General features: G+C 64.3%; 43 protein-coding genes and 1 pseudogene (1 of these 44 running past the window's edge). 27 read left to right on the top strand and 17 right to left on the bottom strand.

Annotated features, from left to right (window positions below; translation table 11 throughout):
• Window positions 1-204, top strand: a pseudogene (locus IAQ70_RS23190) (hypothetical protein); the annotation flags it as partial.
• A gap of 233 nt (window positions 205-437) precedes the next feature.
• On the opposite strand, the gene IAQ70_RS10300 reads toward IAQ70_RS23190, so the two are convergent.
• The 6 genes from IAQ70_RS10300 to IAQ70_RS10275 form a co-directional block, all read right to left on the bottom strand.
• Entirely contained in the window at window positions 438-2624 is a 2187-nt protein-coding gene (locus tag IAQ70_RS10300; RefSeq protein ID WP_190989214.1) for an amylo-alpha-1,6-glucosidase, read from the bottom strand.
• A gap of 370 nt (window positions 2625-2994) precedes the next feature.
• Window positions 2995-3936 carry a 2-hydroxyacid dehydrogenase gene (locus tag IAQ70_RS10295; protein WP_190989213.1) on the bottom strand — a complete coding sequence of 314 codons (942 nt, stop codon included), beginning with the start codon at window positions 3934-3936 and terminating at the stop codon, window positions 2995-2997.
• 272 nt (window positions 3937-4208) lie between these two features.
• On the bottom strand, window positions 4209-5030 hold the full coding sequence (locus IAQ70_RS10290) for an ABC transporter ATP-binding protein (protein ID WP_190989212.1): 822 nt from the start codon (window positions 5028-5030) through the stop codon (window positions 4209-4211).
• Window positions 5027-6817 (bottom strand): dipeptide/oligopeptide/nickel ABC transporter permease/ATP-binding protein, encoded by a 1791-nt coding sequence (locus tag IAQ70_RS10285; protein WP_190989211.1) that lies wholly within the window; start codon window positions 6815-6817, stop codon window positions 5027-5029. The genes IAQ70_RS10290 and IAQ70_RS10285 overlap by 4 nt, the downstream gene beginning before the upstream one ends.
• Window positions 6810-7856 carry an ABC transporter permease gene (locus tag IAQ70_RS10280; protein ID WP_223859763.1) on the bottom strand — a complete coding sequence of 349 codons (1047 nt, stop codon included), beginning with the start codon at window positions 7854-7856 and terminating at the stop codon, window positions 6810-6812. Before IAQ70_RS10280 ends, IAQ70_RS10285 begins: the two co-directional genes overlap by 8 nt.
• A gap of 11 nt (window positions 7857-7867) precedes the next feature.
• Window positions 7868-9442 carry an ABC transporter substrate-binding protein gene (locus IAQ70_RS10275; RefSeq protein WP_190989210.1) on the bottom strand — a complete coding sequence of 525 codons (1575 nt, stop codon included), beginning with the start codon at window positions 9440-9442 and terminating at the stop codon, window positions 7868-7870.
• A 300-nt stretch (window positions 9443-9742) separates the two neighbouring features.
• On the opposite strand from IAQ70_RS10275, the gene IAQ70_RS10270 reads away from it, so the two are divergent.
• The 9 genes from IAQ70_RS10270 to IAQ70_RS10230 all read left to right on the top strand — a co-directional run bounded on the left by IAQ70_RS10270 (window position 9743) and on the right by IAQ70_RS10230 (window position 17977).
• Window positions 9743-10375, top strand: coding sequence for an RraA family protein (locus IAQ70_RS10270; RefSeq protein WP_190989209.1), 633 nt, complete (start codon window positions 9743-9745; stop codon window positions 10373-10375).
• Between the two features lie 47 nt (window positions 10376-10422).
• Window positions 10423-11772 (top strand): MFS transporter, encoded by a 1350-nt coding sequence (locus tag IAQ70_RS10265; RefSeq protein ID WP_190989208.1) that lies wholly within the window; start codon window positions 10423-10425, stop codon window positions 11770-11772.
• Between the two features lie 90 nt (window positions 11773-11862).
• A complete protein-coding gene (locus IAQ70_RS10260; RefSeq protein ID WP_190989207.1) occupies window positions 11863-12669 on the top strand; it encodes a LamB/YcsF family protein in 807 nt (268 codons plus the stop codon).
• 61 nt (window positions 12670-12730) lie between these two features.
• Window positions 12731-13522: a carboxyltransferase domain-containing protein gene (locus IAQ70_RS10255; RefSeq protein ID WP_190989206.1), complete on the top strand. Its 792-nt coding sequence runs from the start codon at window positions 12731-12733 to the stop codon at window positions 13520-13522.
• A complete protein-coding gene (locus tag IAQ70_RS10250; protein ID WP_317983625.1) occupies window positions 13506-14549 on the top strand; it encodes a 5-oxoprolinase subunit C family protein in 1044 nt (347 codons plus the stop codon). Before IAQ70_RS10255 ends, IAQ70_RS10250 begins: the two co-directional genes overlap by 17 nt.
• Window positions 14550-14678: 129 nt before the next feature.
• Window positions 14679-15482: an SDR family oxidoreductase gene (locus IAQ70_RS10245; protein WP_190989205.1), complete on the top strand. Its 804-nt coding sequence runs from the start codon at window positions 14679-14681 to the stop codon at window positions 15480-15482.
• Between the two features lie 80 nt (window positions 15483-15562).
• On the top strand, window positions 15563-16732 hold the full coding sequence (locus IAQ70_RS10240) for a pyridoxal phosphate-dependent aminotransferase (RefSeq protein WP_190989204.1): 1170 nt from the start codon (window positions 15563-15565) through the stop codon (window positions 16730-16732).
• 5 nt (window positions 16733-16737) lie between these two features.
• Window positions 16738-17352, top strand: coding sequence for a TetR/AcrR family transcriptional regulator (locus IAQ70_RS10235; protein ID WP_190989203.1), 615 nt, complete (start codon window positions 16738-16740; stop codon window positions 17350-17352).
• A 10-nt stretch (window positions 17353-17362) separates the two neighbouring features.
• Window positions 17363-17977, top strand: coding sequence for a TetR/AcrR family transcriptional regulator (locus tag IAQ70_RS10230; RefSeq protein ID WP_223859762.1), 615 nt, complete (start codon window positions 17363-17365; stop codon window positions 17975-17977).
• Window positions 17978-18009: 32 nt separating this feature from the next.
• On the opposite strand, the gene IAQ70_RS10225 is transcribed toward IAQ70_RS10230, so the two are convergent.
• From IAQ70_RS10225 to IAQ70_RS10210, 4 genes are read right to left on the bottom strand one after another with little or no spacing between them, the layout of a single operon-like run.
• Entirely contained in the window at window positions 18010-18516 is a 507-nt protein-coding gene (locus tag IAQ70_RS10225) for a hypothetical protein (protein WP_190989202.1), read from the bottom strand.
• Between the two features lies 1 nt (window position 18517).
• On the bottom strand, window positions 18518-18727 hold the full coding sequence (locus IAQ70_RS10220) for a hypothetical protein (RefSeq protein ID WP_190989233.1): 210 nt from the start codon (window positions 18725-18727) through the stop codon (window positions 18518-18520).
• Between the two features lie 28 nt (window positions 18728-18755).
• Entirely contained in the window at window positions 18756-19820 is a 1065-nt protein-coding gene (locus IAQ70_RS10215) for an L-idonate 5-dehydrogenase (RefSeq protein WP_190989201.1), read from the bottom strand.
• A 1-nt stretch (window position 19821) separates the two neighbouring features.
• Window positions 19822-20598: an SDR family oxidoreductase gene (locus IAQ70_RS10210; RefSeq protein WP_190989200.1), complete on the bottom strand. Its 777-nt coding sequence runs from the start codon at window positions 20596-20598 to the stop codon at window positions 19822-19824.
• Window positions 20599-20985: 387 nt separating this feature from the next.
• Between IAQ70_RS10210 and IAQ70_RS10205 the strand changes: the two genes are divergently transcribed.
• Window positions 20986-21189: a hypothetical protein gene (locus IAQ70_RS10205; RefSeq protein ID WP_142036025.1), complete on the top strand. Its 204-nt coding sequence runs from the start codon at window positions 20986-20988 to the stop codon at window positions 21187-21189.
• Window positions 21190-22210: 1021 nt separating this feature from the next.
• Here the strand turns inward: IAQ70_RS10205 and IAQ70_RS10200 are convergent.
• Window positions 22211-22657 carry a ribosomal maturation YjgA family protein gene (locus IAQ70_RS10200; protein ID WP_190989199.1) on the bottom strand — a complete coding sequence of 149 codons (447 nt, stop codon included), beginning with the start codon at window positions 22655-22657 and terminating at the stop codon, window positions 22211-22213.
• 1520 nt (window positions 22658-24177) lie between these two features.
• On the opposite strand from IAQ70_RS10200, the gene IAQ70_RS10195 reads away from it, so the two are divergent.
• The gene (locus IAQ70_RS10195; protein WP_190989198.1) at window positions 24178-24396 is read left to right on the top strand and encodes a hypothetical protein; all 219 of its coding nucleotides are present in this window, start codon (window positions 24178-24180) and stop codon (window positions 24394-24396) included.
• A 193-nt stretch (window positions 24397-24589) separates the two neighbouring features.
• Here the strand turns inward: IAQ70_RS10195 and IAQ70_RS10190 are convergent, their stop codons facing one another.
• Window positions 24590-25135: a hypothetical protein gene (locus tag IAQ70_RS10190; protein WP_190989197.1), complete on the bottom strand. Its 546-nt coding sequence runs from the start codon at window positions 25133-25135 to the stop codon at window positions 24590-24592.
• A 1149-nt stretch (window positions 25136-26284) separates the two neighbouring features.
• Between IAQ70_RS10190 and IAQ70_RS10185 the strand changes: the two genes are divergently transcribed.
• The 4 genes from IAQ70_RS10185 (at window position 26285) to IAQ70_RS10170 (ending at window position 30942) form a co-directional block, all read left to right on the top strand.
• Window positions 26285-28180, top strand: coding sequence for a hypothetical protein (locus IAQ70_RS10185; protein ID WP_190989196.1), 1896 nt, complete (start codon window positions 26285-26287; stop codon window positions 28178-28180).
• Window positions 28177-28983: a hypothetical protein gene (locus tag IAQ70_RS10180; RefSeq protein WP_190989195.1), complete on the top strand. Its 807-nt coding sequence runs from the start codon at window positions 28177-28179 to the stop codon at window positions 28981-28983. The genes IAQ70_RS10185 and IAQ70_RS10180 overlap by 4 nt, the downstream gene beginning before the upstream one ends.
• Window positions 28984-29143: 160 nt before the next feature.
• Complete coding sequence (locus tag IAQ70_RS10175; protein ID WP_190989194.1) at window positions 29144-29467, top strand: hypothetical protein; 324 nt, start codon at window positions 29144-29146, stop codon at window positions 29465-29467.
• Window positions 29467-30942, top strand: a complete 1476-nt coding sequence (locus IAQ70_RS10170; RefSeq protein ID WP_190989193.1) for a M14 family zinc carboxypeptidase — start codon at window positions 29467-29469, stop codon at window positions 30940-30942. Before IAQ70_RS10175 ends, IAQ70_RS10170 begins: the two co-directional genes overlap by 1 nt.
• A gap of 38 nt (window positions 30943-30980) precedes the next feature.
• Here the strand turns inward: IAQ70_RS10170 and IAQ70_RS10165 are convergent, their stop codons facing one another.
• Both IAQ70_RS10165 and IAQ70_RS10160 read right to left on the bottom strand, forming a co-directional pair.
• Window positions 30981-31667 carry a response regulator gene (locus IAQ70_RS10165; protein ID WP_190989192.1) on the bottom strand — a complete coding sequence of 229 codons (687 nt, stop codon included), beginning with the start codon at window positions 31665-31667 and terminating at the stop codon, window positions 30981-30983.
• Complete coding sequence (locus IAQ70_RS10160; RefSeq protein WP_190989191.1) at window positions 31664-32836, bottom strand: sensor histidine kinase; 1173 nt, start codon at window positions 32834-32836, stop codon at window positions 31664-31666. Before IAQ70_RS10160 ends, IAQ70_RS10165 begins: the two co-directional genes overlap by 4 nt.
• A 571-nt stretch (window positions 32837-33407) precedes the next feature.
• Between IAQ70_RS10160 and IAQ70_RS10155 the strand changes: the two genes are divergently transcribed.
• The 6 genes from IAQ70_RS10155 (at window position 33408) to IAQ70_RS10130 (ending at window position 39808) form a co-directional block, all read left to right on the top strand.
• Complete coding sequence (locus IAQ70_RS10155) at window positions 33408-33635, top strand: hypothetical protein (protein WP_190989190.1); 228 nt, start codon at window positions 33408-33410, stop codon at window positions 33633-33635.
• Window positions 33636-33876: 241 nt separating this feature from the next.
• Window positions 33877-35718 carry a caspase family protein gene (locus IAQ70_RS10150; protein WP_190989189.1) on the top strand — a complete coding sequence of 614 codons (1842 nt, stop codon included), beginning with the start codon at window positions 33877-33879 and terminating at the stop codon, window positions 35716-35718.
• 219 nt (window positions 35719-35937) lie between these two features.
• Entirely contained in the window at window positions 35938-37776 is a 1839-nt protein-coding gene (locus tag IAQ70_RS10145) for a M6 family metalloprotease domain-containing protein (protein ID WP_190989188.1), read from the top strand.
• Window positions 37777-38228: 452 nt separating this feature from the next.
• Complete coding sequence (locus tag IAQ70_RS10140) at window positions 38229-38564, top strand: hypothetical protein (protein WP_190989187.1); 336 nt, start codon at window positions 38229-38231, stop codon at window positions 38562-38564.
• The gene (locus tag IAQ70_RS10135) at window positions 38536-39456 is read left to right on the top strand and encodes an ATP-grasp domain-containing protein (protein WP_190989186.1); all 921 of its coding nucleotides are present in this window, start codon (window positions 38536-38538) and stop codon (window positions 39454-39456) included. The genes IAQ70_RS10140 and IAQ70_RS10135 overlap by 29 nt, the downstream gene beginning before the upstream one ends.
• A gap of 4 nt (window positions 39457-39460) precedes the next feature.
• Complete coding sequence (locus tag IAQ70_RS10130) at window positions 39461-39808, top strand: hypothetical protein (protein ID WP_190989185.1); 348 nt, start codon at window positions 39461-39463, stop codon at window positions 39806-39808.
• Between the two features lie 44 nt (window positions 39809-39852).
• Here the strand turns inward: IAQ70_RS10130 and IAQ70_RS10125 are convergent, their stop codons facing one another.
• The gene (locus IAQ70_RS10125) at window positions 39853-44307 is read right to left on the bottom strand and encodes a DUF7363 domain-containing protein (RefSeq protein WP_190989184.1); all 4455 of its coding nucleotides are present in this window, start codon (window positions 44305-44307) and stop codon (window positions 39853-39855) included.
• Between the two features lie 423 nt (window positions 44308-44730).
• On the opposite strand from IAQ70_RS10125, the gene IAQ70_RS22715 reads away from it, so the two are divergent.
• The 4 genes from IAQ70_RS22715 to IAQ70_RS10105 all read left to right on the top strand — a co-directional run bounded on the left by IAQ70_RS22715 (window position 44731) and on the right by IAQ70_RS10105 (window position 49094).
• Window positions 44731-46197: a trypsin-like serine peptidase gene (locus tag IAQ70_RS22715; protein WP_223859761.1), complete on the top strand. Its 1467-nt coding sequence runs from the start codon at window positions 44731-44733 to the stop codon at window positions 46195-46197.
• Window positions 46198-46227: 30 nt separating this feature from the next.
• Window positions 46228-47184: an MvdC/MvdD family ATP grasp protein gene (locus tag IAQ70_RS10115; protein ID WP_190989183.1), complete on the top strand. Its 957-nt coding sequence runs from the start codon at window positions 46228-46230 to the stop codon at window positions 47182-47184.
• A 469-nt stretch (window positions 47185-47653) separates the two neighbouring features.
• Window positions 47654-48127, top strand: coding sequence for an AfsR/SARP family transcriptional regulator (locus IAQ70_RS10110; protein ID WP_190989182.1), 474 nt, complete (start codon window positions 47654-47656; stop codon window positions 48125-48127).
• Between the two features lie 25 nt (window positions 48128-48152).
• Entirely contained in the window at window positions 48153-49094 is a 942-nt protein-coding gene (locus tag IAQ70_RS10105; RefSeq protein ID WP_190989181.1) for an NAD(P)/FAD-dependent oxidoreductase, read from the top strand.
• A gap of 91 nt (window positions 49095-49185) precedes the next feature.
• On the opposite strand, the gene IAQ70_RS10100 is transcribed toward IAQ70_RS10105, so the two are convergent.
• Both IAQ70_RS10100 and IAQ70_RS10095 read right to left on the bottom strand, forming a co-directional pair.
• Entirely contained in the window at window positions 49186-49377 is a 192-nt protein-coding gene (locus IAQ70_RS10100) for a DUF397 domain-containing protein (protein WP_190989180.1), read from the bottom strand.
• Between the two features lie 178 nt (window positions 49378-49555).
• A complete protein-coding gene (locus IAQ70_RS10095; protein WP_190989179.1) occupies window positions 49556-49987 on the bottom strand; it encodes a hypothetical protein in 432 nt (143 codons plus the stop codon).
• Between the two features lie 237 nt (window positions 49988-50224).
• On the opposite strand from IAQ70_RS10095, the gene IAQ70_RS10090 reads away from it, so the two are divergent.
• A protein-coding gene (locus IAQ70_RS10090; RefSeq protein WP_190989178.1) for a M36 family metallopeptidase crosses the window boundary here: on the top strand, window positions 50225-51884 show its 5' portion. The gene runs 425 nt beyond the window's last position; the window shows 1660 of its 2085 coding nt (coding positions 1-1660); it begins with the start codon at window positions 50225-50227; the stop codon falls past the right edge of the window.

The following is a 51884-nucleotide window of genomic DNA, read 5'->3' as shown; positions in this document are numbered from 1 at the left end:
TGCCGCCAAGTATCGCTCTCCGCGCCGTGTGCGGTCCTCGCCGCCTGTGTCGCCCTGCCCCCACATCGTGAGTCCTCCCGGTTGGCGGGCGTCGCGTCCGAGCCGACTGCAACCGTGATGTGGGCGGTCCTGGATGAATTGAACTTCCTTCCACTGCTGTGGAGCGCCTGCCCGTGGCACACCCATGTCCCGGGCCGCCCCTGAGCAACCGCACACCCACAACTGCGGAAGCGGATCTCGGAGCCCCCTACTGGCAGGCGCTGGCTCAACTCTTTCACATCGAAACTGTTGTGGCCCTCGGCAACGTTGCGCACCGCAGCCTGCTTCGAAGCGGCCTGCACGCGCCGAAAGTCAGGCATCCCGCCCATGGCGGGCGGTACGGCCTCAAACAGGGAATGGAGGAGCCGCTCCTCAGCGGACTCGGCGACTGGCAGCCCTTAAACGGGCGCTGGCCCGTCCGCCTGGCGCCGCGCTTCCCTGCGGCGGTGATCGGCCTGCTCCACCAGTTCACTCATCCACGGACGGTGCCCCCGGTGGAACACCAATCCTTCCGGCAGCCCATGAACGGACGGCACGGAACCGGCGATGTCGATGGTGATGCGGCCGCCGCCCAGCGGAGCATTGGTGATGTGCAGGTCCCCAAAGGACTCCGGAAGGACCGGATCCAGCCATACGCCGCCTGCGGAGACCACCGGGTCATACCGCATCAGGCTGGTCACGAGCTGGATTGGCGCGGTGGCCGCCCATGCCTGTGGGGAGCATGCGGTCGGGTAGGGGACAGGGGCGCCGAGCTGGTCCCGGCTGAACCCGCAAAACAGTTCCGGGAGGCGGCCGTCGGAGTACTCGGCCGCGTCCATCATGCCGGCGGCGATTCTTTGAGCCTCGTCCACAAAGCCATAGCGGAGAAGCCCGGCAGCGACGATTGCGTTGTCGTGCGGCCAGACCGATCCGTTGTGGTAGCTGGCGGGGTTGTAGGCCCCCATGTCGCTGGCAAGGGTACGCACGCCCCAGCCGCTGAACATTTCCGGGGACAGCAGCCGCTCAGCCACCATAGGGGCCTTGTCTTCATCGATGAGGCCCTGCAGCAGGCAGTGCCCCATATTCGACGCGCAAGCGTCCACCTGCCGTTTCTTACCGTCGAGGGCGATGGCGTAGTACCCGCGTTCAGGGATCCAGAATTGCTCGTTGAACTGCTTCTTCAGCCTCGCGGCACGGTCGGCGAGTTCGTTCCCAAAAGCCGTGTCCCCGGCGTCGTACGCCAGCCATGCCCGCGACAGATAGGCGACGTAGACATACGCCTGAACCTCACTCAGTGCGATGGGCGGATCAGCCAACGTGCCGTCGGCGAAGTTGATGCCGTCCCAGGAGTCCTTCCAGCCCTGGTTGATCAGCCCCTGGTCATTCAGGCGCTGGTACTCGACGAAGCCGTCGCCGTCCTTGTCCCCGTAATTCACGATCCAGTCCAGCGCACGGTCCGCATGGGGGAGCAGGGCAGCGATGGTGTCCGCGGCGAATCCCCAGCGGCTGACCGCGCCGAGCACCATGAGGAACAGGGGTGTGGCATCGACGCTGCCGTAGTAGTTGGACTTGCCACCCAGGGACAGGCCGCTGGAAACGTCGAGGCGGACCTCATGAAGTATCTTTCCCGGTTCCTCCTCGGAGAGGGGATCCACTACGGTGCCCTGGCGGTCCGCCAGCGTCTGCAGCGTGCCCAGGGCCAGGGACGGGTCCACCGGCATCGCCATGACTGAGGCCCACAGCGAGTCCCTGCCGAACAGTGTCATGAACCAGGGCGCGCCGGCGGCTACTACGACGCGCTCCGGATGGTCGGGGTCCTCGATCCGAAGAGCCCCCAGATCGTCGTAGCTGCGGCGCAGGGTCCGCTCGATGGACCGGTTCCCCATCTGCAGGACCGGAATCTTCTCCACCCACTCCCGCCTGCGCAGGTCCCGTGGAGAAAAGCCGTCCCCGCTGGGAGGAACAAATGCGGCTGAAACGGTTTCCTCCGTGCCCGGCACCACGGTCAGGACTGTGCTCCAGTGGCCGTGCGCCGGGACCGACACCTGATAGGTCACGGCCTCGGGCGTGATGTCCGCACCCGGCGCTTGGACAACCATGCCTTTCAGCACGTCCTGCCAGGTGGACCGGATGGAGAGGGCGCCGCCGTCGGCCTGGCGGGTTTCGTCCCAGCGCCGCTGGATCCGTGCCTCTTTCACCTCGAAAAGGTCCGCGAAGTCCGCCTCGATCTTCAGGACGATCACGCATCCGGCCGGCTCCAGTGCGTAGTTGCGGACGGTGATCCGCTCTTGGAATCCCGCCCCCACCTCGCGCAGGCGCTCGACAATCAGCGGGCTGTCGGCGTAGCCGTCGGCCCGGGGAACCCTGCCCACAAACAACGCCCGGTACGGCTCCTTCGTCTCCGCCGCGAGGGGCTCGAGTGCCACGCCATTGACTGTCAGTCTCCAGCCCGAAAGGATCCGGGCGTCCTGCACAAAGAGACCATGCGGATGGTCACCGTGAATGTCCCCGTTCGACGAAGAAATGCAGAAGGACGATCCCTCGACCAAGGTGACCGTTCCGGCCCCGAGCGGCCCGGCAGCCGTATCAGCATTCCACCCAGCCATCGCGGCCTCCTCCACGAATCCACCAGCGGGCCGTGTAAGTCTTCCGGCTGGCGGCCCGCTTCTCCGAACGACGCTACGCCTGCTTGGTACTCCCGGCTAGGGGCCTTCGTTCAAGCTGCCAGGCCGAGGCCGGCGCCCAGCTGACACGGACTGTGCCCGTGCCTGCTCCGCAGCCAGCCGCAGCGGAGCGCGGCTCGCCTGCACGTTCGCCGGGAGGCGCGCCTGAACGGAACTGCTGCCAGGCATGGCACCCAAAAAGCGGGCTTCAAACTTGCTATGGACGATGGCTCTGCTTTTCATGACTGCTGCGTTTTCTCTTGGTGGATTCAACGGGAAAGGTGCATGAGGGGTGCGGACTTGGCGAAGCGGGTCAGAAAGGCCCGGCCTGGACCAGGTTTGCCGGGCGTTCTCCGCCGGCCAGCGCCTTGAGCTGGGAGGCGAGGAGCTTGACGATCCGGGGCTCGAAAGCTGAGGCGTTGCCGCCGATGTGCGGGGTGATCAGGGCGTTGGGCGCTGACCATAGGGGGTGGTCCGCCGGGAGCGGTTCCGGGTCGACGACGTCGAGCGCGCAGTGAAGCCGGCCGGACAGGACCTCGGCGGTAAGGGCAGCAGTGTCGACGACGGGGCCGCGGCCGACGTTGACCACGAGGGCGCCGTCCGGCAGGGCCGCGAGGACCGTCGCGTCCACCAAACGGTGCGTGTGCTCGTTCAGTGGCGTGACCGCGACGAGAACGTCGTGGGTTCCGGCAAGGGCCGCCAGTTCCGAGGAGGCGTGGACGTGGCCGGCGCTGTCCTCGCGCGAGGTGCTGCCCACCCGGGTGATCTCCACCTCGAAAGGCTCAAGCCGCTTCGCGATTTCATGCCCGATGCCGCCGACGCCCACAAGCAGCACGCGGCGGTCCGCCAGCGAGGAGCGTCGCTGCGGCTTCCACTCGCCGGTCTGTTGATCGCGGACCGCTTGGTCAATGCCACGGAGTTTGGCGATGATCAGGCCGATCGCCAGCTCGGCGGTTGCTGCCGCGTGGACGCCCGAGGCGCTCGCCACGCCGGCCGAACGCCCTGCCGCTTCCGGTACGCCGTCAAAACCCGTGGACTGCGTCTGGACGAACTTCAGATTGGTGGCCCTGGACAGCGAGCCGAGGACGGCGGATGCATCAATGTAGGGGAGGATAACGGCGTCGATGGCGTCCAGTGAGACGCCCTCCGGCTCGGAGCGGAGGTCCCAGACCGAGGCTTCGATGCCGGCCGGGAGAGGCTGCACCCTGGCCAGGAGGTCCCGGTCCGGGAAGGTGACGGTACGGACTGTCTGCATCTATTGAGCCTGTTCATTAGTCGGGCTTGAACTGAGAAACATTTCTCATCTGTGACAATCATCGCACTTCAAAAAGCGTCGGGCAAGAGCTTCGGAAAGGCAATTGAGGAGAGCAGCGGATCGGGCGTTCGCAGCGGTGGAAAACACGACGGCGGCGACGAGTACCCGCGCCCGGCACCCCGGCTGGTTTAACCCAAGTAGGTCGCACTTAAGGTCGTTATGAGGGCTCATAACGACATTAAATGCGACCCAGTTGGGGAAGGGCTGGTGGCCTAGGCGACGGCCGCCCGGCGTTCGCCGATGTCGAAGCCCGGGCCGCCAGGCACCGAGTCGATCAGTTTGCGCGTGTACGGATGTTTGGGGTTGCCGTAGACGGAGTCCACATAGCCGATTTCCACCACTTCGCCGTGGAACAGCACCATGATCTCGTCGCTGACATGGTGCACAACGTCCAGGTCGTGGGAGATGAAGGCCATGGTCAGGTCCAGCTCGGTGCGCAGGCGGCTGATGAGGTTCAGGATTTCCGCCTGCACCGACAGGTCTAGGGCCGAGGTGATCTCATCCGCGATGATCAGTTTCGGCCCCACTGCCAGGGCCCTGGCAATGGCAATGCGTTGGCGCTGCCCGCCCGAAAACTCGTGCGGGTACCGCTCCGCCACGTCCGCGTCGAGGCGGATGGTGGAGAGCCAGTAGGCGATCTTCTCGCGGTGGTCCCTGGGGTTGGACTTCACGGGATCAATCGCCTCGGCCAGCGTCTGTCCGATGGTGCGGCGCGGGTTGAGCGACGAGTACGGGTCCTGCGGGATCATCTGGACCTCGCGGCGCATGGCACGGCGCTGGCCAGACGACATGCGGGCCACGTCCATGCCGTTGATCCAGATGCTGCCGGCGCTGGCCGGGTTCAGGCCGACGACCGCCTTGGCCAGGGTTGACTTGCCTGAGCCGGATTCACCCACAATGCCCAGGGTCTTGCCGCGTTCGATGGTGGCCGAGACGCCCTTGAGGACCTTGGCCGCTGCGTGCCCGGACCCGAACGTGACCTCCAGGTCGCGGACTTCCAGCACCGGGGCGGCGGAGTTCGGTGTGGTTGTCATGGCTGGAGCCTCTCTGTTTCCGGGCGGACCGGGCCAGGCTGAACCGGGCCGGACACGGGCACGTCGTCGGTGATTTCGTCGAACGTGAAGTCCTCTGCCCGGACGGCGACGAGTTCTGTCTTGCGTTCGGCGATGCTCGGCGTCGCCGCCAGCAGGGCTTTGGTGTAAGGGTGTTTGACGTCGCCGGCTGCCAACTGGGCGCCGGTGAGTCGTTCGAGGATCTTTCCGCCGTTCATGACGATCACCTTGTCGCACAAGGCCTGCACCACACCGATGTCGTGGGAGATAAACAGCATGGCGGTGCCCATTTCCCGGTTGATGGTGCGGAACTGGCGCAGGACGTCAGCCTGGACGGTGACGTCAAGCGCCGTGGTGGGCTCGTCGGCGATGATCAGCCGCGGGTCCGTGACCAGGGTGGAGGCAATCATGGCGCGCTGGAGCATGCCGCCGGAAAGCTCGTGCGGGTGCTGCCGCATCCGCGTTTCCGGCTGCGTGATCCGGATGTCCGCGAGTGCCTTGACCATCCTGTTGAACGCGGTCTTCCCGGACTGTTTCAGGTGGACCCTGCTGACTTCGGTCAACTGGGAACCCATCCGCAGGGCCGGGTTGAAGCTGGTGCCGGGATCCTGGTAGACCAGCCCGATGGAGGTGGCCAGCGTGCGGGGATCGTTCTTCTTGAGCAGGTCCAGTTCGCCGAGCCGCATGGAGTGCGCCGTGACCGTCAGTTCCTCGGGCAGCAGGCCGGCGATGGACATGGCGGTGAGGGACTTTCCGGAGCCGGATTCGCCCACCAGCCCCACCACTTCACCGGCGTGGATGCTGAGCGAGACACCCTTGACCAGGGGGACGCCGTTGGGTGTGAGGACGGTGAGGTTGTCCACCTCCACCAGCGCTTCGCCGTCGGCCCGCATTGAGGCGGGCAGCTCAGAGGCGGCCTTCACGCTGCCGAACTTCCGCCCGCCGCGCGGGTCCGTGGCGGCGGCAAGTCCGTCGCCGATGAGCATGGCGCTCAGCCCTGCAACGGTGATCATGATCGAGGGCATGACCGCCTGCAGCGGCTGGGAGTAGATGTTCACGAGGGCCTCGTTGAGCAGGCGCCCGAAGTCGTACTCCGGGTTTTGGACACCGAGTCCGATGAACGACAGGCTGGACAATTCGATGAGGGTGGTGGCAAACACGGTGGCGGTCAGCACCAGCAGCGGCTCCGCCATGTTTGGCAGCAGATGCCGGGTGATGATGCGTGGACCGGGGACACCCAGCAGGCGTGCCGTCGACACGTAATTGCGCTGTGAGATCGAGGCGGCCATGTTGGCGGTGAGCCGGGCGAACGCCGGGATGCTGGCGATGGCGATGGCCAGGACAGCGGACCATGCCCCTTGGCCGAGGATGGCGGCGATAAGCAGCGCGAAAATGAGGCTTGGATAGGCGACGGCGGCATCTATCACGCGCAGGACGGCGTTGCGGATCCTTGCCGGGGCCAGCCAGATGAAGGTGCCGATCAAAACACCGCCGACGACGGAGATCACCGTTGTGGCTGCCGTCATGACCAGCGTGAGCCGGGTGGCCACGAGCGAGCGTGCGAGCACGTCGCGGCCGAAGTCGTCAGTGCCCAGCCAGTGGGCGGCACTGGGGCCCTGGGATGCGTCGGCGGTGAGCTTCTCGGCGGATTCGGCGAGGAACAGGGGCGCGAGGAGGCCGGTGAGGACCATAAGGGTCATCAGGGCGATGCCGATGATGAGGCCGGTAGTCCACCGGAAGTGCCGCTTAGTACGGGTGGTTTTAGCCATTGGACTTTCCTCCTCCGAGGGTGCGCGGATCAATGATTCCGAGGATGACATCGACCAGCAGGTTGAGGATGATGGCGAGGAAACCCAGGACCAGGATGATGCCCTGGATGACGGGGTAGTCCTTGTTGATGATGGCCGTGACGATTTCCTTGCCGAGTCCGGGCCAGTTGAAGACGTTTTCGATGATGATCGCGCCGCCGAGCATGCCGGCCAGGATCAGGCCGGCGAGGGTCAGCGTGGTGGTCATCAGGTTAGGCAGGGCGTGGCGGGCGTAGAGCCGAAGCGGCGGCAGGCGCCAGCCGCGGGCGGTCCGCAGGTAGTCCTGCTCGAGGACCGTGGAGGTTTCCCGGCGGACCACCCGGGCGATCGAGCAGATGGGCGCAACCGAGAGGCCAACCACGGGGAGGATCAGGGAGGTGAGGGTTGCCGCGCCGGCGGCCGGGAGGACCTTGAGGACGATGGCGAAAATGACAACCAGCATCGTGGCGATGACGTACTGGGGCACCGCCTGGAAGAAGCCGGTGAGCATGCCGAAGGACACGTCCAGCCATTTCCGGCGCCCGCCGCGCGTCAGGATTCCCACCACCATCCCCGCCGGAATCGAAACGATCAGGGTCACGATGATGCCCAGCAGGGCGAGTTCTGCCGTGAAGGGCAGTTTGGTGGCGATGATTGAGGAGACAGACGTGCTGTAGGCGAACGATTCGCCCAGATTGCCCGTCAGCAGGTTCCCCACGTACTGGATGCCCTGCAGGTGCAGGGGCTGGTTCAGGCCCAGGCTTTCCCGGATGGCCTCGATCTGCTCAGTGGTGGCGTCGGCGCCGGCGACTGCCACTGCCGGGTCGCCGGGGATGAGCGGGACCATGAAGAACGTCACCACCACAAGGAGGATTACGGACAGCAGCACTCCGCCGGCACGGCGCAGGCCGTAGCTGGCCCAGGGGGAGAGGGTGCGGAGCCCGCCCCGGGGGCTCTTCGGAGCCCCCGGGGGGTTGCTGAACAGGGCACTTTCCCTGTTCAGCATGGTTGGTTCGGTCATGGTCCTTGGCCTTACTTTGTGATGCGCATGGTGGCGTAGTCGACGATGCCGGACGGCGCCTGAATGGAGAAGCCTGCGCGCTGGGCGACGATCTGGGGTTCGCCGACGAAGGGGACAATGTCGTTGTCTTCGAGGATGCTGACCTGTGCCCGTTCGTAGGCCTCGCAGCGCTTGGCCTCATCCGTGGCGGACTGGGCAGTGGCGATTTCCGCGAGGATGTCTGCGTTCTCACCGCCGCCGATGTTGCGGCCACCCTTCTCCGTAGGAACGCCGGCGATGCGGGTCAGCGACGCGGCCACGGTGCCGACGAAGTTCGCGTCGCCCTGGATGGTCAGGTCCCAGGTCTCCGGCTTGGTCTGGGTCATGGTGGCCCAGGTTCCGTTGTCCACGAGGTTCAGGTTGACCGTGGCGCCGGCTGCGCGGAGGGCTTCCTGGACGTAGGTGCTGCCTGCACCGTTCGGGCCGATGCTGGTGGTGCCGACCATCTTGAAGGTCTTGCCCGCGAGGACGGCCTTGGCTGCCTCGGCGTCTTCCTTTGTGAAGTGTGAGTTGTCCTTCAAGGAGCAGGCCACTGTGGGAGCAACGATGGAGGTGTAGGGGATGCCCTTGTTGGCGTAGGCGGCGGCGTTGAAGGCCTGCTGGTTCATGAGCTGGGCCACGGCCTTGCGGAGCGCGGGCTCGGTGAAGGGGCTGCCGGGGCGCTGGTTGAAGAGCAGGAAGATTCCGGCGAAGGGCACCGTGGTGACCGTGTAGTCCTTGTTGCCTTCAAACCGGGCAGTGTCCGCAGGGGCGATGTCCGAGACATCCATTTCGCCGGTCAGCAACTGGTTGGCAACGGTGGTCTTGTTGACGCCGGGGAAGAACCGCACGGTCTTAGCCGGCGTTCCCTCCAACTCCTTGGACCACTTCGGCCAGGCCTTGTAGTCCTCGCGCAGGGTCATGTCGTAGCTGACGCCGTGGCTGGCTTTGGTCAGGGTGTAAGGGCCCGAGAAGGCACCCGCTACCGAGCCCTTGGCGAGGCCCTCAAGGTCGGCGAGTCCGGCGGGGCAGATGATGCCGGTCTGGGCCAGGGTCAGCCCGCCGATGAGTTCGGACCAGGGCTGCGCAAGCTTGATCGCCACGGTGCCCGCAGCGTCGTCCGCCGTGATGGCCGGCTGGCCGGGTCCGAACACCAGCTTGCCGAAGTTGTTCTTGGTGGCCGGATCAGCGAAGTAGCTCAGTGATTTGGCCACGATGGTGGGGGTGATGGCCGTGCCGTCGGCGCACGTGGCGTCCTTGCGAATGGTCAGCGAGGCGTCGGTCGCCGTCGACGTCCACTCGGTGGCGAGGCCGCCGATGAACTTGCCGTCCGCGTCGCGGCGCACCACGGTGTCGAAGAGGAACCGGGCTACCTCGTAGTCGTCCTTCGCATTGGCCTTGGCGGCGTTGAAGGTGGTGGGATCCGAGTTGAGCGCGGTCCGGATGGTGTCTGTGGAGGGCCCCGCACTCCCGCCGGGGGTGGTCCCGGTAGAGCCGGTGGTGCAGCCGGTCAGCAGCAGCGCTGCTGCCGCCGCGGCTGCGGCCAGGGCGGTAAGTCTTCCGTGCATGGTGTCTCCTCGATGACAACGGGATCGATCTGCGAGAAAGTTCGCGAATGAGAAGAGTTTCTCTTATGCACTCCGGCAAGTCAACGCTTTTTTGTGAGCTGACACACGGCTGTTACATGAGAGCCCGGCAAATTTACGCGCTGGCAACAAAACCCCGTCTTTTTCGGGGAATCGCCCACGCCCCCTTGACGGATGGCGAAAGAAACGCGAAACTTTTCTCATATGTGATTGCCGCCTCATTCTGACTGACCACAAGTCGGGGGCCGGCGTCGTCCGCAGAACCAACAAAGGTGACAACAAATGGCAACAACACTCGAGCTCACTGTCCGCAAGGCCGCGTGGACCCGCCTTCCCAAGGAACTCGTGGAAGCCTTCGCAGCCTTCCCGGTGGCCAACATCGGTGACGCCATGGAGCGCCTGGGCATCGTCGACGGCGGCATCAGTGCCATCTGGGAAGGCGCCCACTGCGTCGGCTCGGCCCTTCCTGTGCTCGGCGCGGCAGGCGATAACGCGGCAGTCATCGAGGCCCTGGGCTACATCCAGCCCGGCGACGTGATGGTCATCAACGGCTTCGGCCACGAACACCGCGCCCTCATCGGCGAGCAGCTGTCCCAGCGTTTCGAGGCGGCAGGCGCCACCGGCGCCGTGATCGACGGCTACGTCCGCGACCGCCACACCATCACAGAGATCAAGTTCCCCGTCTTCGCCCGTGGCGTCACGCCCGCCGGCCCCTTCAAGAACGGTCCGGGCGTTATCGGCGAACCCGTAGCGATCGGCGGCATAGTGTGCGCCGCCGGTGACATCGTGGCCGCCGATGATGACGGCGTCGTCATCATCCCGCAGGCCCGCGCGGCCGAAATCCTGGAGCGCGTCATCGCGGTAGCCGCCCACGAGGCCGAAATGACGGCCGAAATCACCCGCGAATACAGCTAACCGCCGCTATCCGGCGAAATAAACCAGCCCTAGACTGAGAGAAACCAATGACTACTGCATCGACGGACTCAGTGGAACTGAACACCGCACAAATCGAGGTTGTCACCGCGGACGGCAAGATGGTTCGCAAGGCCACCATCGCCGGCACCATGGGCTCCTTCGTGGAGTGGTACGACTACGGCATCTACGGACTGCTGACCACGTACCTTGCCATCAACATCATGGGCTCCAAGGACCTCGGGTCCCTGCTCCTGACCAACGTCGGCTTCCTGGTCAGCTTCCTCGCCCGGCCGTTCGGCAGCGTGATCTGCGGCTTCCTGGGCGACAAGCTGGGCCGCAAGAACCTCCTGGCCGTCCTGCTGCTCCTGATCTCCGGAGCCACGGCCTGTATCGGCCTGATCCCGTCCTCGTCGGTGATCGGGTGGGCGGCCCCGGCGCTGCTCATCCTGTTCCGCATCCTGCAGGGCTTCTCCGCCGGCGGCGAAGTGGCCGGCGCCATGGCGTTCGTGGGCGAATACGCACATAACAAGCACCGCAACTTCGCCATGAGCTTCATCGCCGTGGGTTCCTTCTGCGCCCTCCTCTTTGGCAGCGGGCTCTCCGCCACCCTCATCACCACGCTCGGCGATGCCACCATGGAGTCCTGGGCCTGGCGCGTCCCGTTCCTCTTCGCCCTGCCGCTGGGCTATGTGGGCTACTACATCCGTTCGAAGATGGAAGACACCCCGCACTTCGCCGCCCTGCGGGAACGCAATGAAGTGGAACGCAACCCGCTGAAGGCTGTCTTCACCTCCAAGCGCCACCTGAAGGCGATCGCGCTGACCATCTTCCTGCCGGCCCTGAACGGCCCCGGCTACTACCTCCTGTTCGCCTACATGCCCACCTACCTGAAGACCCAGCTGGGCACCGGCAACAACTTCACCATGGTGCAGGCGCTGATGGTGACTGCCGTCAGCCTGGTGGCCATCATCATCAGCATCCCGCTGATGGCCCGCCTCTCGGACTGGATCGGTCGCAAGCCGGTCCTGGCGGCCTCCGCCGTCCTGATGGCCGTGGTGTCCTACCCCATGTTCGCGATGATCACCACCGGCAACATGACACTGGCCTGCATCGCAACCGTTGTGATGGCCATCGCGTTCTCGGGCCACGCCGCGGTGGTTCACACCGTGCTGACGGAGATGTTCCCGACGACGGTCCGCTACAGCGCGTACAGCATCGGCTTCAGCATCAGCACCATCATCTTCGGCGGCAGCGCCCCGCTGGTGATGACGGAGATCATCAAGTCCACGGGCAACAGCATGGTCCCGGCCTACGCCGCGATCGGCACGGCCATCATCACGCTGACGTCCGTCTACTTCCTGAAGGAAACCAAGGGCCAGCCGCTGGCCACGCACTAACAAGACACGAACGACGGCGGCCTGCCGCCATTGCCGGCAGGCCGCCGTCGTTGGACCATAAGCACCACAACCAGAACCATTGGAGTCACCTTGGGCATCAAATCAGTCGCCGTCGTTGCAGACCTCGGCGAAAGCTACGGAAATTACAGCATCGGCGACGACGAGGCCCTCCTGGGCCTGGTCACGGCCTCGAACATCGCCTGCGGCTTCCACGCCGGCGATCCGCGCGTTATGGACGCCACCGTGAAGTCGTGCGTGGAGCGGGGCATCGAACTGGGCGCCCACCCCGGCTATCCCGACCTGGTGGGCTTCGGCCGCCGCCTCATCGAGGCCAGCGAAGAGGAAATCCGCACGGACGTCCTCTACCAGATCGGCGCCTTGGACGCCTTTGCCCGCATCCACGGCGGCAAGATCAGCCACGTCGCCCCGCACGGCCGGATGGGCAGCATCGCCCAGACCGACGCCAAGCACGCCCGCGCCATCACCGACGCCGTCAAGGCGTACGACCCGACCTACATCGTCATCTGCCAGAACGGCCTGCTCGCCGACGAGTCCCGCAAGCGCGGCCTCGAAGTGGGCTACGTCTTCCTGGCGGACCGCGGCTACGGCGAGGACGGCATGCCCGTCTCCCGCAACACCGAAGGCGCCCTGCTGCACGATCCCGAAGAGATCGGCCGCCGCGTTGTCCAGGTGGTCACCGAAGGAACCGTGCGCGCCGTCACCGGCAAGGTGGTTCCCCTGGGCCACGATGCCGACGTCGTCCTCCTCCACGGCGACCACCCCCAGGTCCTGGAGAACGGCACAGCCCTCCGCGCGGCTTTGGAAAAGGCAGGTATTACCGCCGCCGGGCTCCAGGAAGTCCTCGCCGCGAAGGCCAAGGCGGCCGCCGCGGCCTGACCGCCGCCGCCGCGCTCCTTGACCGCCTTCTGACCGCTTACCGCCCCACCGAGCAGGACATATGACCACGCAGCCACCGTTAGCCACGGAACTCCGCCAGCCTCCGGGCGTGGAGGCGGTGCCCTTCGGGGATTCAGCCCTCATGCTGAGCATCGCCGACGACGACGCGGAAGTGAGGCGTGCCGGTGCCCGAAGGCTGCGCGACGTCGTCCTGGAGGTGCGTCCATACGGGGTGCTGAACGTGGTGGCGGGGGCGGAATCCCTGCTGGTGGAATTCGACTGCCTGGCGGTCAGCCATGGCCAGCTCGCCCAGACCGTCAGGCTTGCCGTGGCCGGACTGGGGCTCCAGGACGCCGGACCCGTCCCGGGCGCGAAGGACTTCGTGATCCCCATGGTGGTCAGCGACGAGTTCTCCCCGGACCTTCCCTCAGTAGCTGCGGAACTGGGACTCAGTCCGGAAGGCGCCCTCAACGCGCTCACCTCATCCGTCCTGACCATCAATCTCCTGGCTGCGGCCATGGCGCCGATGATGGCGGGCGTGCAGTTCCCGGGCCAGGTCAGCCGGTGCGCCGAGCCCCGGACGGACGTTGCCCCAGGCTCGGTGATGGTGGCCGGCACAAGCGCCATCATCCAGCCGTTCCCGGGCCCCAGCGGCTGGAAGGTGATTGGCCGGACGCCATTGACGGTCTGCGATATCCACGAGAACCCCGCCACGTCCTACCGGCCCGGCGACCGGGTCAGGTTTACGGTCATCCCGGAAAGCAAGTGGGCCGAGCTGGAAGGGCAGTTCCTTCGGCCCTCACCCGGTACGGCCACGGACCAGGAAGGCGGCAACCGTGACAGCGAAGTCTGAGCAGGCGGTCACCCTGACCATCAGCGAGGCCGGCTGGCTGTCCACCTTCCAGGACCTGGGCCGCGAGGACTCCGAATACATGGGCGTCCCGTGTGGCGGTGCCGCCGACCAGCATTCCGCGGCCGTGGCCAACGTACTGGTAGGCAACCGCCGCGGCGCCGCGCTGCTGGAAATCATGGGCGGCAGGTTCGCCTTCACCCCCTCGCATGACGTCTTCATCTCCGTCACCGGAACCCCCGCGGACGTGACCGTCGGGGGAGTCCCGGCACCGTTGTGGCAGCCGGTCTGTGTGCCCGCAAACGCCCGCGTGGTCATCTCCAACGCCACCGGAGGCATGCGCAACTACCTGGCTTTCAGCGGAGACCTGGACACCCCGCGCTTTATGGGCAGCGCGGCCCCCGAATCGCGGATGGGTTTCCCGCAGCAGCTGGCCGCGGGCCGGAAAGTGCAGCTGGCCAGCCGGTACCTCGGCTTCAGCCAGCCGTACCTGGGCCAGCCGCTGTTCCGTCTGCCCGTTCCCGTGCCGGACTTCAGTCCGGATGTGTGGACCGTCGAGGTGGTGGACGGTCCGGAAACAGACAGGACCCCCGGCATCCGCGAGCTCTTGAGCGGCAGCATCTACACAGTGGGCGGCAAATCCAACCATGTGGGCCTCCGCCTGGACGGTCCGGTCATCCATCCCGAAGGGCTGGGCGAGATCGTGTCGCACGGCGTCCCCATCGGGGCCTTCGAGATCCCGCACGGCGACGAGCTGATCATTCTGGGGCGCTCGCGCACCCTGACGGCGGGCTACCCCATCGTTGCGGTGGCGACGAAGGCCTCGCTGCCGGTCCTGGGCCAGGCCAGCCCCGGCCGGAAGATGACCTTCCGCTGGGTCAGTCAGGAGGCCGCAGTCGTGCGCTGGCGGGAACAACAACGGCTGCTCTGCGATCTGGAGAACCGCGTGCACAACCTGTTTGCCGCCGTCGGGCTTCCGTTCGCGCACGAAGCGGACCCAGCCACACCGCCCAGCACACGCGCCGCCTGAAACGGTTGACTCCGTCAGTTTCAAATGAGAAACTATTCTCATATCTAAACTGGTTCTTGTTTTAGCCGGACCTCCCGGCCCCCATTGCCGCGCTGCCACCCGCAGCGTGCCGGACGAAAGAGACGCACCATGGAGCTTCTGAATGGCAAGGTTGCCATCATCACCGGCGCCGGCACCGGCATGGGCCGCGAAACGGCCAAGCTGCTCGCTGCGGAAGGCGCCGCCCTGGTGCTCGTGGGCCGCCGGCAGGACGTCCTGGACGAACTGTCCGCCGAGATTTCAGCCGCAGGCGGCAAGTCCTACGTCCGCACCGCAGACATCGCCAGCAAGGCCGAGGTGGACGCGCTCGTGGGCTGGATCCACGAAAACGTGGGCCTGGTGGACATCCTCATCAACAACGCCGGCAGCGCCAGCAAGATCCTCAACGTGCGCTGGATTGCCGAAGAGGAATGGAACCAGGTCCTGGACGTGAACCTCAATGCCGTTTTCCTGCTGACCCAGGCGGTGCTGCCGGACATGCTCAGCCGCAACACCGGCTCCATCATCACCGTTTCGTCCCTGGCGGCCGTGACCCCGAACCTGCTGGGCGGAGCGGCGTACGGGGCAGCCAAGGCGGCGGTCCGGAACTTCATGACGTACCTGCACACCACGTTCCGCAACGAGGGGCTGCGCGCCGTGACCATCCTCCCGGGTGAAACGGCCACGCCCATCCTGGACAACCGGGCCCGTCCGCCGCACCAGGAGGAACGGGACGCCATGGTCCAGCCGGAGGACGTGGCCCGGGCCATCCATCTGGTGGCAACGCTGCCGCAGCGGACGGTGGTGCAGGAACTGGTCATCGCACCCACCGTGCAGCGCGACACGTCCGGGGACATCGAAATCAGCCGCTGGACCGGTGCCCCCGAATCCGACCTCCCGCGGAACCAGAAGTAACGTAGCCCGGCACCATTGGCGGCCGGGATCCTGCCGCCGCCCCAACTACCCTCTGCCTTCCTGTCTGAAAGGACACCTCCGTGACAACACCCGCAGCCCCCAGCGTCCTCAGCTTCCGTCCTTCCGACGCCGTCCAGCGCGTGATCGACACGTCCCTGCGCGTCCAGCAGCCGCAGTCGAGCGGCGACCTGGTCTCCCTGGCCATGGGCGAGCCCGACTTTGACACCCCCCAGCAGGTCCGCGACGCTGCCGCGAAGGCGCTGCAGGACGGGTACACCCACTATTCACCGCTGCTCGGGGAGCCGGCGCTGCGGGACGAACTCGCCATCCGGATCGGCGGACTGCTGGGCTCCAGCGTCAGCACCAATGATGTGCTGGTCACCCAGGGCGGGACGGCCGGCTTGGCCGCCGCCATCCTCGGCATTGTGAACCCCGGCGACAAAGTGGTCATCCCGGACCCCACCTACTCGCTGTATGCGGACCTGGTCAGCATGGCCGGCGGCACCATCGTTCCGGTGCCCCTCGCCGAGGACCTGCACTGGGACCTGGACGCGCTGGCTGCGGCGCTTGACGGGGCGAAGATGTTTGTTTTCTGCAACCCGTCCAACCCCACCGGCATCGTCCACTCCCGCGCGGAGCTTGAAGCACTGGCCGCCATGGTGGCCGGCACCGACATCCTGGTCCTCTCCGATGAGGCCTACAGCGACCTTGTCTACACGCCCGAGCCTTTCACCTCCGCCCTGGAGATCGGGGGCCTCGCGGGCCGGACCATCTACTGCCAGACCTTTTCCAAGAGCTACGCCATGACGGGTTGGCGCGTGGGCTACCTCTGGGGTCCCGCGGACGTCATCGCCTCCGCCGCCCGCGTGCACAACACCTTCAACGGCTCCATGAACACCGCCGTCCAGCTTGCCGCCCTCACTGCCCTGCAGACCTGCGGCCCGGACATCGAGCGGATGCACGCCTCCTACAAGGTCCGCCGGGAACTGATGTACAACGGCCTGAAGGACGTTCCCGGGCTGACGGTCAGCTCGCCGGAGGGTGCGTTCTACCTTTTCCCGAAGTACGACGCCGATCTTCCGGCTTCGGAGATGGTGGCGCACCTGCGCAGCCACGGCGTGGCCGTCCGTCCCGGCAGCGAGTTCGGCCGCCACGGCGAGCACCACCTGCGGCTGTCCTACGCCGCGAGCGCCGAAGCCATCACCGCCGGCGTGGAACGGCTCGCAGCCGGCTTCGCCGCGCTGAAGTAGCGCTGATGGCCACCACCAGTGCAGCTCCCGGGCTCCGCAGCGACACAGTCCGCAACCGCAAGCACATCATCCGGTCCGCAGGGAAGCTGTTTGCCGAGGGCCGGCAGGCCACCATGGCGGACATCGCGCGGGCCGCGGAGGTCTCCACGGCCACCGCCTACCGGCATTTCGCGTCGGTGGATGACGTCCTGGCCCGTTTCCGGTTCGACGTCGGCAGTGAACTCCTGGAGTTCAGCCAGCAGCAGGAGGCCGCAGGGCTGGAACTGCTGCGCCTCGTCAGCACGAAATGGGTCACGCTGGTGGTGACCCACGGCCGCGCGATGGTCCACACCAGGTCCGGCGAAGGCTACCTCGCCCGGCTGCGCACGGGCGCCACGCACTTGACGGTCCAAGCGGACGCCCTGAGTGCGGCGCTGCGCGACACCTGCCTTGAACTTGGCATCGGCGATCCCGGTGACGAAGCCATGTTCCTGTGGAACGTGCTGTTCGACCCGCGCGAAATCTTTGATCTCATTGAGACACTCGGACTGACCCCCGATGAGACCGCCCGGCGGCTCGTAGCCGCGCTGGTGGGGGCACTGAAGGGCTGGTGCGGCCCGATCGGCGGGCGCAGGCAATAAGCTGGAAGGCATGGAAAAGGGCACGGGCATGCGAAGCGACACCCAACGTAACCGCAGGGAGCTGGTCAACGCGGCCGGGTCGCTGTTTGCCGCCCGGCGGGGTCCCATCAATATGACGGACATTGCCAAGCACGCCGAAATCTCCACGGCCACGGCCTACCGGCATTTCGCGTCAGTTGAGGATGTCCTGGCGGAGTACCGCTTCAACGTTGGCCAGAAGCTGAGGGACTACAGCCTCAAGCAGACCACGGGCGGCCTGGAGCTGCTCGAAGCCGTCAGTCGCAAATGGGTGGACCTGGTGGTCAAGCACGGCGGGGCCATGCTGTATACGCGTTCCGGCGAAGGCTACCTCGCCCGGCTCCGGAGCGGCGCCTTCTACCTCACGGTCCAGGCCGAAGCCCTGCAGCGCCCGCTGGAGGAAGCCTGCGCCGAGCTCGGATTGAGCGCACTGGGGGATGAGGCAATGTTCCTCTGGAACATCCTTTTTGATCCCCGCGAAATCCTGGACCTCATCAACACGGTGGGCCTGAGCAAGCAGCAGGCCAGCGAACGGCTGGTGTCAGCACTGCGCGGCGCCCTCATTGGCTGGGACGAAAACAAAGCGGCAAACGCGCCCGCGTCCTAGTGCTGCACGGCGTGTGTCAGCCGCACCCAGACTCAGGCCCGTTCGGCCAACAGCACGCTCCGGAGCGTAGTCCCGCGCATCTCGCTGCGGATCCGCTGGGGCGGAACAGCGGCCAGGGAAGCGACTGCGAAGAGGTCCAGCTGGTCCGTGCGCAGTGCCATGACAGTGAGCGACCGGCGTCGGGCTTCCAATCCTGACTTATGCCCGACGGCGGCTGCCAGGGTCTGCGCATGGCCGCGGACCTCCTGGAGGTGAGCTTCAGCGGGCCAGCCTGCCGGCTGAAGCTCCGTGTGGCCGGTACCGATCCGGCGCCGTACGTCGAATTTGTTGACTCCTGCCGCGTCGGCGATGCGGGTCACCGCTACGCCGTCAGCCAGGGCCCGGGCAACGCTGTCGTTCCGCAGCCTGAGGGCGTCCCGGATGCTGCTGTCCGCCCCTGCTATCTGCTGGCGGTTCAATGCCAGTTCCCGGCGGAGTGTTTCCTGGTCAACCGGCTCAAAGCGTCGGCGCCGGCCGGACCGCGGCGGCTGTTGGGCCACGCTAGTGCCTGACCGGTTCCGGCACGAGCGCCCACAGCACGGGGGCGCCGTCGAAGGTTGGCATGACGCTGCCCTCGAAGAACACCTGGCTGTGCCTCAGCTCGCCGTTCGGGCTCCAGCGGCCGCTGGCCGGGCAATGCGTGCCGGTGCCGGCAGTCATAGTGCGGGAGGAACGGCAGAGCAGAACGGGCGACGTGAGGGTCTGGATCATTGGATGCTCCTAGTGGCAGGGGTGGGCGTTAGTCGTCGCGGAAGGAGATGAGCACCTTGCCGGACCGGGTGGGGTCCTTGGCAAGGTCGAAGGCCTCGAGGGCCTGGGTGAACGGGAATTCGTGGGTCACGATGGGTTCCACGTAAAGCGAGCCGTCGGCCAGTGCGGCCAGCACCTTGTCGATTTCATCATTGAAGCGGAACGAGCCCAACAGTTCGAGTTCGCGGGTGATGGCCAGTGAGATCGGGACAGGCTGGTCACCGCTGGGCAGAAGCCCCACCATGACCACCTTTCCGCCACGCATGGCGCCCCGGAGGGCCGACGCGAGGCCACGGTGGTTACCTGAGGATTCCAGTACGACGTCGGCCTCGACGACTTCGATGGCTTCGGTGTCGGTGGCCAGGATGGTGCCCGTGGCTCCGACGGCCCGGGCGATTCTCAGGGGCGCCTCGTGCATATCGACGGCGATGATTTCCGCCGCGCCGGCACGCTTGGCGACAGCGACGATCAGGCTGCCGATCGGGCCGCTGCCGATCACCAGGACGCGCCTGCCGGTGAGGTCACCGGCCCGGGAGACGGCGTGCCACGCGACGCTGGCCGGTTCGGCGAGGGCGGCCGCGCGCAGCTGCAGCCCGGAGGGGAGAGGGCGTAGCATCCTGGCGGGCAGCACTGAATACCGGCTGAAGGCGCCCTGGGTGTGCGGGAAGCGGGCGGCGCTGCCCAGGTAAGTACAGCCGGGCGAGAGGTTGGGCCGGTCCGCAGGATAGCGGACTCCGCCTCCCCCCGGGGTGGCGGGATGGACGGCAACGTCGGTGCCTGCTGCCGGTCCGGAGCCGTCGGCGGCCGCCTGGACAACTGTGCCCACCACCTCGTGGCCGAGCACCAATGGCGCGCGCAGGATTGACTCCCCAGCGGCACCATGGAGCCAGTAGTGCAGGTCGGAGCCGCAGATTCCGCCGTAGGCGATGTCCACCACTGCTTCGTGGGGTTCGGGCACTGCGTGCTCAAAGCTTTCGATCCGGAGGTCGCCGACGCCGTGAACCACCACGGCCGGGCCTGTTACTGAGTTTTGAGTTGTTGCTGTTGTTGTCATGTCAGACCACCACTGTCATTCCGCCGTCGATGAAGATTGTTTGCCCGTTGACGTAGTTGGACGCGTCCGAGGCGAGCCAGCAGACCGGCCCGGACAGGTCGTCCACGGTTCCCCAGCGGCCCGCCGGGGTCCTGCCGAGAATCCACGAGTTGAAGGCGTCGTCGTCCACAAGGGCCTGGGTCATTTCGGTGTGGATGTAGCCGGGGGCGATTCCGTTGATCTGCAGTCCCTGGCCGGCCCATTCCGCGGTCATGGCCCGGGTGAGGTTGCGCAGTCCGCCCTTCGCCGCGGTATAGGCGCCGATGGTGGGCCGGGCGAGGTCTGACTGGACGGAACCGATGTTGATGATCTTTCCGCGCTTGCGTTCCAGCATCCGGCCGGCGGCCTCACGGCCTACCAGGAACGCGCTGGTGAGGTCCGTGGCGAGCACCCTGTTCCAGTCGGCGACGTCGAGCTCCAGCAGCGGCACGCGGTGCTGGATGCCGGCGTTGTTCACCAGGATGTCCAGCGGGCCGTAGGTGGTTTCGGCGTCGGCAACGCCCGAGGCCACTGCGTCCTCGTCGGTGATGTCGAACGAGACGGCACCCACCTTGTCTTTGCCGAAGACGGCGGCCAGCTCTTTCCTGGTGGCTTCCAGGCGGGCCGGGTCGAGGCCGTGGAGTACGACGGCGGCTCCGGCCCTTGCGAGGCCGCTCGCGAGCGCCTTTCCGATGCCCCTGCTTGATCCCGTGATCAGGGCTGTCCGCCCGGTCAGATCGAAGGGTGACGGATGGTCCATGAAGTTGCCTCTTCTCGACGTTGACGGCGTGGTTCTCGGGCGCTTCAAGCGGCCTCTTTGAGCCTACGGCCGGGCACTGCCAGAGTCAAGAACTATTTCTCATTTGCGAGTTGATTATAGTTTTTGAATGAGCGGCCACAATGGAAGGGCCGGTTTTCGACGACGCTTTTTCATCACGAGGGTGGAGCTGAGTCCTGGACGGTGTGGAGATTGTTGGGGAGGATGGCGATGGCGGGTTCGGCGTGCCTGGTAGGGCTGGGGATCGGGAGGCTCCGGAGCCGCCATGGTTGTGATCGGGCTGTTCCTCCTCGTAGGGCAGCTGATGCACTAACTGACAGCCAATCTCCCACAGGGGTAGGGTTTGCCGTAGCCGACGAAGGGGTCACCATGAGCTACAAATATCGAACTGTCCGCGTTCGCGGTACCGAGCTGGTTGGAACGATTGCCAGGAAGCACGGGAGTGCGGCTGAGATCTACGAGACGTCCAAGGACCCGAGTACATCGGTGGTTCCGGTGTTCTTCGAGGCAACGGGCGAGGTCCGTTTTTTCGACAGGTCAGTGCTGGAGGACGTGGTGGCGCCAGCAGGTTGAGCGTGAAGGCACACGGGTGCCGACCACGCCGGCCTGCCCGGTGGGAAGGGTGGTCAGGTTGTTGCCTGCCCGCGCATGCGCGCCAGCCATTCGACAACGGGTGAGTGCACCGGGCCCGGGTTGCTCGTGCAGCAGTGCGTGGCCGGCGCGGTCGAGCATGGCAAGGTAGCGCGGGGTAGTGGTCAAGCAGTTCCCAGGAGCCTGTGTACCCGGCCGTGGCATCGCAGCGTCCGGCAAGGATTAGCGCCGGATGGGGATAGGGTTTCGCGGCTTCCGGCACGTCCGCCAGCTCCCGGTGCGAAAAATCCGCTACCGTACACGGCGTAATGCACAGGCACTTCTCTGGCCGTCCCCTTCATCCGGACAGCGTAGGCCTGTTGGCGGCTCACCAGCACTTACCCCATAAGACGCTATTGACCTGGCGCCATATTCCCGCAGCCAATCCCAAGACAGGTTTCTGGGTGAGGGCATCAATGGGAGATTCTGATTAATCAGATAAGGCTCGGCTGAGCAGATCATGAAATTGCCGAAGGGAGGTGCGGTCGCCGTGGGGAGATTGGTGCCGGCCGGACCCTGCTGGATGAGCCGTAGGTTTTGACGGTTGAGCAGCGCATACAACCCTCCGAACGCCGTGCAAGTGCGTCGCTGAGCGCAAGCCGTGCCTGCTCTGGGAGGTTTTCCAAACGGAGGGCTCGAGCAGCGTGGCGCCCCCAAGTAGTCCTCGGTGTCCACACCTCATCCACTGTTGGGGCGCGTTACGGACGACCGGCATTAGCCGATCCTTTTCGGCGGTGCTTGCGCCCTGGTTGCATGGGGGACCCGCCCAGCGATGACGGGGATCACCATGCCAAAGCAGCGGATGGTTCACAAGGTCCTCGGAGCGTGCGACATGACTCACTGAACTCTCCCGCCATGATCGTTATCGTTGATGCCTCGAGCAGGATTTATTACCTGGCTCCTGCCTAGGAGGGGCTGCTCGATTCAGCTGATCTGTCGCGGCGGGTGCAGGAACGAACGGCAGCTAGAGATGGCGACTGTTGTTCACCACTGTGCCAGTGGTTCGATCCACCCCGTAAGCGACGGCAGCGCCACCGGCGTAGGCCAACAGATCCGCGGTGCCGAACGTGGTTCCAAGGACCAGCCGAAGGGGTGGCCAGGATTCTCCGAGTTCGGCGGGAAGACCAGTGAGTTGGAAGAGTTCGACCATCACACAGAAGGTAACGGCTGCGGCTGCAATCAGTGCCTTGGGCCTCAACGGAATCAGAATAGCCACGAGAATGTAGATCAGAACCGCGTAGAGGCCATCACCGGCAGGGCCTGTCCACGCCGCATCGCTGAGCGTGCGAATGCCCAACCCGAGTACAACGCTGATCAGCCCGGCGATGCAGAGCAAGGTCCGTCTTATTCTTGAACGCCTCGGTTCGAGAGAACTGCTCACTGCCAAGCCTCCATTGTCGAAGCTGCCCATTTCGTCTCCCGGCGCGGACCCACGAGAATCTTCGCATTCAGCCTAGCTCAGTGCTCTGCTGAGGTAGGAGCCGGGCGCTGACGGGGGAGTCCGCCCGATAGGCGGGCGGTTCGATTTCTTCGGTTGCGCCCTTCGCCGGCCCGACAGATGTGGCTGTCATCGTCACGGTGCTGGCCCGGCAGGAGGTAGGAATCCCCGACGGGGACCGCTGAGCGGCTCAGCGTCGGCGTCTCGTCACCGGCCAGGGCACTGAGTCAAAGCGCCGTCCCGCAAACCAGGCCTGCACTACTAATCGGCCTCTCATTGGCATAACTTTTGGCACCGTCGAACGACGGTAATCGGCATGGCCGCCTGTCATTTTTGGAAGCCGCCGGCGCAGCGCCGCTACCCCGCGGCCGCGATTATCATCCGGGCGCCTGGACGGTGGTCCGACGGGATGTTCTACCCGCTGCTGGCCCGACTCGAGCGGCTCGGCTACGTCTCCTCGCTGTGGGGTACCTCCGACGCCGGCCGCCGGTGCAAGCATCGACCGGTGGCGCGGCCGGCACGCCAGCCTGGCGCGAGCTGGCGGTTTGGCCCTACCGGATTACTGCTGAAGACCGGCTCGGCCGGTTGGTCGAAGCCCCGGCAGAATGTGCATCACGGCGGGGGCAAAGCCGTGGTATCCGCTAGGTCTTCAGTTTCAGCCCGTGCTACCGCCCACGGCGCTACCCGCGATCGGTGCTCTTGCGCCTTCCAGACTCGTTCCATCTCGCAGTGAGCAGTGACGGCTTAGCATCGACGACTAGTTACCGAACTCCAGCTACAGCGAACTAACTGCCGTACACCCGTGGTCTGACAACGAGGTGACGGCATGCGGGGGACGAAATGGCATGGCCCCCGCACACACACTGATTACAAATAGGTGAGCTAACGGCCCACCAGGTCAGGGCGCTGTCGGCAGGCTAAGCCGATTCATCACCGGCCAAACAATAAATGAAAGGAAAGACCTTGATTCTGCGCAAACAATCTTCATGGGCCGTACTTGCAATCGTCGCCACAAGCTTGGCCTTAAGCGGTTGTGACGACAAAACAAGCATCCCTCAACCCAACGTGACATACAACGAGCCAGACCCGGGTGTCCCAACGCCCCCTGCTTCGAAAACCAGACCCGACAGTGTCATCCCGAAGCGGCCAGCTCCTAAAACCAGCCCCGACAGTGTCATCCCGAAGCGGCCAGCTCCTAAAACCAGCCCCGACAGTGTCATCCCGAAGCGGCCAGCTCCTAAAACCAGCCCCGACAGTGTCATCCCGAAGCGGCCAGCTCCTACGACCAGACCTGACACTGTCCCTGCTCCGCGTTACAGCACGAATCCGTGCGCTTTCCCGGGCGACCTACTGTGCCCCGGCAGGCCCATAATAGTGCCTCCCCCTCGGTACCAGTGGTGAGCTGTGCCCGGACATCACGGCTGCTGCTTCATGCCTTCAGCCGATGCCCGCTGGAGGCGGACGCCATGCTCACACAGAGAAAGGAGAAACCGATGAGACAACACAGAGCCCCCGCCCCGGGACAATCCGGCCGTGACAGCAAACCCCTGGCTTCGACTGAGGCACCCATCATCACGTGGGAATGGCTGCACGGCGCCGTCGCCGCTGCCCTGCGCCGTATAGAACCGGGGGCGCCCCTATACGTCACTGCCGATGTCCTCACCGATGAACTGCTCCCGCCACTCAAAGAGGTTCATCGCCCGGGTCACTGAACAAACATCCTGTCGGGCACGATTCCAACCCACGATTTCCAACCAGAGCCAAAGGTGCGACCTCCATCAGGCGGAAGAGAGAGGCGCACCGGTCCTTCGCCGCAGCACAGTACTTGAGGACGGCCGGAACTCCAGCCACAGAAGTGTTGTAAATGGCTGGGCCGGAGTTGTGCTTCCGTTCCTTGCACTGTGGTCAGTCGCGTCGCAGCAGAATTCTGCAGAAAAAGGACGACCAGTCCGCGTCCGCGGCGACCGGATCGGCAGCGACAGCATCTGCCTGCTGCGGAACCCGTGTCGTCTGGGCGGGAGGAAACGCGGCTGCCTGGGCCTGGGCTAGGGCCCGCAACGGCTGGAACACATCGGGGTTGGCGACTGCGAACGCGTTCAGCCACTGCTCATCGGCGGCAGCCAGGGCGGCAGTTACTTCTCCACGATCCCAGGGCGGATCCAGTGCTGCATCCGGGGCCGCTTGGGCGGGCTGCGGGTTGAAGGTGACAACCCCCAGCCGGGGGGCCTGGCCGGGGAGAGCGAGGACCGTCACCTTAGCCGGCGTGAGCCACTGTCCGCCCGTGCCCTCGGCATCGGCTGCATACACGCTGAAGGCCTCGTCACTCAGCGAAAGGGGCCATGGGCTGAATAATCCCACCTTGCCGTCCTGCGTCGTGGTGGTCAGCACACCACTTGCCACTGGCCCACCGCCGGTGGCCGGGAAGATCGAGATGATTGGGGCCAACGTCATGAGGCCGCCTCCTTGAAGCTCGTTCGCGCCCGACCGTTTCGTAGTCTCGTCGGTGTTGGACGGTGAAGGCACTCTGGTCTCCGACGATCCGGGATATTGATGAACCCATCGTGAACGAAAGGCGTTACCGCCGCGTTACGGCAGTGAGCCTGCCGGGCCCGAATCCCCGTCGTCGTCGATTCACGCAAAGGTCTGCCTCAGCCCGCCCGTGAGCGTATCCGCCCGGCGGTCTCATCCCGTTGTAGTGCCCTGGCATTAGTCCGCCTACCCCTACGGACTGGGCACAGGCTTCGGGCAATGCCAGGGAACCACGTGCAAGACCGGCCCGGAGGCGGATCCCTGCGGCACGGCCCGCGCACCACACTGGTTGTCACATCGGCCCATCCCGACAATCGAGACAGAAAGCTTAGTTCCATGAAAGAGAAAATTGCCACCCTGTGCATGGCGGATAGCGGGGCAGACGCGTATTCCTGGTCCGTTCCGGGCTGTTACCTCTGCGGGCACAGCCACCAAGAACGGGTCCCGTGGCTGCGGCTGACGTGTCAGGCAATGGTGCTGGGAAAACGGAACGGCGACCAGGAGCTCACGTTTTGCGGTTGCCGGGGTGGAGTGATTCACGAGCAGGGAGGGGCAGCGCCCCAGCGATAAGTGCGTGTCTCTCAAGTCGCAGTTGTTTGCCCTTCACAGGACAGTCCGCGCCCCCGTAACGCTGGAGTAACGCCACGCGTGCAAGCTGTTTGAACCAAGCTCACGGGCCCGGCCACGGAAGCCCAATATTCCGCGATCTCCGATAAGAGGTGCGTCATGAACAGTGTTACCGGCCAAGAGGACGGCTGCTCCGACTGCGACGAAGGCCCTTACCTTTTTGACGAACAGGGCCAGATCATCGACAACCCCTTTCCAGGAACGCGCGGCCAGGCAGATCTCCCGGCAGTCCGCGCGTCGAGGCAACGGCCGTGTTCGCTAGGCGCCCTCAACGGGTCCTGGCTGATCGAGCTGACTGCCAGAGGCGGGGACCCGTCCGGCCAGGATCCGATCATTCGCGGACCCATGCGCATCCAAGTCGGCGCCTCCTCCCTCCGCATCAGCGGAGACGTGTACGTTCGCCGGGGACAAGACCCCACCGATCGAGGACTGCGGCCCGGGCCTTTGGACGAATTCCCGAACGGCTTCGCCTCAGGCGGCCCTGCAGGCGTTGCCGGCCAGGACACCACGGACACGGCTGCCGGCCGCTGGTACCCACAGCTGCCGCTCAATGAATATTCATGGTACTTCCGTTCCAACGGCGTGTCCTATGCCTCGGCGCTGCTTGGCTTTGGGTTCGTTCGCCATATCTGGGACCGCACAACGCAGGATTTCATTTCGACTGATGTAGGCGAAATGCGTCTAACCTGCCGGCAAAGCCTGATCAATTTGCCGCATCAGCCCGCCAGAATGTCGGGGACAGCGGCCATAGGCGGGCGCGTCTATGACGTCAAGGCCACGAAAACATCGAATTTCTTCCGCGGCTGCCGCGTCGAAGTCGACGCAATGTCGAACCGCGTCTGGCCGGCATCTGCAATTACGGGAGCGGGCGTGACCACCACGTTCCAGAACGTCTACGCTTCGGCCGGCTGGGACGTGGGCCTGACGGTTGATGAAGTTGATGTTCCGGAGGATGCGTCGCTGACCATCGCCGAGCTGCAGACATTGATATCAACGCACCGGGGCGCCGGTTCCGTTGACGAATGGCGCCTGTGGCTACTCTCCGGTTCGTCGCAGGGCACCCTGTTCGGAATCATGTTTGACCAGGACCAGGTGCCCCGCGAGGGTGCCGTCGGGTTCGCTGACGCCACACTTGGCGATGGGCCGACCATCGAGGCAAGTGCCCGCAATAAGCCCCTCGACGAAGTGCCCGCGGCATTCCTTCGGACCCTCGTCCATGAAGCAGGCCATGCATTCAACCTGTTTCATCCAAAGCACGACGTTCACAACCCACCGATCGGCACCGAGATCATGAACCAAACAGGCGACGTGATGGGATTCGCCACAGTGGCGAATCCGTATCCCCGCACTGCGACGTTCGGATTCGCCGAACATGACCGGATTTCCTTGGTGCACGCACCCGACCCCCAGGTGCGCCCGGGCTGGAAACCGTTCGGCTGGGGCCACGGCAGTTTGTCCTCGGGGCTCCCTGAGCCGACGGATGCCGCCGGCCTGGTGAATGCCGACGATGCTGTTGGCATGGTGTTGGAGCTCAAGCTGCCCGAGGAGGTGTACGTCGGGGAGTACGTCGTTGCTGAAGTGACGCTGAGGAACGTTGGCGATGAGCCACGCGAAACGAGCAAGCATCTCAACCTGGCCGAAGGGGACCTGCGGCTGCTACACGCACTGCCGACCGGACAGATCGAGCAGGTGCTCGACATTGTCGTGGCATGCGGTCCGCGTGAGACGACGGTGTTGCAGCCCGGGCAATCGCTGACCAGCCTGATGCAGGTGTTCTTCACCAGCGAGGGAGTCACCTTCCAGGAGCCGGGCGTTCACGTGGTTCGGGCCGAATTCGATCTGGGGGGCCGGACTTCTGTCCGGAGCACCAGGAGCACCGTAAGGGTGCGGATGGCCGGGTCCGGTGAGGAACGTGACATCGCTGGGGCAACACTCGATCGGGGCGTTTCGACGGCGCTGGCCCTGGGTGACTTCGGCCGCGATGACAACGCGCGACGGCGGCTGGCAGCAGTTGCAGAGGCGCACCACGAGCACGATACAGGTGCTGCCTGTGCTTTGGTGCTTGCCAATTCGCTGGCGAGACAACATGTGGACTACCGCCGTGCCGACACGCGCGCCGCCGAACCCGGCGACGCGAAGCACTTTCTCGACCTCGCGATGCAGGGGCGCTCGGCCGCACAGGTCGTCGAACTTGCCGTAACGGTGGCCTGCCCGGTGGAGCGGGATGCCCCGGTGGTTGCCGAGGCCCTCTCACATGGGAAGCGGGCGCGCAAGCCGCAGGACGATCTCGACAGGGCCGGAAGCATTGCCCAGGATTTTGTGGAAAACTTGCCCAGATGAACCAGACTCTGGATCGGACGGACAGCAAGGAAGGCGGCACGTCAGGCCTAACCCTCAGCCTGCTCGTCCCAGAACGAGTGCCGCTGGATGAAGTGCTGGTCGCCGTCGCGACGCTGACCAACAGTTCGGACCGCTCCGTCGTCACCAGCGCTCGCCTGAACCTTCTTGAGGGCGACCTGGACGTCCTCGTGACCGGTCCCGGCGGATCCAGGACCAATGCGGGCTGGCCATGGCCAGCCGACAGCGGCGCCCGGCAGGTGAGTCTCGGACCGGGACAGTCGCTCATGGGAGGCGTTCTCCTTCTCAGCGCCGCTGGCGTGGCCCCCTTGTTCCCCACCGCCGGGCACTACGACCTTGTCGCCGAGTTCCGGCCCTCTCGCGGTGAGTTGCTCCGCAGCGAGACCGTGCCCATTGAGCGCATGGAACCCGCAGATGAAGCCGACCGAAAGCGGCGGCGAGCGCTGGACAACGTTGAAGTGGCACAGAGCCTGGCATCGTCGTCGTGCCTCGGAGTAGCGGGGGAACTGTTGTCGGATCTTGAACGGCACGGCTCCCCGGCGACACGGCTGCTCGCTGCATTGGCCGTCGGTGACACCGCGGGGATCGGCAAGCTTGCAGCAGAGGTATCGGGCCAGGCCGGGCCCGTAGCGGCCGCCGCCGCGGTCAGCGCCATCCTGCCCGGCGGTTTGGCTTCGGGAGACGAAAGGCTCGAGACTATCGCCTCAGTGTTGGCGGCGTTCGACGACGACGGGCGGGCGACGGCAATGCTGCGGGCTGAACCCTGGCTACTGAGCCAGAACTGAAGTGGCCGACAATGCGGGAGCCTCCATCGCTCGTCAGGAGTAACGGCGCTGTAACGCCTTCATTGTAGGTTCTTGGGGAAGAAGCGTTGCAGCCAGGTTCCTGCCGTCTTGAGTTTCTGCCCTGCTGATGGATTCCATTGCCAAGAAAGAGAGGCGAATGATGGTCCCCGAGAAAGATCCTAAGGCCACTGACCGGCCCAAGGTGAGGTATGAGGTCATCCTCCGGGCCGGGGCTTCGCGCAGCATGGACATGCGCAGTGTGGCGGACCTGGACATGGACCGGGTACCCGACCCGGAGGGGGACGTCCGGTTGCTCGTTGACATGGAGGAAGCGGCCCGCCTTGTGGAGAACGGCTTTGAGGTCACACTCGTCCAAGCCGCGCCACCCGGTCCGCTGGACCCCGCGCTCATAATGGACGACGAAGCCGCGCGCGCGTGGCTCCAGGAGCGGCTCCCCGGCGTCGAGCGAGGAGGGCAGGACTGATGTACCGCACCGTGTCCCAGCTCGATGCTGCCGGCGGCACCCTCGCCGCAACGTACCCGCAGCTCTGCTCACAGTTCGTGTTGCCTGAGCCGTCGGTCCAGGGACGGCCGGTCAACGCGCTGCGGCTCCGTGCCGGCGGCGGGGAGAACCGCCGGGGTGTCCTGCTGGTGGGCGGCACTCATGCCCGCGAGCTGATGAACCCGGACCTGCTTATTGAAATGGCGGTGGACCTCGTTGCCAGCTACGTGACCGGCAACGATGTAATCCTCGATGGCAGGATCTGGCCCGCTGCTGACGTGAAGCTGATCCTTGAGACCATCGATCTCTACCTCCTGCCGTGCGTCAATCCTGATGGGCGCCATCATGTGATGACCGTCGATGGCCTGTGGCGCAAAAACCGCCGGGACAATCCGGGGACGGCGTGCGACGGGGTGGACCTCAACCGCAATGCAGACCTTCTTTGGGGCGTGACGGAGGGGCAGACGTCGTGCGCCCCGTGCGCCGATACATATTGCGGACCGTCCGCCGTGTCGGAGCCCGAGTCGCGCAACGTCCGGCACCTGCTTGATGCGTATGCCATCGATTGCTTCGCGGATGTCCATTCCTACTCCGAACTGGTGCTGCACCCCTGGGGGCACGCGCCAACCCAGACCGGCGACGCCACGAAACGCTTCACCACGCTCCCGGCGGCCACGTGCCAGCCGATCACAAACCCCGCCTACGCGGAGTACATGATCGCACGGGACCTGATGCGGTTCGAAACGGTCGGGGACCGGATTGTCCAAGCAATTCAAGACGTACGGGGCCGACACTACACCCGCCAGACCGGCGTCAAGCTCTATCCGACCACCGGAACCCTGAGCGATTACGCCTACGGGCGGCACATCGCTGACAGCTCACGGCGCAAAACTTACGGGTTTACCATCGAGACCGGCCCCTGGCAGGGGAACGTTGCAGACTCCTTCCATCCTGCCAATCCAGAACCCATCAAGCGGGAGGCCGAATCGGGGTTGCTGGCACTGATCCAGCAATGCATCTGCGCCATTGAGCTGATCGGCTGGAGGCTGCTCGGCCGCGACACAGAGATCCGTGCCTTGCGCCGGGTCAGGGACGAACTTCTGGGCAGTACCGAGGAAGGCAGGGGCTGGATCGCTTTGTTTGAGCGGGTCCAGACTCCCTTGCTGGCTATCGTGGTGGAGGATCAGGACCTTGCCGGGCGTGCCGCCCGCCTGCTGGCCGACGCCGGGAATCAGGTCAGCGACGACCGTGCGGTCCTGACGCCGGAGGTTGCCGGCGCAGCACGCCAATTCGTGAACGACCTGGCAGAGCGGGGTCCCACGGAGGTACGCCCCGACCTCCGCACAGTAGGGGAGCGCCTGGCCGGCTTCGCCGGGTTGTCCACCGCAGAAATCCTGCACTCACTGATGCAACACGGGCCCGACGACGTTCACGGCTCCGGCCCGCTGAACGTCTAGCACGAGGGCGGCCCAGTGTCCTGACCCGCCCGGACTCATCACTGGCGCGGGGGCATCGGTTCGTCCGGCGCCACCAGGCCCGAGCGGTACGCCACGGCCACCGCTCCGGCCCGATCGTGCAGCCCCATCTTCATCAGGAGCCGGTTGACGTGCGTTTTGACCGTCGCTTCCGAGATGAACAGGTAATCAGCGATGTTCTTATTCGTCAGACCATGGGCGATCAGCACCAGCACTTCACGTTCACGGTGGGTGAGCCGAGTGATCTGTTCTGAAGTGGGGAGAGGGGACTCCGGCCTGCCCTTGAACTCGGCAAGCAGTCGTTTGGCCACGGCCGGATCCAGCCAGGCTTCCCCGCCGGCAACCGCGTGAATTGCGGAGACAAGTTCATCGGGCGCCGCATCCTTGAGTACAAACCCGGACGCGCCCGCGCGCAAGGAGCCACGGACGGCGTCGTCGGCATGATATGTCGTGAGCACGAGGACCGCCGGAGTCGACCCGTCGACCGGTCCGGAATCTATGATGCGTCGAGTGGCCTCGACGCCGTCCATCACAGGCATCCGGACGTCCATCACCACAACGTCCGGATTCAGCTCGTGTACGCGTTCGACAGCAGCGGCGCCATCACTGACGACGGCGATCACGTCGATGTCCGGCTCGGCGCCAAGGATCATCGCTATCCCTGTCCGGACCAGCGGCTCGTCATCCGCGAGCAACACGCGGATCATGACGGGACCGCCGGCAGCGTAGCGTGCACGCGATAGCCGCCTTCGTCCCGTGCTCCGGTCGAAATCTCGCCGCCCATTAACTTGACCCGTTCCCTCAGGCCGACAAGGCCGTACCCGCTAGTGAGCTGTGACGTCACCGCCGGGACTGTTCCGGCCTGATCGTTTTCGACATCGATTGCAATGGAGTCGTCGCGACGGGACAGAATTACATCGGCGTGAGCGCCGGGACCGGCATGCCGTGTCACGTTTGTCAAGGCTTCCTGCACGATCCGGTAGGCGGTCAGCTCGACACTCGGATCGAGCTGGCCTGCCATGCCGCGCGTGGAGAGTTTGACAGTGACGCCGGCTGTCTCGGCCTGCTTCACCAGAACTTCCAGGTTCGCAAGGCTTGCTGTCGCCTCAGCGTCCAGGTCGTCGCCGGTGGCGGCAACTGTCCGCAGGACCTCGAGCAGCCGGCGAAGCTCGGCCATCGCCTGCTTGCCGACGGCCTCCACCGACTGGAGTGCCGCCTCGGCGAGGGCCGGATCTCGGCGGAGTTGCCGTCTTGCACCTGCAACTTGCAGCACCATAACCGTCACCGCGTGAGCGACAATATCATGCAGCTCACGCGCAATCCTCAGCCGCTCAGCAGAGACAGCCTCCTCGGCCATGGCCTCCCTGGTCTCGATCAGCTGGCGTGCGTGGCGGCTGGTCGCGGCCGCCCAACGCCCGAGGAACCACGCCGCGAGGTCAAAGAGCGTGAATACAATGGCCACCCCGGCGATGGTCAACCAGTTGCTCGTAGGCGCTGAGGTCTCGTAAGCCACCGTAATGGAGTGTGCACCGAAGGTAGCAACCAGGCACCAACCGCTACGGCGAACAGGGCGCAACGCAGCCGCGGTGTAGAGCGCGACGAGCAGGCTGGCCAGCGGCCGTGAGCCGACCGTGAGCGTGAGAGCGGCAGCATATGCGCTTAAGCCCAGGCTGACTGCAACGGGCGCACGTTTCCGAAGCGCCAACGCCGGGAATGCGGCAAGGCCTAGAAGGGCGACTACCGCTGCTGACGGATCGAACGCGGACCACCCTCGGTTCTCTGCATTTTCCATGATCGAGGTGAACAAGAGCGTGTCAAGTCCCACGGCAGCGGCAGCAGACGCTACATCGCGGCGGGAAACAGTGGACAGCAGCACTTGAGGATCAATCTCGTAGAAGGAATCTGCATAAGAGGGAGAAATACCTGTCGGCCGCTACGGCAACTAGTCGTGTCTCCGGCCACGGGCTGAGCAGGCCCGCCTTGAACGGGTCCGCGCTCAATTCCCCCGCGTCCTCCGGGCGCACCCTTGTGCCTGTGACCAGGACACCCCGTGCCACGGGCGAGCCGCGGGAGGTGCGGAAGACTGAGATGGTTGGGGCCGCTGTCATGATGCCGCCTCCTCGCAACTAACTGGCGCCTTGTTGTGTCGTCTCGAAGATGTGGTGTGGTTTCCAGTGTGCGCCGCCACCCGGAGTAAGTCATCCCCCGAAGTCTTTGCTGTGCCGCCCGCAGTACGCCTTCGGCACGGTCATGCAGCTGGCGTATGCCCAAAAGAGCGCCTCGGATGGACGACTCACTGCCCCGGGGGGCGCACTCTTTCTACGTACGAAGGGCGGAGAAAATCCAGGATCTCTTTCCTCTACGTGATTCAGCCGTGGTGCATAGACATGGCCAGGGCTGGAGGCTTTTCACCATCCCATTTGAGTTGAAGAAAGTTGAGGTGCAACATGCTGGTCCGCGTAATCCATTACGGGCTCATTGCCGCTGAAAAAGCCGCGCAAGCCGTGGGAGTCGATCAAACGATTCTCGACGGCCTGCGGGGGGCCCGGAAGATTCTCGGTGTCTGGAGCGGGGTGGAGCAATTGGACCGGCTCCGTGCCCAGATGACGGAGTCGGCGAACCCGAACGGCGGTGCCGACGGCTCGCTAGTCGCCGATGACGGTGAAACCGGGTAAACCCACTCGGCCTGTCTGTAGCCCCCGGTTGTTCACATCGGGGGCTACAGCTTTTTTGTCAGCAAAGAACCCCGGCATCCGGAGGCAATGCCCAGTGGCCCTGCGCAATTTGAATGCCCGGATGTACGTCAGCCGCGGTACCGGAAACACCATCCCCAGGGTTGGTGCCCTTTCTTCCGGGCCGCCGCACTCTTGATATTGCGTCATCCGGCGCCAAGAGGAATGAACATTGGAGGTAATGATGACTGAGCGGGCAATGTCGCTCCACGTCGGTTTGAACCGTGTTGATCCGGTGCATTACGCAGGATGGAAGGGCGAGCTGCAAGCGTGCGAGAACGATGCCCGCGATATGGCAGCCATTGCTGAACACCAGGGATTTGAGCCGGCCGTTCTGCTCACCCGGGCAGCGACATACGAGGCAGTGCTTGGAGCGATTCGGCGTGCAGCCGGGCTGTTGCAGCGGGGGGACTCCTTCCTGCTGACGTTTGCTGGCCACGGAGCGCAACTGCCGGGCGGCGACCCTTCGGAGGATGACGGGCTCGACGAAACGGTGGTCCTGTTCGACCGCATGCTGAGGGATGACGAGCTCGGGACTGCACTGCGGACCTTCCGTCCGGGGGTACGCCTCGTCGTTGTTTCGGACAGCTGCCACAGCGGCACAGTAGTGCGGGACCGGCTCGACGCCACCGGGCCTCTTGATGTGCCGCGCTTCATGCCCCAGGACGTGCTCGAGGAAACGCTCGCCCGCCATCCGGAGCTGTACTCACATCGACTCCCGGCACGGGACCTTAGTCCCGACGTTCTGCTGCTCTCTGCCGCCCAGGACGATGAAACTGCGGCGGACGGGCGCCTGAACGGGCTTTTCACCGGCGTGCTGAAGTCGGTCTGGAACCGGGGTGCATTTGTTGGGGACCATGTGCAGTTCCGGGACGAAATCGAGCGGAAAATGCCCGCGAGCCAGCGACCCAACCTGCTCGCGTTGGGACCGACGGGCGAGGCGACCCGGTTACAACGCCCGTTTGGCATTGCCCCAGTGCCGGCCGGTGTCCACGGGCCTCCAGCTTCCGCAGGGAATGGCGGTCCCAGTACCGCCACCGCCGGCGGGGGAACACAAAGCACCACCACAACAACCATCACGAAGGAGAAATTCATGTCCATCAACACCATGCAGGGCCCTACCGCCGGGTTCGATCCGAGCGACAACTGGAGCGAGGTTGCTGAGGAACTCCGGCTCCGGCTGGGAGTCGACCTACCTCAGGCTGATTTCCGGCCCTCCCGGACGACGAATCCCACACCGGTCACCGACGACGACGGAAACGGGGGCGCGATGGCGCACGGGTTCGTACCGGCGGCACTTGACACGCGGGGGCCGGCGGACGACATAACAGTCCGTGCGTTTTGGTGGGGTTTCCACATCCAGATCGGCCACCAGGCCCTGGAGCGCATCCTGACTGCAGCGGACGGGGTGAATGCCCTGGTCGGCAGCATCGGAGGTGCGATCCCGAGCCCCGCCCAGCCTTGGATCGTGCTGATTGCCAAGTTCGTGGTCGGAGTCCATGCCCTGCTCAGGCAGCTCGATCATGGCAACGGCGTGTATATCAGCATGAGTTGGTTCGCTCCGGGTGCCTTCGTCCCCACCACAGTGCCGGACGGGCGGGTGGCTGCCACCAGCAGCAACGGCCGGGAAGCTGCCGGTGCGGCCCGCGAAGTCCAGCCCCTGTATGAGCCCCTTGGGCTGACCGTGAACGAGTCCGACCCCGCCGTGGATACCGGCCTCTACATCCAGCCGGGTCAGCGCGTGGTCATCAGCGCCGACGGGCAAATCTGGGCAGGCGTTTGGGCCACCGGCACAAACGGCCCCGAGGGCTGGACGGGCTGGAGCGCCAGCGCCAACTCGCCGTTGCCGTACCAGGCTCCGTTCGCCCTGCTCGCCCGCCTGGACGGGCGGTATTTCCTGGTGGGCAGGGGCGCGTCGTTCATCCATCGGGGCGGTCCGAGCAAGCTGTACCTGCGGATCAACGACGACAGGCCCGGCAATGGTTGGGGCTCGTTCCAGGTACGGGTAGAGGTGTACGCGTCTTAGGTTCGGCTCCATGAGTAGGGCGGAGGGAATTCGTTCACTCTGCCCTACTTTCCGTCTGCGGCGGTTGCACTCCTGTCAAGCGCCCGCGGTAACGCTCCCGTAACGCCGCCTCGATAATCTCACTGTCCAAGGGCCCCCGTCCCGCCGGCTGCGCCAGCTTCCGCTGTCCTGCCGCACAGGTCCGGCGCCCGCGCCGACCAGTTCGAAGAAAGGATTGCGATGCAGCACAACGTTTCAAGCAGCGACGGCGCTGTCGACGAGTTCCGAGGCGGCCCCTGTCCCGTCTCCATGAGCCCCGAAGCCAAAGCACGGCTAAACGACGAAGTTTCCCGACTCCGGTCCGCTGACGACAAAGGTGTCGCCTCCCTCCTAGGGTTCACTACGCAGAGCCGGCCGCTCGGCTTTGACGACGGCGTGATCTTCCCGCCCGAGCACTTCGCACCTGGTACTTCCACCCGTTCGATGGCTGCGGCGGCAGCATCCAGGGCGCCCCTGCACGGAACTGTCCGCGTCATCGTCGTCCTCGTCGAATTCAGCGACAAGCATCTCACCCAGACTGCGGCGCACTTCTCCGAGTTGTTCTTCTCCACTGGTGTACTGCCGCATGGCAGCGTTCGTGAGTACTTTTCCGAAGTCACCGGGGGTCTCGTGGACCTGGCAGGTGAGGTTGTGGGGCCTTATACGTTGCCGCAGACGCTCGCCTGGTACGCCAACGGCAACTTTGGCATAGGCCGGCCCAGCGGCACGGCGCGGGCGAACATCATGGCCAACGACGCCGCGGCCGCCGCGGATCCCCATGTCGACTTCGGCCCGTACGACAACGACGGCAACAACTACGTCGATGCCTTCATCGTCGTTCATGCTGGCCGGGGCGGGGAGGAAACCCTGAACTCCGGCGACATCTGGTCGCACAAATGGAACTTGCCCACAGAGCGGTCCGCCGATACCAAGAAGATTTTCGCTTATCTAACCATTCCTGAGGACAGCAAAATTGGTGTTTGCGCCCACGAACTCGGGCACCTGCTCTTCGGCTTTCCAGATCTTTATGACACTGACGACACGTCAGAAGGTGTCGGGAGCTGGTGCCTGATGGGCGCAGGCTCCTGGAACGGCGGCGGAGACATCCCTGCACACCCCTCGGCCTGGTGCAAGGTCCAGCAGGGGTGGGCCGGCACCACCAACGTCTCGAGCTCGGGCACTGTCAGCTTCCCTGATGTGAAGACCAGCCGAAAGGTTCACCGGGTATGGAAGGACGGGGGCAGCGGGCCGGAGTACTTCCTGTTGGAGAACCGCCAACGGACAGGCTACGACGCCAAGCTTCCCGGTGATGGGCTGCTGATCTGGCACATCGACGACAACCAGCCGGACAACACCGACGAAAACCACTACAAGGTTGGGCTCGCGCAGGCCGACGGCCAGCGGAACTTGGAACTGAATCAGAACCGGGGAGACGGCGGAGACCCCTATCCCGGGACCGCCAACAACACCGTGTTCACCGGAAGCAGCACTCCGTCGTCAAACTCCTACGGGGGCCAGACGACCTCAGTTTCGGTCACAGCAATCTCCGCTTCCGCGGCCACCATGACAGCAAAGGTCTCCGTGAGCACGAAGGCTCCGCGCAAGGATCTGAAGGACTCCAAGGATGTTGTGACCTCCAAAGAGTCGCTCAAAGAACTCAAGGACCGTCAGGACAAGTCGCGGTTGCACGACAAATCGGTCGTCAAAGACCTCCGTGACACTAAGAGCGGGGTGAAGGACTACAAAGATCAGCACGACAGCCCGGCCCCGCCCGTCTCCGCTGTATCGGATGCCTGGACAGACGCTGTCGAAAACGATCCCCTGCTGGGAGCAATCGTCGAACTGGAAGACCGAGTCGCAGCATTGGAAAGCGTACTTGCCTCCTCGACAGCCACCGTCGAACCGTTCATCGCTGCGGACCAAAGGCCCGATTTGATCGGCGGAGGGGGCTCCCCAGACGCAGGGACCGACTTAACCGCCCGGATGGCGCAGGGAGACAGGGACGCGAAAATTGCCTTTGACTCACCGCCGCTGCAATGACCATAGAATTTCTCGTCATCGCCGGTCCGCAAGATCGTGGGGCAGCAAGTGTGACGCGCCGGCTTGCTGCCCTCCACGGCGGGTCCGCCGTGCTCCAGCTCAGCCCGGCAAGCCTTAGCCGCAGCCGCTGGTTGCACACTGTATCTCCCGCTGGCACGTGTAATACCCGGATTGGTGTTCCGGACGGACGAACAGCAGATGACCGAAATCTCCGCTGGGTGTTGAACCGGGTGGTCTCCCCGCCGGTCGTGCCAGCTTTCAGGACGGCTTCGGCCAAAGATCAAGACTACGCAGCGGCCGAATTTCAGGCGCTAATGACGAGTTGGTTGGCCAGCTTGGGCACTCGGGTCATCAATCCGGCGGGACCTGCCCTGCTGGCCGGCGCTTACGGGCCACCCTTGTCATGGATGGGTCAGGCCCGGGCAGCGGGACTCAAAGTCCAGGTTAGTCGCATGGCAACACCCGACGGGATTCCATCCAGTGTGCCTGAGCCGCCCATCGGTTCGAAGGATCAGTCCCCTGGAAGTTACGTGCTGGTGGCCGGACGACGAATCCTCGGTCCGCTGGCAGCCATGTTCGGTCCGCAATGCCTGGATTTGGGCCAGAGGCTCGGGGTGGTGCTGGCAGCCTTCCACTTCGTCCCGTCCGGCCGGAATCTCGTCCTCGCGCGTGTGAACTGCATGCCGCCGCTCGCCCAGGAAGAGGAAGTCGACGCCGTCGTTCGCCTGGCCGGGGAGGAAGCCGAGGGGAGGATCCTCCATGATTCTCGTCTTCGGGCGGCCCGATGACCCGCCGATCGCACTCTTGCTGGCGGCCCTTCAGCAACGAAACGCCGGTTACGCGTTCATCGACGACAGGCACCTGGCGTACACAAGCCTGTCACTGGACCTCGACGGCGGCCCGGTGGGCGGGCGGCTGAGGGCCGCCGGCGAGGACATCGAGTTGCGGGCCATCGGGTCCGTGTACGCCAGGTTGCTGAACGTCGTCATACCGGCTGACCCCGGGCAGGCGTCACACGTTCAGGCATTTCACGCACTCTTCACCCAATGGCTGGACCTCACTCCGGCGCTGGTCGTGAACCGTCCTTGGGCCATGGCTTCAAACGCCTCCAAGCCATACCAAGCCCAGCTCATAGCAGCCGCCGGGCTGGAGGTTCCCGAGACTCTTGTAAGCAATGATCCCGAGGAGATTGAGGCATTCCATGGCCGCCACGGACATATCGTGTTCAAATCCATCAGCGGCGTGCGCTCCGTCGTCGCAGAGTTTGGCAGCCAGCATGCAGGGCGCCTGCCATTGGTCCGAAGTTTGCCAACCCAGTTTCAGGTAGCCATTCGCGGCGCGGACGTCCGCGTCCATGTTGTCGAAGGACGCACATTCGCCACTGAAATCACGTGCGAGGCGGACGACTATCGCTACGCAACCCGCTCCGGCGCAGAAGCGCAGCTAAGAGGGATCACTTTGGACAGCGATATACGGGACGCCTGCATCCGACTGGCCAGGAGCCTGGACCTTCCCCTTTGTGGTATCGACCTTCGGAGGACCCCGGATGGCCGGTGGGTCTGCTTTGAGGCCAATCCTATGCCGGCCTACAGCTATTACGAGGAGCACACCGGAGCGGATATCAGTGGGGCACTGGCTTCGCTCCTGCTGGACGCTGCGCATTCCCCGGACGGACAATAGCCCCATGGTCCAGGCCACCGAAAACCTAGCAACCATCACCGGGACAGTGCTCGCAATCGGTCGGCATCCCCGTCTGAAGGAATGGAGCCTGCTGACCCTCCAGCTTGAATCCGTTCAGGCCCTCAAGGGAAGCCCCGATCTTTGGGCCGGCCGGACGGGACAAACCCAGCCGGTCGCCATCCGCACCGGGCTGCTGGAAGCAGCCGGAATGCCGCCCGGCGCCGCTGAGCCGGACGATGCCCGCCTCACCGGGGCGCAACTGCGTTGCACTGCCCGCCTCACCATGGACGGAATAATGTGCCAGCCGTACCCTGAACAAGAAAGTTTCGCTTTGGTGGCCACGGAGCGCTAAGCCCACGGCGGCGCGGCCCCCAGATGCGGTGAACGACGCCGGCGCTATCGCGGCGAAATGAGGTCGGCTGTAGCCCGGAGGAACGCGGCGACAGCGGCCGTCCGCTCCTGATGTTCGTCGCCGTCCAGAACCGCATTCGATTCGCTGTCCGACGTTGAAGGCGGCCGGGATCCATTCGCCGTTGTCAGTGCAACGGTTCCCTGCTCTGCTTTTGGACCAGTAGGAGCAGCAGTGAGTGAGCCCAGCAGCGGCCCATCGAGCAGTGCAGGGGGCTTCACGACTGGGGTCTGACGTCGATTATCACCGAAGGCGGCAAGCACCTTGTCGTGAAAGCTACGGTTGGTTGCCGAGCCGATCGCCTCGCGGAACAGGGGCAGCGCACGAGACGTGTAGTCGCCCTGCGAGTCGGTCTCATAGGCCACCTCGGTCGCGAGGCACGCGCCGAAGAACACGCCCCGCTCATTGTCGCGAGCCGTCGAACGTGAGGGGGTGCCCCGCATGTCCTTGTACTTCCCGATGGCACGGCCATCCATTTTCACCAGGCGCTTGCGGGATCCGGGGGCGGATTGGTTGTGCGTGGCGATGTCGCGTTGCCCGCCACCCGAGTGGCAGGAGTCGAAGAAGATCGTGAGGCTCACATTGTCGGGAAGTAGATCCCAAATCTCGCCGAGATCGTCGTCGATGATGAGATGCCCCTCCCGGAAGTCCACCGGGCAGAGCGCCTCATCAACGAGTTTGTGTTCGACGTCCCCACCTACAACATTCCCGTCTCCGGCGGCGTCCTCCAACTCTTCGTCCCCGTCAAGGTCTTCGATCGTGGTGCCGTGGCCCGAATACTGCAACGCAATGACGTCGCCAGCCTTGCTCGAGACGACAAGTTCACGGATCTTATCCAGCATCCGCGCTTGGGTGGCTTGTTCGTTCAGCAGGGTTTCGGTCTCGAAGCCGGCTTCGCTGAACGCGGCCTGCCATGACATCGCATCCGAGACGCAGCCGAACAGCCGATCCGAGGGATACGCGTCAATTCCGATGCACAAAGCGCGCCGCCTCGGCAGTCGCTGCGGCGTTCCGGACACTGCGGAGGAGGATACGGCCGTGTCACTCCCACCCTGTTCGACGTAGTCGAACACCTCATCTTCGCTCGGCCAGAGCGGATAGACCGCTCGGGTTGCCGGATAGGGCACAATGCTGTCGCGGTCCAGCACGCGGCGGGCGACACTATTCATGGTCGGCCCGTCGTTGTCGAAGCCCCCGTGCGAGACGGACTGGGAATTCGAACGAAGCCCGGAATCCGACTTTGACCAGACCACCTCGACCCTCGAGCCGCTCCGCGGCTTGAAGAGATCGGACAGTTCCGAGTCGGCAGACAGGCTCACCTCGAGTCCGAGGATTTTCGCGGCCGGCTCCGGTTCGAGGGCGCCCCGAATGAGATAGAGAAGTGATTTCTTGTAGATGCCCAGACAAGTGTCATTTTCCTCGAACTCATTGGCCATGGTGAACATAGTGAGCGCATTGATGTTGCTGAGCCTGGGCACTATGTGCGTTTTGAACGTGTCGATCCGCACGGCGGGTGCCAACAGGCTGAGGCTTGCGATACGTGGCACCTCGGCCGCGAGCAAGGCCGGCACCAGGTGGGAGTGCATGATCGCTCCCGCACTGTGACCGATTAGATGCACACTGATCTGCCCGGGATTGGCCCGCATGTACGCACTAAGCAAGGTTGCAAGCGCCGCACCGGCGCCGGTTGGGCCTGACGCGTGTTCGGCATCGCGTTTCATGGCGCTCCAGGTCAGATCGCCTCTGGCCGACCGCACTGCAGTCTCGATGATGCCGTCAAAGAAGTCACCGAGGTCCCGCGGCTTGCCTGGGAGCGAGTCCTTCACCGCGTCCCAGAGCGCGGCCGCCAAGCCGGTTTCCCAGACCAGGTGGATCGGGTATGCGCCGTTCTTCTTCCACCACTCCACCTGGTTCTGCGCGATCTTCAAACCCTGTCCCTTGTCGACAAGGCCGCCGTGGGCATAGATCACTAGCGGCACCGGTCCCGGTTGTGCTTGGTCGGCAACGAAGGCCGGCAGATGGGTCCGGAAAATCTCAGAAAGATCGGCCTGCGTGGTGCGGAAGTCGCGGTCGTCCGTCGGTCGAACACCGAGCCCCTTCGACAGTTCGCCGTCCTTCATGCTGACGACGTGCGGATGCAGGGCCCGCAACTGGTCGCCGGAGAGTCCGGAATCTCTGGGGATCCATCGGGTTGCGTTGGATGTGGACATTGCACTGCCTTTCGGTGAGGGCCGGTAAAGATCGAGGAGGCCGGGTCTTTCGGAGGTCCCGGCTGGGGAAGTGGCCGTCGACGGCTCGATCCCCACCATTTCGATACGAGCGTCCGGGTGGGCGTAGACCGTGTAGGCGAGCCACGAGGTGTCGCCGGACTTTCGCGCCTCACGGCGGGCGTCGATGGTTGCCTTGGCGATGGACTTTTTTTCACGAAGGCCCGCGTAGAAAGCGCGCACGAAGTCCCGCGCCGGTTCGTCACCGACCGACCACAAACAGCCGACGAAGGCTGCGGCACCTCCGCGGAGAAACGCTTCTGCGAAGCCCCCTTGCTCCGAGTGATTCGCGGGCGGGCGCCCGAGCCGGCAAGAGTTGAGCACAACGAGGGGGCCGGGGTCTTGAAAGGCGAGCGGCGGGCGGATGGGCAGATCGCGCCGAAGGTCGGCGAGTGAATAGGCGTCAGGCGATTCGGTGGCAGATTGCATGAAGTTCGCCAAAAGCAGTTGCTGCCGCGGCGGGTCGGCCGCCTCGTCGGTAAGGCCGTGACCTCCGAAATGCAGCAGGTCGATCGCCCCACTCTTGAGCAGCGCCCGGATGCTGTCGGCATCCCCTGGGACGAGTTCTGTGGCAGCGAAGTCGGAGATGAGGTAGTCGAGCTCCTGTTCGGCGTCGACCAGCGTCAGCTCTGTGTCGGCGTACCGCGGGCACAAGTAGCGCGCACGGCCGGCTGAAACCCTTAGCGTCCGCGGATGCGGCGTGTTGTAGATCCACCGCACAAGGCCGGCCCGGCCGAGAAAGCCGGATTCGTCTTTGTGGTCGTCGTCGATATCGGGATCGGCGATATAGACCAACTCCCACGGGATGTCCGTTTCCCCGCTGGTCAGAATGGTGAGTTCGTCGATCTGCTCAGGATGTGCTTCAAAGAAAGACCGCAGCCCGGCCGGGAGAACGTCTTCGGCGAGCTTCACTCCGAGTGCCTGCAATGTGTTGCGAAAGGCGGAACTGCGTTCGCGCGTGGTCGGCAAATCCTTGAAGTTGCTCCATGCCGCGTCGATGGCGCTGAAAATCCCGCCGATGAGCGCCGTTTTGTTTTCGAGGACCCGCTCGAATCTTTGTCGGACGCCCGGAAGAACGAGTTCGAAGCTGAGTCGTGATCGTCCGCCGACGAGGTTTTCATCGATGGTGAGTGTCTTCGGGGCGAGGAATTGGCGCACTTCTGATGCGATAAAGCTTGTGACCGGCCTGGCGTCCGCGCCCTCGGCATCAGGGGGCACCGGGTCCCGTTGCACGGTTGCACTTAGCCATAGCGTGGCGATGGGCAACGGTTCGGTTTGGCGCACGACAACCTGCACCTCGCCCTCCCCGATTTCGGCTGCGACCACGGTGAACGTAACAACCGATTCCTCTGTAGGTGGGGGCAGGAGCACGTCACGGCTGTCTGGTTCGTTCTCCGGCACCATGAAGTTTCGACAGAACAGCGTGATGGTCAGGGGCTGGCCCGGATCGACGACTATGACTTGCTCATCGTGCGACTGGCTTGAATCGACGGTTATTTCGCCCCGCGCCAACCGTACCGTCAGGGACACGGGCGCATTCAGCATAACTATCGGCGGCATGCTGGCACCGATCTGGGCAAACTCCGGCCAGCCGACGCCGGGCGATTCACCCGCGGGCAATGCGCCAACTATCGTTTCTGTATCGCCGTCCTCGACGGCCGCGACCGGGCCAGTAACAGGGGGACGGACGATCGCTTCGAAGTCGCCATGAGTCGGAGGAACGGCCCTTGTTGGCGGCGCCGCCGTAATCCCCTCCCGTATGCCGCGGCCACGCCCGCGTGTGGCAATCCTGATGGCGTCAACGACTAGTACAAGTCCCAGGTCGTCCTCGGACTCGAGCACCGCCAGGCGGACCTTTTGGTGAGCATCCACGTCGAGCTTGAATCGATGTTCATGTCGTGATGACTCGGTTGGATCAAGGGCGCGAATGCCGGAGTCGCTCCATGCAAGCACGGCGACGAACCTTTCAGCGGTGGAGTGCACCGTGATGTGTACTGTTCCGGCTTCGTCGCCGGACGTTACGGCCAGGTGGTCTAAAAGAGTCGTCCCTGGTGAACGGTCCAGAGCGTGTTCCAAGGCTTCGTCGGGTTCGTGGACGCGCTCCAATACGAGTCCGGTGCTCGCATCGGCGGTCACACGCCCATCGGGCATGAGCATCCCGCCCGACTCGGCCATAACTCCTCCTGTCGCGTGAAGGACAAGTCCCAATGTCGTCGGTTGTCCGGCCGTATGCCTACGACACATCGTGCATGACCAAGCACGTTACGATAGGCGGCGTTACTGCAGCGTTATTGCCTGTACAGCGGCCCAGGAAACAGGCACAGGCGACACCGGAACTTTTTAGGCGCCCGCTGAAGCAGGTATCAAAAGGGCCGAACCCTTGGACTGCTAGTCGACCGATCGGGGAGCGCTGACTTCGGATATCGCATGGCTACGAAGCGTCCGTATCCGCGACGACCCAACCATTTAAGCCGCCACGCGACTCGGGCGCCCCCGCGGCGATAACGCTCCTGTAACGGCCAAGGAGGACATTGAACGAAACAGCGTCCAGGCGGTCGGGAACCGTCCTGTTCCGCCCCAGCTCAGAAAGGATGCGTCATGGCCAAGAAGCACGGCAGCGAGGATACGGCAGGAAGTACGGCGGAAGCCTTGTACCCACCGCATGTGGAGGATATCGAGGGGGTCTCGGCATCGGACGAACTCACCACTGACCCGGATGAATATGGCCGCCTTCTTGAATCCCAATGTGGCGCCACGGACGACTCGCAGAATGTGGAGCAGTATGACGGAAGCCTCGGTGTCACCATCGGTTTCGTTGCTGCCAATCAAAGCCGGGCCGGCCAGGTGCAGTGGAATGCCAATCTTGGGGCGGTGTACACAACCGCGGGCAACGTGTCCGGTGTGCGCTGGGGGTCCGGAACGCTAATATCCCAAGACCTTTTCCTTACCGCGGGCCATCTCTTTGATCAGACGGGTGGCGGCTGGAACCGGCCGCTTCAGAACGGTACATCGAATGTCATTTCGCCGCAGGAAATTGCGACGAATATGCACGTAAATTTCAACTACCAGTTTGATCCTGCCGGTAATCTCCGCCCGGAGCAAAGCTTTGCGATCCTGCAGCTTGTGGAGTATCGGCTCGGCGGCGTCGACTTCGCCGTAGTGCGACTGGCCGGAAACCCGGGAACGACTTTTGGTTTCTCGCAGATTTCCCCCGCGGATGCCAGCGTCGGTGACATCGCGGCTGTTATCGGCCATCCCGCCGGGGTACCCAAACGGATCGAGGCAGGTCCGGTCACCGGCCTCACCGCCGCACAGATCCTATACAACGACATCGATACGTTGGGCGGCAATTCCGGATCCGGCGTTCTGCGCGCGCCCGACGGCGCGCTCATTGGTGTCCACACGAATGGCGGATGCACGACGTCAGGAACGGGTGCGAACTTCGGAGCGCCTATCAGCGCCGTCATCAGCAACTCGGCGTCGGTCCGTGGCATCCTCGCGGGCGGCGGCACGTCGATCAAGTTCCTCGATGACGGTGGGGGGACGGTTAATAAGTTCCGGGACGACGGCGGTACACCGAATAAGTTCCGGGACGACGGCGGGGCGACGGTTAATAAGTTCCGGGACGACGGCGGCACACCGAATAAGTTCCTCGACGACGGCGGGGCGACGGTTAACAAGTTCCGGGACGACGGCGGTACGCCCAACAAGTTCCTCGACGACGGCGGTACGCCGAACAAGTTCCTCGACGACGGCGGGGGAACGGTTAACAAGTTCCGGGACGACGGCGGTACGCCGAACAAGTTCCTCGACGATGGTGCGGGCCCCGGCCGGCCGCCCGTCGGCCCTCAGCCCTTTATCCTGGCCACCCCGCACCACGCTACTGAATGGGCAGGAGGCCCGCTGCCTGCCTACGGCGAAGAAGGGGCCGTAGGAGACTTTGAAAACGCACTCCAGGAAGTCGCTGTATTGATCGACCACGCCACCGCCGCCCTGGATGAGCTGGTTCGGAAATACGGCGAGCTGCTGGAGGCCTATCAGCAGCTGGCCGGAGGACAGCAGTAGGCTGCCGAGGACCCCGCAGGCCGTGCAGCCATGATCCTTATCGTCTCGCATGCGGACGACGTCCATGCCACTCGCGTCCTAGGCACACTGTCGGCGCGTGGTGCCGATGCCGTGCTCTTCGACCTGGCGGATTTTCCCCTGAAGACCTCGATTGATGTCGCCGCCGGTGACCACAGCTCCCAGGACATCAACATCACCGTGGAGACTGACGGCGGCACCTACGACTTCGGCGAGGTCCGGGCCGTATGGTGGAGGCGCCCGCGGCAATTCGGTATGGACCCGGATATGCGTTCAGAGGAGGACCGCCAGTTCGCATATAACGAGTGCTACTCCGCGGTGTGGGGCATGTGGCTCTGCCTTGAGCCGTTTTGGGTCAACCATCCGATGCAGGAGGAGGCGGCGTCCCGGAAGGTCTACCAGCTGAAAGCCGCCCGGCAGGCAGGCCTGCGGATACCGGAAACCTGCATCACTAACTCGCCGGAACGGGCCGCCGCCTTCGCTTCCGCGCAGGGCGGCCGCACCGTGTACAAAGCGTTTTCCGCCACCGAAAGCGCTTGGCGCGAGACACGGCTGCTGCGGCCCGAGGAACTGCCGTTGCTGGAACAGGTACGAAACGCGCCGGTCATCTTTCAGAGGTACATCGAGGCCGGATACGATCTTCGCATCACGATCATTGGTGACAGGATCTTCCCGGCCCGGATCTTGTCGCAAGAACAGGACTATAAGGTCGACTTCCGCATCCATATCAACGACGTGAAGATCGAACCGTGCACGCTACCCGCCGGGGTTGAGGCGGGACTGCGCTCCCTGATGGATCGCCTGGGCCTGGTGTATGGGGCCATCGATATGAGGCTGACACCGGAGGGCGAGTACGTCTTCCTGGAGATCAACCCGACAGGGCAATGGCTTTTTATAGAAGCGGCCACCGGCCAACCAATCGCTGCAGCCGTTGCAGACCTGCTGATCAGGCATGACCTAGGGCCATGACCAGGCCCAAGACGGACGTAAGTCCCACAGACGACAATAACGCGGCAGTAACGCGGTGAGAGGTGTACTCCACAGTAAGAAGGCCTGCTGGACAGCACATCATGCGGGCTCAGGTGGGGGTGAGAGCACAGGAGAGGAATGTCCGATGGAACTGGGGAACATCAAGTCCGCAGGGATCAGCACAGCCGTCGAATCTGTCGAAGGAGGGTCAGCAGGAACAAGCCATGAGCATTGCGGTGGGCCTGCCCTTGAACTTCGGCTTTTGGGCGACTTCCGGCTACGACGTGGCGGGACGACGGTAGGCCTGACCCCGAGGGCCGAGCACTTGCTGGCCTTTCTGGCGCTGCGCAACGACCTGAGGCGAACGGCAGTCTCTGCCCAGCTGTGGCCGGACATGGACGAGGCCCAAGCGCGGGGATGCCTACGCTCGACTCTGTGGAGGCTGCCGAGGCCAGAAGGGCTCCCACTGGTGGCCACGTCCGGTGACAGGCTTTACCTGACCACCTGTGTGAAGGTGGACATCACCCAGTTACGCGATCAGCTGGATCAGTGGCTGTCGGGTGAGGCGCCACCGGTGACCACCGGTGCACTCAGTTGGGATTTGCTACCAAGCTGGTACGACGATTGGCTGTTGATAGACCGCGAGCGTCAGCGTCAGATCCGACTCCACGCCCTGGAACGAATGTCGGCGTGGTACGTGAGCGCAGAGAGGTTCGACAGCGCGATAGAAGCGGCGTTGCAGGCGATCGCCGGTGATCCGCTGCGGGAGAGCGCGCATCGTTGCCTCATACGCGCGCACTTAGCGGAGGGAAATGTGAGCGAGGCCCGTCGGCAGGTGCACAGCTACGCGGCGCTCCTTGCCGATGCAGGAATCCCGGCGAAACTCTCATCGCGCATGCGCGAACTCATCTTGACCGGCCCGAGTTTGGCCAGCGCGCGCTGAGGCCCCGATGGTAAGCGACATATATGTGGAGTCGGACTTCGATGTTGCAATCATCGGGGGTGGGCCGGCCGGCCTGGCCGCCGCGCAGGTGCTTGGCAGACAGCGCAGACGCGTCATCCTCATCGACGATCATCAACAGCGGAATGCTGCGGCTTCGAATGTGCATATGCTGCTGGGCCGAGAGGGAATGACGCCGACGGGGCTGGTCCTGGCGGGTCACCGAGAGCTAGCGACGTTTCCCACCGCGTCAATCCTGTCGACCAGAGCCATGAAGGTTCTCGTGGAGGAATCGAAGATCGTGGTTTCCACAGAAACAGGGCGCAAAATCTCTGCAGAGTACCTAATTCTGGCTACGGGAGTCGTCGATCAGCTCCCAGCGATCCCCGGCGTCGACAAGGCTTACGGCAAATCCCTGTTTCATTGCCCCCTTTGTGACGGCTTCGAGGTCAGGGATCAACCCTTGGTTGTGATCGGTGGTGGTGAGCAGGCAGCCTTCATGGCGGCTTACGTCCAGGATCGCATTAGTCGGGAGGTACAGCTCTGCTCCAACGGAGAGCCGAGCTTTTCTCCCCAGACGCGAAGAAGACTTGATCGGAACAAAATACGAGTCACTGAAAACGAAGTCGTGGGTATTGAGGCTCACTCCGACGGACTGACGCTGAGCATGGGAGATTTCACGAGGATGACCTATCGTGCGGGCTTCCTTTCTGTAAGGTACCGCCAGCGATCACCCATCGCCCAGGACCTCGGATGCAGACTGAGGGACGATGGCCGCGTTTGGGTCGATCACTTTCAGCGATCTTCGGTGCCCAATGTCTTTGCCGTTGGGGACATGGCCAAGGCGACGAGTGGAAATATGACCTTCGTGGCCACTGCAATCGCCAGCGGCGTGACGGCGGGGGCGTTCCTCGACGAGGATATCTTCGCGAGAAGTTGGGGCGGCCAGGACATCGCCCGGGGAAGCTGACCGGCTTCCCTCCACCCGGCGTCGGTCGCCGGCTGCTTAAGACGATCCTCCGGCAGACGATCGTCCGTCGATCCTGGCCGCCAACTGCGTACTAGACATCGAACTCGTTGCTCTTGACACCGGCCAAAAATGCGCGCCACTCCTCCTCGGAGAACGCAATCCGGGTGCCGGGGTTCTGGGAATTACGTACATAGACCTTCCCCATTCCAGGGACCAGGGCGACCTCAAGGCAACAACTGTTGGCGCAATAGGAAGAGCGTTCGTAGCTCAGCTCGTCATTCACTTCTACTCCTTTTGAATTCCATGGCATGGCGTGGCATGTGGCATGAATTGATGTTCAGAGATCGGGACGCCGAAAAACGCGGTCTGCTTTGGTGGCCCTGGGGCGGCCCGGGCCAGTGGTCCCTTCCCGCCCGGGCCGTTGTCGAGGTGCCACCGCTGCAAGACGTGACGTCAATGACTCACGGGAAGCACTTTTTGGCAATTCGTTCGCCGGCGACATCGAGCGTGACGCACACACCGGTGGGAATCGTGCCAAAACAACAGAACCGGATGCTCAGACAGGCCTTGACTGCGGTTCCTTCGGGGATGTCAAAAGGCACCGGGATGCAGACCTGTCCGATCCCCAGTGGAAGCTTCAGGCAAACCCTGCGGTTGCGGGAAACGACTGAAAGGCACGTTGCGCGGAGTTCGAGCTCGCCTCGATCCGATGGCGCGGAGAAGTCGGGTTCCGCCCCCAGATCCCTTCCTTCGAACGGCTGCCTCGCTGCCTCAAAAGTTGCCGAGATTGCCTGTGCGTCGAACTCGACGAATTCGTCGTTCTGTTCGTTCGTACCAGTTGTCATGATTAGCCCCTTCGCCATCAATGTGCGGATCAGGATTGAGCCGCTCACGTCATGGTTCCAACAGCTCGTCACCAGAGCGTCACGCTTCGGCTACCTTTGCGGGGGCTCGGTACGAGGCAAAACCGCTGCGGGTCGGCATCTCACTCCGGTGACACCAAGGTGATGGCGATGTGACGCGGACGTCGGAGACTAAGTGGATCGTCCCCTCCTCAGGGTGGGATGGTCACTCAGCACGCAGGACACTAACGTGATCGGATAGATCCGACCATTGGATGGAGATGGCAAATGATCCCGGACGATTATCACGCCCTTTATGACCGCGGTGTTCAGGTGGCGCGCGGCGCCGAGCGGCCATCCCCTGAGACCCCCAGCACGGGGCGGGACGCGTTGTCCGCTGACGTTCCGGACCTGGTCATCGAGGAGGATGAAACCACGGGGCTTCCCAACCGGATCGTCAGCCGGCAGCCCAGCGGCCGGTTGGCTGCGCCAGGACCTTCGGATCCGGGTGACGCCGTGCGTCAGTTCATCCATGACAGACGTGCCGTCTGGAACCTCGCAGAAGAAGATGCAGCGGCTGTGGAGGTGCGTTCGGTCAGCCGCACCGGCCTCAAGACAGCGCAGTTGTACCAGAGTGTCGACGGTGTCGAAGTCTTCGATTCGGACGTGACGGTTGCGCTCGACGACGGGAATGGCGTGATCTCGATGTCCGGGCAGTTGTTCCCCGGCGCGGGCGTCGCTGCCCGGGCGCGCCGCACGGCGCGGGCGCGGACCCCGGAAGACGCTATTGCCCGGGCAGCGTTCGACCTGACACGGGTGGTTTACCAGTCCGCTGATTTCGCGCTCGCGGCAACGCAGCCCGACGATATTCCGTACCAGTCCTATGAGTTCACGGCTGACGAGAATGACCGTCGACCCAAGTTTGAGCGGCCGATCAGGGTAAAGGACGTGATGTTTCCGCTGGGGAACCAGCAGTTCGCTTCCGGTCATTACCTTGAGCTCTGGATTGACGGTTTTCCCGCGTTCAGTTACGTCATCGACTCGGTGGACACTCCATTTGTCCTGTTCCGCAAGAACCTCGCCAGTGAGAGTGCACCCTTCACCTATCGCGTGCACAACACCGGCGACGCGCTGTTCCGGCCCCATGATGGGCCGGCTCCGGGAACACCCCATCCCACGGGGATACCCGATGGCTTTCAGGCAGCCACTGTCGCGGAACGCCTGGTCACGCTCGAGAGCCTGCCAGGCCGGGACCCGTGGCTACCACCGGGCGCAACGACCACCCAAGGAAACAATTGCGTCGCGTACGCCGACTTGAAGGAGCAGGATGGGCTGGGCAACGGCGATGTCCTGGGAGAAATCTCGGCAACCGACACGTTCGATTACACCTACGACCACAGCCTGGACGCCAGCGACGCAACAAATCTCCAGAACAGCCTCGTGGGCATGTTCTTCCACGTCAACTGGCTCCACGACCGTTGGTATGACGCGGGCTTCGACGAGGCGGCCGGAAACGCCCAGGCCGACAACTTCGGCCGCGGCGGCGTCGGAGGTGATCCAATCCTGGCCGAAGGCAACGATTTCAGCGGCACCGACAACGCGAACATGTCCACCCCCGCAGATGGGGCCAGTCCTCGAATGCAGATGTTCGAGTTCCTGGGACCACAGCCCGATCAACCAACCCGCACCAGCAATCACGAGGCGCTGATCACTTTCCACGAGATGGGCCACTACATCACAAACCGGTTGGTGGGGAATGCGAATGGTTTGACCAATCAGCAGGGTCGCGCCATGGGCGAAGGCTGGGGCGACTTCTTCGCTATTTGTATGACGTCGCAACCTGCCGATGACTTCACCGGCGGGGTATTCCCGGTTGGCGGTTGGACCGACCTCACTCCCACCTTCAATGACAACTACTACTTCTCGATCCGGCGATACCCTTACAGCG

The sequence above is a fragment of the Pseudarthrobacter sulfonivorans genome (assembly GCF_014712225.1).
GTDB classification, from domain to species: Bacteria; Actinomycetota; Actinomycetes; order Actinomycetales; family Micrococcaceae; genus Arthrobacter; species Arthrobacter sulfonivorans.
The sequence above is the reverse complement of the archived record's forward strand: the minus strand, read 5'-3'. Positions and strand labels throughout refer to the sequence as shown.

Coding starts and splice junctions, on each gene's coding strand:
- IAQ70_RS10300 (WP_190989214.1), bottom strand. CDS start 2,624: ATGGCTGGGTGGAATGCTGATACGGCTGCCGGGCCGCTCGGGGCCGGA.
- IAQ70_RS10295 (WP_190989213.1), bottom strand. CDS start 3,936: ATGCAGACAGTCCGTACCGTCACCTTCCCGGACCGGGACCTCCTGGCC.
- IAQ70_RS10290 (WP_190989212.1), bottom strand. CDS start 5,030: ATGACAACCACACCGAACTCCGCCGCCCCGGTGCTGGAAGTCCGCGAC.
- IAQ70_RS10285 (WP_190989211.1), bottom strand. CDS start 6,817: ATGGCTAAAACCACCCGTACTAAGCGGCACTTCCGGTGGACTACCGGC.
- IAQ70_RS10280 (WP_223859763.1), bottom strand. CDS start 7,856: ATGACCGAACCAACCATGCTGAACAGGGAAAGTGCCCTGTTCAGCAAC.
- IAQ70_RS10275 (WP_190989210.1), bottom strand. CDS start 9,442: ATGCACGGAAGACTTACCGCCCTGGCCGCAGCCGCGGCGGCAGCAGCG.
- IAQ70_RS10270 (WP_190989209.1), top strand. CDS start 9,743: ATGGCAACAACACTCGAGCTCACTGTCCGCAAGGCCGCGTGGACCCGC.
- IAQ70_RS10265 (WP_190989208.1), top strand. CDS start 10,423: ATGACTACTGCATCGACGGACTCAGTGGAACTGAACACCGCACAAATC.
- IAQ70_RS10255 (WP_190989206.1), top strand. CDS start 12,731: ATGACCACGCAGCCACCGTTAGCCACGGAACTCCGCCAGCCTCCGGGC.
- IAQ70_RS10245 (WP_190989205.1), top strand. CDS start 14,679: ATGGAGCTTCTGAATGGCAAGGTTGCCATCATCACCGGCGCCGGCACC.
- IAQ70_RS10235 (WP_190989203.1), top strand. CDS start 16,738: ATGGCCACCACCAGTGCAGCTCCCGGGCTCCGCAGCGACACAGTCCGC.
- IAQ70_RS10230 (WP_223859762.1), top strand. CDS start 17,363: ATGGAAAAGGGCACGGGCATGCGAAGCGACACCCAACGTAACCGCAGG.
- IAQ70_RS10220 (WP_190989233.1), bottom strand. CDS start 18,727: ATGATCCAGACCCTCACGTCGCCCGTTCTGCTCTGCCGTTCCTCCCGC.
- IAQ70_RS10215 (WP_190989201.1), bottom strand. CDS start 19,820: ATGACAACAACAGCAACAACTCAAAACTCAGTAACAGGCCCGGCCGTG.
- IAQ70_RS10210 (WP_190989200.1), bottom strand. CDS start 20,598: ATGGACCATCCGTCACCCTTCGATCTGACCGGGCGGACAGCCCTGATC.
- IAQ70_RS10205 (WP_142036025.1), top strand. CDS start 20,986: ATGAGCTACAAATATCGAACTGTCCGCGTTCGCGGTACCGAGCTGGTT.
- IAQ70_RS10200 (WP_190989199.1), bottom strand. CDS start 22,657: ATGGGCAGCTTCGACAATGGAGGCTTGGCAGTGAGCAGTTCTCTCGAA.
- IAQ70_RS10195 (WP_190989198.1), top strand. CDS start 24,178: ATGAGACAACACAGAGCCCCCGCCCCGGGACAATCCGGCCGTGACAGC.
- IAQ70_RS10190 (WP_190989197.1), bottom strand. CDS start 25,135: ATGACGTTGGCCCCAATCATCTCGATCTTCCCGGCCACCGGCGGTGGG.
- IAQ70_RS10180 (WP_190989195.1), top strand. CDS start 28,177: ATGAACCAGACTCTGGATCGGACGGACAGCAAGGAAGGCGGCACGTCA.
- IAQ70_RS10175 (WP_190989194.1), top strand. CDS start 29,144: ATGGTCCCCGAGAAAGATCCTAAGGCCACTGACCGGCCCAAGGTGAGG.
- IAQ70_RS10170 (WP_190989193.1), top strand. CDS start 29,467: ATGTACCGCACCGTGTCCCAGCTCGATGCTGCCGGCGGCACCCTCGCC.
- IAQ70_RS10165 (WP_190989192.1), bottom strand. CDS start 31,667: ATGATCCGCGTGTTGCTCGCGGATGACGAGCCGCTGGTCCGGACAGGG.
- IAQ70_RS10155 (WP_190989190.1), top strand. CDS start 33,408: ATGCTGGTCCGCGTAATCCATTACGGGCTCATTGCCGCTGAAAAAGCC.
- IAQ70_RS10150 (WP_190989189.1), top strand. CDS start 33,877: ATGACTGAGCGGGCAATGTCGCTCCACGTCGGTTTGAACCGTGTTGAT.
- IAQ70_RS10145 (WP_190989188.1), top strand. CDS start 35,938: ATGCAGCACAACGTTTCAAGCAGCGACGGCGCTGTCGACGAGTTCCGA.
- IAQ70_RS10140 (WP_190989187.1), top strand. CDS start 38,229: ATGGCAACACCCGACGGGATTCCATCCAGTGTGCCTGAGCCGCCCATC.
- IAQ70_RS10135 (WP_190989186.1), top strand. CDS start 38,536: ATGATTCTCGTCTTCGGGCGGCCCGATGACCCGCCGATCGCACTCTTG.
- IAQ70_RS10130 (WP_190989185.1), top strand. CDS start 39,461: ATGGTCCAGGCCACCGAAAACCTAGCAACCATCACCGGGACAGTGCTC.
- IAQ70_RS10125 (WP_190989184.1), bottom strand. CDS start 44,307: ATGGCCGAGTCGGGCGGGATGCTCATGCCCGATGGGCGTGTGACCGCC.
- IAQ70_RS22715 (WP_223859761.1), top strand. CDS start 44,731: ATGGCCAAGAAGCACGGCAGCGAGGATACGGCAGGAAGTACGGCGGAA.
- IAQ70_RS10115 (WP_190989183.1), top strand. CDS start 46,228: ATGATCCTTATCGTCTCGCATGCGGACGACGTCCATGCCACTCGCGTC.